57 protein-coding genes (2 of these 57 running past the window's edge) are annotated in these 55,579 nt (G+C 67.8%); 17 read left to right on the top strand and 40 right to left on the bottom strand.

Going from position 1 to position 55,579, the window contains the following annotated elements; genetic code table 11:
- The 5 genes from RS83_RS11700 to rsmI form a co-directional block, all read right to left on the bottom strand.
- Nucleotides 1-236: the 5' end (the start) of an ABC transporter permease gene (locus tag RS83_RS11700; protein ID WP_045279687.1), read on the bottom strand. Its footprint begins 679 nt before the window's first position; only the first 236 of its 915 coding nucleotides appear in the window; its start codon is at nt 234-236; the stop codon falls past the left edge of the window.
- Complete coding sequence (locus RS83_RS11695) at nt 233-1,213, bottom strand: ABC transporter permease (protein ID WP_045279686.1); 981 nt, start codon at nt 1,211-1,213, stop codon at nt 233-235. The genes RS83_RS11700 and RS83_RS11695 overlap by 4 nt, the downstream gene beginning before the upstream one ends.
- The gene (locus RS83_RS11690) at nt 1,210-2,859 is read right to left on the bottom strand and encodes an ABC transporter substrate-binding protein (protein ID WP_045279862.1); all 1,650 of its coding nucleotides are present in this window, start codon (nt 2,857-2,859) and stop codon (nt 1,210-1,212) included. Before RS83_RS11690 ends, RS83_RS11695 begins: the two co-directional genes overlap by 4 nt.
- Before the next feature lie 191 nt (nt 2,860-3,050).
- Nucleotides 3,051-4,154 (bottom strand): LacI family DNA-binding transcriptional regulator, encoded by a 1,104-nt coding sequence (locus RS83_RS11685; RefSeq protein WP_045279685.1) that lies wholly within the window; start codon nt 4,152-4,154, stop codon nt 3,051-3,053.
- 151 nt (nt 4,155-4,305) lie between these two features.
- A complete protein-coding gene (gene rsmI, locus RS83_RS11680) occupies nt 4,306-5,127 on the bottom strand; it encodes a 16S rRNA (cytidine(1402)-2'-O)-methyltransferase (RefSeq protein WP_045279684.1) in 822 nt (273 codons plus the stop codon).
- A 60-nt stretch (nt 5,128-5,187) separates the two neighbouring features.
- On the opposite strand from rsmI, the gene RS83_RS11675 reads away from it, so the two are divergent.
- Nucleotides 5,188-6,741 carry a dolichyl-phosphate-mannose--protein mannosyltransferase gene (locus tag RS83_RS11675; protein WP_045279683.1) on the top strand — a complete coding sequence of 518 codons (1,554 nt, stop codon included), beginning with the start codon at nt 5,188-5,190 and terminating at the stop codon, nt 6,739-6,741.
- Between the two features lie 22 nt (nt 6,742-6,763).
- Here RS83_RS11675 and RS83_RS11670 read toward each other — a convergent pair whose 3' ends face one another.
- The 7 genes from RS83_RS11670 to RS83_RS11640 form a co-directional block, all read right to left on the bottom strand.
- Nucleotides 6,764-7,246, bottom strand: coding sequence for an Lrp/AsnC family transcriptional regulator (locus RS83_RS11670; protein ID WP_045279682.1), 483 nt, complete (start codon nt 7,244-7,246; stop codon nt 6,764-6,766).
- 7 nt (nt 7,247-7,253) lie between these two features.
- Nucleotides 7,254-8,642: an amino acid permease gene (locus RS83_RS11665; protein WP_045279681.1), complete on the bottom strand. Its 1,389-nt coding sequence runs from the start codon at nt 8,640-8,642 to the stop codon at nt 7,254-7,256.
- Entirely contained in the window at nt 8,639-9,748 is a 1,110-nt protein-coding gene (gene hisC / locus RS83_RS11660; RefSeq protein WP_045279680.1) for a histidinol-phosphate transaminase, read from the bottom strand. The genes RS83_RS11665 and hisC overlap by 4 nt, the downstream gene beginning before the upstream one ends.
- Before the next feature lie 173 nt (nt 9,749-9,921).
- Nucleotides 9,922-11,724, bottom strand: a complete 1,803-nt coding sequence (locus RS83_RS11655) for a thioredoxin domain-containing protein (protein WP_045279679.1) — start codon at nt 11,722-11,724, stop codon at nt 9,922-9,924.
- Between the two features lie 45 nt (nt 11,725-11,769).
- On the bottom strand, nt 11,770-12,339 hold the full coding sequence (gene msuE / locus RS83_RS11650) for an FMN reductase (protein WP_045279678.1): 570 nt from the start codon (nt 12,337-12,339) through the stop codon (nt 11,770-11,772).
- A gap of 77 nt (nt 12,340-12,416) precedes the next feature.
- The gene (locus RS83_RS11645; protein WP_045279677.1) at nt 12,417-13,253 is read right to left on the bottom strand and encodes an aldo/keto reductase; all 837 of its coding nucleotides are present in this window, start codon (nt 13,251-13,253) and stop codon (nt 12,417-12,419) included.
- A complete protein-coding gene (locus tag RS83_RS11640; protein ID WP_231587775.1) occupies nt 13,250-14,425 on the bottom strand; it encodes a heparan-alpha-glucosaminide N-acetyltransferase domain-containing protein in 1,176 nt (391 codons plus the stop codon). The genes RS83_RS11645 and RS83_RS11640 overlap by 4 nt, the downstream gene beginning before the upstream one ends.
- A 43-nt stretch (nt 14,426-14,468) precedes the next feature.
- Here RS83_RS11640 and hrpA point away from each other — a divergent pair, with 43 nt between their 5' ends.
- Nucleotides 14,469-18,440 carry an ATP-dependent RNA helicase HrpA gene (gene hrpA, locus RS83_RS11635; protein ID WP_045279676.1) on the top strand — a complete coding sequence of 1,324 codons (3,972 nt, stop codon included), beginning with the start codon at nt 14,469-14,471 and terminating at the stop codon, nt 18,438-18,440.
- Between the two features lie 26 nt (nt 18,441-18,466).
- Complete coding sequence (locus RS83_RS11630; RefSeq protein ID WP_045279675.1) at nt 18,467-19,411, top strand: NADP-dependent oxidoreductase; 945 nt, start codon at nt 18,467-18,469, stop codon at nt 19,409-19,411.
- A 20-nt stretch (nt 19,412-19,431) separates the two neighbouring features.
- Here the strand turns inward: RS83_RS11630 and RS83_RS11625 are convergent, their stop codons facing one another.
- From RS83_RS11625 to RS83_RS11590, 8 genes are all read right to left on the bottom strand, one after another.
- Nucleotides 19,432-20,040 (bottom strand): alkylhydroperoxidase domain protein, encoded by a 609-nt coding sequence (locus tag RS83_RS11625; RefSeq protein WP_045279674.1) that lies wholly within the window; start codon nt 20,038-20,040, stop codon nt 19,432-19,434.
- Nucleotides 20,037-20,630, bottom strand: a complete 594-nt coding sequence (locus RS83_RS11620; RefSeq protein WP_045279673.1) for a CMD domain protein — start codon at nt 20,628-20,630, stop codon at nt 20,037-20,039. The genes RS83_RS11625 and RS83_RS11620 overlap by 4 nt, the downstream gene beginning before the upstream one ends.
- A complete protein-coding gene (locus RS83_RS11615) occupies nt 20,627-21,685 on the bottom strand; it encodes a putative FMN-dependent luciferase-like monooxygenase (protein WP_045279672.1) in 1,059 nt (352 codons plus the stop codon). The genes RS83_RS11620 and RS83_RS11615 overlap by 4 nt, the downstream gene beginning before the upstream one ends.
- The gene (locus RS83_RS11610; protein WP_045279671.1) at nt 21,682-23,310 is read right to left on the bottom strand and encodes a dipeptide ABC transporter ATP-binding protein; all 1,629 of its coding nucleotides are present in this window, start codon (nt 23,308-23,310) and stop codon (nt 21,682-21,684) included. The genes RS83_RS11615 and RS83_RS11610 overlap by 4 nt, the downstream gene beginning before the upstream one ends.
- Nucleotides 23,307-24,221 (bottom strand): ABC transporter permease, encoded by a 915-nt coding sequence (locus RS83_RS11605; RefSeq protein WP_045279670.1) that lies wholly within the window; start codon nt 24,219-24,221, stop codon nt 23,307-23,309. The genes RS83_RS11610 and RS83_RS11605 overlap by 4 nt, the downstream gene beginning before the upstream one ends.
- Complete coding sequence (locus RS83_RS11600; RefSeq protein WP_045279669.1) at nt 24,218-25,186, bottom strand: ABC transporter permease; 969 nt, start codon at nt 25,184-25,186, stop codon at nt 24,218-24,220. Before RS83_RS11600 ends, RS83_RS11605 begins: the two co-directional genes overlap by 4 nt.
- The gene (locus RS83_RS11595; protein ID WP_045279668.1) at nt 25,186-26,820 is read right to left on the bottom strand and encodes a TIGR04028 family ABC transporter substrate-binding protein; all 1,635 of its coding nucleotides are present in this window, start codon (nt 26,818-26,820) and stop codon (nt 25,186-25,188) included. The genes RS83_RS11600 and RS83_RS11595 overlap by 1 nt, the downstream gene beginning before the upstream one ends.
- Before the next feature lie 125 nt (nt 26,821-26,945).
- A complete protein-coding gene (locus tag RS83_RS11590) occupies nt 26,946-28,346 on the bottom strand; it encodes an NtaA/DmoA family FMN-dependent monooxygenase (RefSeq protein ID WP_045279860.1) in 1,401 nt (466 codons plus the stop codon).
- A 104-nt stretch (nt 28,347-28,450) separates the two neighbouring features.
- Here RS83_RS11590 and RS83_RS11585 point away from each other — a divergent pair, with 104 nt between their 5' ends.
- Together RS83_RS11585 and RS83_RS11580 are read left to right on the top strand one after the other, a co-directional pair.
- Nucleotides 28,451-29,458 (top strand): Gfo/Idh/MocA family protein, encoded by a 1,008-nt coding sequence (locus RS83_RS11585; protein WP_045279667.1) that lies wholly within the window; start codon nt 28,451-28,453, stop codon nt 29,456-29,458.
- Nucleotides 29,451-30,422, top strand: coding sequence for an NYN domain-containing protein (locus RS83_RS11580; protein WP_045279666.1), 972 nt, complete (start codon nt 29,451-29,453; stop codon nt 30,420-30,422). The genes RS83_RS11585 and RS83_RS11580 overlap by 8 nt, the downstream gene beginning before the upstream one ends.
- A 54-nt stretch (nt 30,423-30,476) precedes the next feature.
- On the opposite strand, the gene RS83_RS11575 is transcribed toward RS83_RS11580, so the two are convergent.
- Complete coding sequence (locus RS83_RS11575) at nt 30,477-31,607, bottom strand: Gfo/Idh/MocA family protein (protein ID WP_045279665.1); 1,131 nt, start codon at nt 31,605-31,607, stop codon at nt 30,477-30,479.
- Nucleotides 31,607-32,413, bottom strand: a complete 807-nt coding sequence (locus RS83_RS11570; protein WP_045279664.1) for a sugar phosphate isomerase/epimerase family protein — start codon at nt 32,411-32,413, stop codon at nt 31,607-31,609. The genes RS83_RS11575 and RS83_RS11570 overlap by 1 nt, the downstream gene beginning before the upstream one ends.
- 105 nt (nt 32,414-32,518) lie before the next feature.
- On the opposite strand from RS83_RS11570, the gene RS83_RS11565 reads away from it, so the two are divergent.
- Nucleotides 32,519-33,121: a TetR/AcrR family transcriptional regulator gene (locus RS83_RS11565; protein ID WP_045279663.1), complete on the top strand. Its 603-nt coding sequence runs from the start codon at nt 32,519-32,521 to the stop codon at nt 33,119-33,121.
- 15 nt (nt 33,122-33,136) lie between these two features.
- On the opposite strand, the gene RS83_RS11560 is transcribed toward RS83_RS11565, so the two are convergent.
- The 4 genes from RS83_RS11560 to RS83_RS11545 all read right to left on the bottom strand — a co-directional run bounded on the left by RS83_RS11560 (nt 33,137) and on the right by RS83_RS11545 (nt 35,750).
- Nucleotides 33,137-34,123, bottom strand: a complete 987-nt coding sequence (locus RS83_RS11560) for an epimerase (RefSeq protein WP_045279662.1) — start codon at nt 34,121-34,123, stop codon at nt 33,137-33,139.
- Complete coding sequence (locus RS83_RS11555; protein WP_045279661.1) at nt 34,120-34,497, bottom strand: PLDc N-terminal domain-containing protein; 378 nt, start codon at nt 34,495-34,497, stop codon at nt 34,120-34,122. The genes RS83_RS11560 and RS83_RS11555 overlap by 4 nt, the downstream gene beginning before the upstream one ends.
- Before the next feature lie 62 nt (nt 34,498-34,559).
- Nucleotides 34,560-35,489: an aldo/keto reductase gene (locus RS83_RS11550; protein WP_045279859.1), complete on the bottom strand. Its 930-nt coding sequence runs from the start codon at nt 35,487-35,489 to the stop codon at nt 34,560-34,562.
- A gap of 33 nt (nt 35,490-35,522) precedes the next feature.
- Entirely contained in the window at nt 35,523-35,750 is a 228-nt protein-coding gene (locus tag RS83_RS11545) for a hypothetical protein (RefSeq protein WP_156153192.1), read from the bottom strand.
- Nucleotides 35,751-35,844: 94 nt separating this feature from the next.
- Between RS83_RS11545 and RS83_RS11540 the strand changes: the two genes are divergently transcribed.
- From RS83_RS11540 to RS83_RS11530, 3 genes are read left to right on the top strand one after another with little or no spacing between them, the layout of a single operon-like run.
- Nucleotides 35,845-36,222: an XRE family transcriptional regulator gene (locus RS83_RS11540; protein ID WP_230114362.1), complete on the top strand. Its 378-nt coding sequence runs from the start codon at nt 35,845-35,847 to the stop codon at nt 36,220-36,222.
- A 7-nt stretch (nt 36,223-36,229) separates the two neighbouring features.
- Nucleotides 36,230-36,670 (top strand): ImmA/IrrE family metallo-endopeptidase, encoded by a 441-nt coding sequence (locus RS83_RS11535; protein ID WP_082071650.1) that lies wholly within the window; start codon nt 36,230-36,232, stop codon nt 36,668-36,670.
- A gap of 34 nt (nt 36,671-36,704) precedes the next feature.
- Complete coding sequence (locus RS83_RS11530; RefSeq protein WP_045279659.1) at nt 36,705-37,307, top strand: GNAT family N-acetyltransferase; 603 nt, start codon at nt 36,705-36,707, stop codon at nt 37,305-37,307.
- A 41-nt stretch (nt 37,308-37,348) separates the two neighbouring features.
- Here the strand turns inward: RS83_RS11530 and RS83_RS11525 are convergent, their stop codons facing one another.
- Entirely contained in the window at nt 37,349-37,552 is a 204-nt protein-coding gene (locus RS83_RS11525) for a hypothetical protein (protein WP_045279658.1), read from the bottom strand.
- Nucleotides 37,553-37,667: 115 nt separating this feature from the next.
- Between RS83_RS11525 and RS83_RS11520 the strand changes: the two genes are divergently transcribed.
- A complete protein-coding gene (locus RS83_RS11520) occupies nt 37,668-38,279 on the top strand; it encodes a flavodoxin family protein (protein WP_045279657.1) in 612 nt (203 codons plus the stop codon).
- Between the two features lie 9 nt (nt 38,280-38,288).
- On the opposite strand, the gene RS83_RS11515 is transcribed toward RS83_RS11520, so the two are convergent.
- The gene (locus RS83_RS11515) at nt 38,289-39,296 is read right to left on the bottom strand and encodes a hypothetical protein (RefSeq protein WP_045279656.1); all 1,008 of its coding nucleotides are present in this window, start codon (nt 39,294-39,296) and stop codon (nt 38,289-38,291) included.
- A 62-nt stretch (nt 39,297-39,358) separates the two neighbouring features.
- On the opposite strand from RS83_RS11515, the gene RS83_RS11510 reads away from it, so the two are divergent.
- Nucleotides 39,359-40,357 carry a hypothetical protein gene (locus RS83_RS11510; protein WP_045279856.1) on the top strand — a complete coding sequence of 333 codons (999 nt, stop codon included), beginning with the start codon at nt 39,359-39,361 and terminating at the stop codon, nt 40,355-40,357.
- 221 nt (nt 40,358-40,578) lie between these two features.
- Here the strand turns inward: RS83_RS11510 and RS83_RS11505 are convergent, their stop codons facing one another.
- The 5 genes from RS83_RS11505 to RS83_RS18820 form a co-directional block, all read right to left on the bottom strand.
- Nucleotides 40,579-42,339 (bottom strand): zinc-ribbon domain-containing protein, encoded by a 1,761-nt coding sequence (locus tag RS83_RS11505; protein WP_197072117.1) that lies wholly within the window; start codon nt 42,337-42,339, stop codon nt 40,579-40,581.
- Nucleotides 42,340-42,698: 359 nt separating this feature from the next.
- Nucleotides 42,699-43,667, bottom strand: a complete 969-nt coding sequence (locus RS83_RS11495; RefSeq protein ID WP_231587774.1) for a TniB family NTP-binding protein — start codon at nt 43,665-43,667, stop codon at nt 42,699-42,701.
- Nucleotides 43,668-43,780: 113 nt separating this feature from the next.
- Nucleotides 43,781-45,778 carry a DDE-type integrase/transposase/recombinase gene (locus tag RS83_RS11490; RefSeq protein WP_045279652.1) on the bottom strand — a complete coding sequence of 666 codons (1,998 nt, stop codon included), beginning with the start codon at nt 45,776-45,778 and terminating at the stop codon, nt 43,781-43,783.
- Entirely contained in the window at nt 45,775-46,545 is a 771-nt protein-coding gene (locus tag RS83_RS18350) for a TnsA-like heteromeric transposase endonuclease subunit (RefSeq protein ID WP_052679091.1), read from the bottom strand. Before RS83_RS18350 ends, RS83_RS11490 begins: the two co-directional genes overlap by 4 nt.
- A gap of 126 nt (nt 46,546-46,671) precedes the next feature.
- Nucleotides 46,672-47,061, bottom strand: a complete 390-nt coding sequence (locus tag RS83_RS18820; RefSeq protein WP_156153191.1) for a hypothetical protein — start codon at nt 47,059-47,061, stop codon at nt 46,672-46,674.
- Nucleotides 47,062-47,130: 69 nt separating this feature from the next.
- On the opposite strand from RS83_RS18820, the gene RS83_RS19130 reads away from it, so the two are divergent.
- Entirely contained in the window at nt 47,131-47,343 is a 213-nt protein-coding gene (locus RS83_RS19130) for a hypothetical protein (RefSeq protein ID WP_156153190.1), read from the top strand.
- Between the two features lie 12 nt (nt 47,344-47,355).
- On the opposite strand, the gene RS83_RS11475 is transcribed toward RS83_RS19130, so the two are convergent.
- The 7 genes from RS83_RS11475 to RS83_RS19125 all read right to left on the bottom strand — a co-directional run bounded on the left by RS83_RS11475 (nt 47,356) and on the right by RS83_RS19125 (nt 53,180).
- Complete coding sequence (locus RS83_RS11475) at nt 47,356-48,813, bottom strand: ThiF family adenylyltransferase (RefSeq protein WP_045279650.1); 1,458 nt, start codon at nt 48,811-48,813, stop codon at nt 47,356-47,358.
- The gene (locus RS83_RS11470; RefSeq protein WP_156153189.1) at nt 48,795-49,187 is read right to left on the bottom strand and encodes a hypothetical protein; all 393 of its coding nucleotides are present in this window, start codon (nt 49,185-49,187) and stop codon (nt 48,795-48,797) included. The genes RS83_RS11475 and RS83_RS11470 overlap by 19 nt, the downstream gene beginning before the upstream one ends.
- On the bottom strand, nt 49,184-49,819 hold the full coding sequence (locus RS83_RS18590) for a multiubiquitin domain-containing protein (RefSeq protein ID WP_082071648.1): 636 nt from the start codon (nt 49,817-49,819) through the stop codon (nt 49,184-49,186). Before RS83_RS18590 ends, RS83_RS11470 begins: the two co-directional genes overlap by 4 nt.
- Nucleotides 49,820-49,906: 87 nt before the next feature.
- Nucleotides 49,907-50,941: an ImmA/IrrE family metallo-endopeptidase gene (locus tag RS83_RS18995; RefSeq protein ID WP_052679090.1), complete on the bottom strand. Its 1,035-nt coding sequence runs from the start codon at nt 50,939-50,941 to the stop codon at nt 49,907-49,909.
- Nucleotides 50,941-51,810, bottom strand: a complete 870-nt coding sequence (locus RS83_RS11455) for a hypothetical protein (RefSeq protein ID WP_045279649.1) — start codon at nt 51,808-51,810, stop codon at nt 50,941-50,943. Before RS83_RS11455 ends, RS83_RS18995 begins: the two co-directional genes overlap by 1 nt.
- The gene (locus RS83_RS11450) at nt 51,800-52,765 is read right to left on the bottom strand and encodes a hypothetical protein (RefSeq protein ID WP_045279648.1); all 966 of its coding nucleotides are present in this window, start codon (nt 52,763-52,765) and stop codon (nt 51,800-51,802) included. Before RS83_RS11450 ends, RS83_RS11455 begins: the two co-directional genes overlap by 11 nt.
- A 97-nt stretch (nt 52,766-52,862) precedes the next feature.
- Nucleotides 52,863-53,180, bottom strand: coding sequence for a hypothetical protein (locus tag RS83_RS19125; protein WP_045279647.1), 318 nt, complete (start codon nt 53,178-53,180; stop codon nt 52,863-52,865).
- A gap of 95 nt (nt 53,181-53,275) precedes the next feature.
- Between RS83_RS19125 and RS83_RS11440 the strand changes: the two genes are divergently transcribed.
- The 5 genes from RS83_RS11440 to RS83_RS11425 form a co-directional block, all read left to right on the top strand.
- On the top strand, nt 53,276-54,136 hold the full coding sequence (locus RS83_RS11440) for a metallophosphoesterase family protein (RefSeq protein ID WP_231587773.1): 861 nt from the start codon (nt 53,276-53,278) through the stop codon (nt 54,134-54,136).
- Nucleotides 54,137-54,214: 78 nt separating this feature from the next.
- Nucleotides 54,215-54,616 carry a hypothetical protein gene (locus RS83_RS18990; protein ID WP_052679089.1) on the top strand — a complete coding sequence of 134 codons (402 nt, stop codon included), beginning with the start codon at nt 54,215-54,217 and terminating at the stop codon, nt 54,614-54,616.
- Nucleotides 54,600-54,797, top strand: a complete 198-nt coding sequence (locus RS83_RS19265) for an antitoxin VbhA family protein (RefSeq protein WP_197072116.1) — start codon at nt 54,600-54,602, stop codon at nt 54,795-54,797. The genes RS83_RS18990 and RS83_RS19265 overlap by 17 nt, the downstream gene beginning before the upstream one ends.
- Complete coding sequence (locus RS83_RS11430; protein WP_045279645.1) at nt 54,794-55,186, top strand: hypothetical protein; 393 nt, start codon at nt 54,794-54,796, stop codon at nt 55,184-55,186. The genes RS83_RS19265 and RS83_RS11430 overlap by 4 nt, the downstream gene beginning before the upstream one ends.
- A 66-nt stretch (nt 55,187-55,252) precedes the next feature.
- On the top strand, nt 55,253-55,579 hold the 5' portion of the coding sequence (locus RS83_RS11425) for an HIRAN domain-containing protein (protein WP_156153187.1). Its footprint extends 282 nt past the window's final position; 327 of the gene's 609 nt are visible here — the first part of the coding sequence; the start codon lies at nt 55,253-55,255; the stop codon falls past the right edge of the window.

The following is a 55,579-nucleotide window of genomic DNA, read 5'->3' as shown; positions in this document are numbered from 1 at the left end:
CCGAGCCAGTGCGCCCACGACGCGTCTGCGTTGCGCTCGAAGCTGTTGTCCTTCGCACCGTATGGCGCGATCAGCGGCGCGAACACCGCGACGATGACGAACAGGCCGAGGATGCAGAGGCCGAGTCGGGCCTTGCCGTTCGACCACAGCGTGCCGACCATGCGGCCGAACGCGCGCCACGGGCTGGGAGCGGCGATGCGCTCTGCGGGGATCTTGACGTTCATGGTGGAGGTCATCGGCGGGTCCTTGGGTCCAGTGCGCCATACAAGATGTCGACGAGGAAGTTGGCGATGAGCACGCTCACGGTGATCATCAGGAAGAGCGCCTGCATGAGCGGATAGTCCTGACCGATCACGGCGTTGAAGAGCAGGTACCCGATGCCTGGGTAGCCGAACACCTGCTCGACGAGGATCGATCCGCCGACCACGCCGCCGAGCGTGAGCCCGAAGCCGGTGAGGTTCGGCAGGATCGCGTTGCGCGCCGCGTACCGCAGGGCGATCGTGCGACCGTGCAGACCGTTCGCCTCGGCGAAGGTCACGTAGTCCTCACCGAGGGTGTTGATCATGGCGTTGCGCATGCCGATGATCCACCCGCCGAGCGAGGTCAGCAGGATCGTGAGCGCCGGGAGCACCGCATGCTGCGCGAGGTCGCCGATGAACTCCCAGGTGAAGCCGGGGGTCGTCGTCGCGGCGTAGGCGCCGGTCGTCGGGAACCAGTGGAGCACGTAGCCGAAGAAGAAGAGCAGCAGCAGTGCGGTCCAGAAGTACGGGAACGTGCTGAGGAACGAGCCCGTCAGCGTCGGCAGCGAGTCGAGCCAGGTTCCGCGGCGCCAGGCGGCTGCGACACCGATCAGGGTGCCGATCACGAACGCGAGGATCGTGACGATGCCGACGAGGCCGATCGTGTACGGCAACGCGGTCGAGACCATGCTCGACACACTCTGCGGATAGAAGGTGTACGAGACGCCGAAATCGAGTCTGGCGACCTGACCGAGGTAGGTCACGTACTGGTCCCAGAGCGAGCCGGTCGGCACGCCGAGCTGCGCCTCGATCGCGGCACGCGTCGCGTCGGAGACCGGACCGTTCTGCGACAGCTTCGCGATCGCGGCATCAGCCGGCGAGCCGGGCATCAGACGAGGGAGGAAGAAGTTCAGCGTGATCGCGGCCCACAGTGTGAGCACGAACAGGCCGAGCTTCTGGAGGAGGTACTTCACTTGCCCTCTCCCTTCACTCGCTCGAGCCGCGTGAAGATCATCAGCGGGGCGGAGTCGTAGTTCTGCGGGATCATGTACGGGTCTTCCTCACTCGGCCATCCGGTGAACTTGGCGTCGCTGAACAGACCCCAGATCCCGCCGTAGTAGAGACCGATCACTGGCAGGTCGTCGTAGACGATGCCCTGCAGCTCTTTGACGATCTCCATCTGACGGGCGGTGTCGACGGTCTCGCGGTACTCCGCGAGCAGCGCGTCGACCTCGTCGGACCGGTACCGCTCGAAGTTGTTCGCGGTCGCCTCTCCGGATGGCACGTAGAACTCGCTCGAGAGCAGGTTGTTGTACGCCTGGTACACGTCGCCGTTGCCCATGCCACCGATCGCCATCTCGAAGTCGCCGTTGCTGATGGCGCTCTGGTAGCCGGCAGGCTGCGGGAGCTTCAGCGTGACCTTGACGCCGACAGCGGCGAGCTGGCTCTGCACGGTCTGCGCCGCTCTCGTCCAGTCCGTGAAGCCGTTGGCGGTGGTCAGCGCGAACTCGAGCTGCTTGCCGTCGGCGCCGACGAGACGATCGCCCTGCAGGGTGTATCCCGCTTCGCCGAACGCCGCGAGCGCGGCATCCGTGTCCTGCGTGATCATGCCCTGATCGGGGATGCTCGGGTCGAGGTACTCCTCCTGGTTCGGGAGGATGAGGCCGGTCTGTCCTGCCGGCTTCATGTAGCCCTCGGATGCCGTCTCGGCGATCTCCTCGCGGTCGAGGGAGAGCGCGATGCCGCGGCGCACGTTCACGTCGTCGAACGGCGCGACCTCGAGGTTCGGCATCAGGGCGATCACGCCGCCCGGCGGGAACCACCAGGCGTTGTGGTCGCTCGCCGCGCCCCAGGTGCCCTCGACATCGGAGATGAACGAGTACGCCCAGTCGTAGCCGCGGCTCACGGTGTCGAGCTGCGAGTTGGTCGAGGGCAGGATGATGTGCTCGACCTGGATCTTGTCGGCCTGCCAGTAGTCGGGGTTCTTGTCCATCGAGTACTGCTGGTCGTTGTAGTTGCCGAGCACGAAGGGCCCGGTGCCGACCGGCTGCTCGTTGCGGAACGTGCCGGGGTCCTTGACGTCTTTCCACGTGTGCTCGGCGACGATCATCGTCTGGCCGAGGATCGAGAGCGAGGGGGCGTCATCCGTCTGCAGATGCAGGATGACGTCGCTGCCGTCGGTCTCCACGCTCTCGAGGTGCTGCCACGCGCCCTTGATGTCGAGCGAGGGGTTGTCCTTGAGGAGCTGGAACGTGAAGGCCACGTCGTCAGCGGTCATGTCCTCGCCGTCGCTCCACTGCACGCCGTCGCGGATCGTCATGACGATCGTGCGGGCGTCTGGTTGTGACCAGTCGGAGGCAAGCCACGGGTTGAGCGTGCCGTCGAGCGGGTTGACCAGGATCAGCGGCTCGTAGATCCACCGCGACGCCGTGCGCGTGTTGGTGAGATACGGGTTGAAGTTCCGCGTGAAGAACGGGTTGCCCTTATCGGCGTTGATCAGCATCGTGTCGGCGCCGATCGATGGATCGGGCTGCGATGTGATCTGGATGCTGCATCCACTGAGCACGACGGCCGCGGCCGCCAACCCCACGATCGCGGCTCTGCGCCAGCGTCGGAGCATGTGCGTCTTCGACACTCTGCCACCTCATGTCGTCTGTGTCATGAAGGGCGCTACGCGATCGGAACGCCCTGCGGCGCGTGCCGCATGAGCGATTGTAAGCGCATACATTTCTGCTCTGCAACCCCTTGACACGGGCCCAGGCGGCGCATTCCCAGTCAGTCACTGGCATGGGAACGGTGCCAAAGTGGTGCTCAGCCGGATCGCTGCGAGCTCTCCCTGAGCAGGATCTGGAGCGGCAGTCGAACCGTGGCCGGCTCCGCATCCGGTCGCTCGAGACGACGGCCGAGCAGCTGCACCGCCGCGCGGCCGAGGTCGATCATCGGCTGTCGCACCGTCGTCAGCGGCGGGGTCGACAGCGCTGCGGCCTCGAGCCCGTCGAAGCCGGTGATGAGCACGTCCTCCGGCACCCGCAGCCCCGCTGAGCGGAAGGCATCGAGCGCGCCGAGCGCCATCTGATCGTTCGCGGCGACGAGTGCGGACGGTGGCCCCGCGGCGATCAGCGACTCCGCAGCCTCGCGGCCGGACGCCCTGGTGAAGTCACCACGGACCACGGTCACGTCGTCGAGCGCGATACCGGCATCGGTGACCGCCGCGGCGAACCCGTCCCAGCGCTGTGCGCCGTCCGGCGAATCCGTCGGGCCCGCCAGGAATGCGATGCGAGTGTGGTCGGCCTGCGCCAGCACGAGGCGGGTGAGCTCCGCCATCGCCTCGGTGTTGCTGACGGTCACGTGGTCGTAGTCGTCTCCGCGTGACGGCCCTGAGAGCACGACGACGGGGATGCGCTGCGCCAGCCGCGCCAGCACGTCATCGGGCACGCTCTGCGCAAGGACGATGAGCCCGTCGACCCGGCCGGCCATGTCGCGCACCGTCGACCGTGAGGGATCATCGCGCCCGACACCGATCATGAGCACGAATCCCTGCTTCCAGGCCTCCAGCTCGGCACCGCGCAGCACCTCGTCGAGGAACAGCAGGGTCGGATGCGCTGCCGGGTCTGCGGCATCCCGCGCCATCGTGAACGGCGGCATCGAAGCGTGCTCCTCGCCCAGCACGTCGAGCGGCGGAGCGTCCTCCGAGGCGTCGAATCCGGGGAAGTACAGTCCAAGCACGCCGGTGCGCCGCTCGGCGAGCCCACGCGCGCTGCCGCTGGGCACGTAGCCGAGTTCGGACACGGCATCCATCACCCGTTCCCGGGTGGCCGGTCGCACGGCATCCGGCGAGCGCAGCACGCGCGACACCGTCGCGATCGAGACGGCGGCGCGGTCCGCGACGTCGTAGACGGTCGCCCTCTTGGTCACGCTCGATCTCCCTCCGGTGTGTGCACCAGGGTACCCGGGCGATCGGATGATCAGTCCCGCGTCCGGGCTTCGGAGATCTGCGGAACTTCGGACGTGCAGCAGGCCCTGGATCCGAGATCTGGCAGATCTCCGAGGTTCTGCAATGACGGCATCAGCGCGAGCGGGCGGCCAGCGCAGCCTGATACAGATCGCGGGACGAGAGTCCGGTCGCGGCCGCCACCTCGGTGCATGCGTCCTTCAGGCGGATGCCGTCGGCGACGAGCGTCTGCACCTGCGAGAGCGCATCCTCGGGCGACGACTCCCGGTGCGGAGCGCCCTCGACCACGACCACGATCTCGCCCTTCACGCCGTCCTTCGCCCACGCGACGAGCTCGGAGGCAGTCCCGCGACGCACCTCCTCGTAGAACTTCGTGAGCTCGCGGCAGACCGCGATCCGTCGCGCATCGCCGAATGCCGCCCCCATATCGGCGAGCGCTGAGGCGAGGCGAGCGGGCGACTCGAAGAAGACCATGGTGCGCGGCTCGGCGGCGAGGGCGCGCAGCGTCGTGCGGCGCTCCCCCGGCTTGCGCGGCAGGAAGCCCTCGAACGTGAAACGGTCGGTCGGGAGCCCGGAGATCGCGAGCGCCATGAGCACCGCGCTCGGCCCGGGGATCGCGGTCACCGTGACCCCCTGGGCGACGGCCTCCGCCACGAGTCCGTAGCCGGGGTCGCTGACGGTGGGCATGCCGGCGTCGCTCATCACGATCACGTCGTGCTCGGCGGCGAGCGCCGCGAGCTCACTCGCCTTCTGCTTCTCGTTGTGGTCGTGCAGCGCGATCAGGCGCGGGCGGTTCGCGATCTGCAGTGCTCCCAGGAGCTTCTGCGTGGTGCGGGTGTCTTCCGCGACGACGATCTCGGCATTCTCGAGGACCTCGATCAGACGGCGAGATGCGTCGCCGAGATTGCCGATCGGTGTGGCTGCGAGGATGATCACCCGCTCAGCTTATGCGGGTTGAAATGCGGGTCGATTCCGCGGGTTGTCTAGGCTGGACCGGTGACCGCGCCCGCACCCCTGCTGCCCCCGCCCGAGTCGCGGCTGACGCGCTACGGGCAGCTGCGCGATCGGATGCTGCTGAACCCGCGATCGAACCGCCTGCTGAGCTGGCTCGCCCCGCTGCTGATCACCGCGCTCGCCGGCGTGCTGCGCCTGGTGAACGTCGGGCATCCGCACCAGCTGGCCTTCGACGAGACCTACTACGTCAAGGACGCCTGGTCGCTCTGGACGCTCGGCTACGAGGGCACCTGGGGCGAGGGCGCGAACGAGGCGTTCATCACGCTGCGCGACCTGCCCCTGTCGCACGAGGGCTCGTTCATCGTGCACCCGCCGCTCGGCAAGTGGCTGATCGCACTCGGCATGGCGATCGGCGGTCCGGACGACAGTGTGGGCTGGCGGCTGGCGACGGCGCTGCTCGGTACCGCGTCCGTGCTGCTCGTGTTCCTGATCGCCCGGCTGCTGACCGGCTCCCTGGCGTTCGCGACCGTGGCCGGCACGCTCCTCGCCGTCGACGGCCTGAGCATCGTGATGAGCAGGATCGCACTGCTCGACGGCATCCTCACCTTCTTCGTGCTGCTGGGCGTGCTCTGCATCCTGCTCGACCGACGACGCACCATCCCGCTCCTCGAACGCCGCGATCCCGACGCTCCAGACGTCCTCTGGGGCCCGGTGCTCTGGCGCCGACCGTGGCTGATCGCCGCCGGCATCGCCCTCGGCGGCGCCTGCGCCGTGAAGTGGTCGGGGCTGTACGTCCTCGCCGCCTTCGGCCTGTACGTCGTGGTGACGGATGCGCTCGCCCGGCGTCGACGCGGCGTCATCCTCTGGCCGTCCGATGCCGCCTTCCGACAGGGACCGATCTCATTCCTCCTGCTGGTCTTCCCTGCGCTCGCGACGTACCTGATCAGCTGGACCGGCTGGTTCGTCACCGCTGGTGGCTACGACCGCGACAGCGACGCGAACCCCCTGGTCGCGCTCTGGAAGTACCACCAGTCGATGCTCGGCTTCCACGTCGGTTTGAACCGCGGCCACCCCTACGCGAGCCCGGCGTGGGAATGGCCGTTCCTGCTGCGCCCGACCGCCGTGTGGGTCGGCAGTGATCCGAAGGGATGCGGGGTCGACCACTGCATCGCCGTGATCACGGCAGTGCCCAACCCTCTCATCTGGTACGGCGGCGTCGCGGCATCCGTGTTCCTGGTGGTGCTGCTGGTGCGCGGCTGGGTGCTGCGGACTCCGGTCGGCCCGGCGGTGAGCGTGCCGCTGGTCGGTCTCGCCGCCACCTATCTGCCGTGGCTGATGTTCCCCGAGCGCACGATCTTCCAGTTCTACACGGTCGCGATGGTGCCGTTCCTCGTGCTGGCGCTCGCCGTCGCACTGCGCACGATCGCCGGGCGACGGGACGATCCGCTGCACCGACGACAGGCGGGCGAGCGCACGGTGCTGATCATCCTGGGGTTCGTGCTGCTGGTCTCTGCGTTCTTCTACCCGCTGTGGATCGGCATGAGCGTGCCGTACGAGTTCTGGCGACTGCACAACTGGCTGCCTGGCTGGGTCTGAGCGAGCCGAGCCCGAGCAGCAGCTACTCCGCCGCGTCGCCCGCGACGTGCTCCACCAGTGGCAGCACCCGCCCGGACAGATGCGTGCGCATCGCGATCGACGATGCGGTGCGGGCGACGCCCGGCACAATCGCCACGCGGTCGAGCACCTCCTGCAACTGCGTGGCATCGCGCGCGACGAGCCGCAGCTGCATGTCGCTGGCGCCCGTGACGGTGTGCATGTCGACGATCTCGGGCACGGCATCCGCGAGCGCCGTGGCCACCTCGTCGTGACCGACCTTCTGGTCGATCTCGACGAGGCAGAACGCCACGACGCCGTAGCCGAAGCCGCTCGGATCGATGCGCGGCACGATCGCCTCGATCACGCCGCCCTCATGGAGCCGCGCGAGCCTGCTGGTCGCGGTGCCGCGGGCGATCCCGAGCCGCCGCGCGCATTCCAGGATCGGCAGCTGCGGCGACTCCGTCAGCAGACGGATGAGCTGCGCGTCGAGGCGATCGATGTGCATCGGCCGACTACTCCCTGACCACGCCGGGCTGCGCGATCCCCCGCGTCGCCCTCGCCACGAGCAGCAGCACCGCCGTGAGTCCGAGGGTCAGCAGCAGCTGCACGCGAGCGGCAGGATCGATCATCGCGAGCGCGATGACGCCGCCGAGCAGCACCAGGCAGAGCCACGACAGCCAGGGGAAGCCCCACATGCGCATCGGCAGGTCGATGCCGTCTCGATCGGCTCGGCGACGCAGGATGATCTGCGCGAGCGCGGTCGCCGTCCAGATGACGAGCAGCGTCGAGCCGACCACGTTCAGCAGCGCGGGGAGCACGACATCGGGGAAGGCCCAGTTCAGACCGACCGTCACGAATCCGAACGACACCGAGGCGAGCACGGCGACGTACGGCACCCCCTTCAGGCTCGTCCGCGTGATGGCCTGCGGCGCGAGGCCGCGCTCGCCGAGCGAGAACACCATCCGCGAGGCGCCGTAGATGTTCGCGTTCATCGCCGACAGCAAGGCGATCACGACGATCAGCGACATCACCAGATCGACGCCTGGCACCCGGATCGTCGCGAGCACCGCGGAGAACGGGCCATCGAGCACCGCGGGGTCGTTCCACGGCAGCACCGCCACGATCACGAAGATCGAGCCGATGTAGAAGACCAGGATGCGCACGAGCACCTCGCGGACGATGCGACGGATGTTGCGGGCCGGATCGTCGGACTCGGCAGCCGCGATCGCGACGACCTCGGTGCCGCCGAACGCGAACACCACGATGAGCAGTGCCGCCGCGATACCGGTCATGCCGTTCGGGGCGAAGCCGCCGTTGTCGACGAGGTTGCCGATGCCGCTGGCAGGCACACCGGGGATCAGCCCGATGATCGCGCACACGCCGACCACCAGGAAGGCGATGATCGCGACGACCTTGATCGCGGCGAACCAGAACTCGAAGCGACCGTAGTTGCTCACCCCGAACAGGTTCACAGCCGTCAGCGCGACGACGAAGATCAGCACCCACGCCCAGGCGGGGATGCCTGGCACCCACCCGGCGATGATGCCGGCGGCGCCGGTCGCCTCGGCCGCGATCACGACGACGAGCTGGATCCAGTAGAGCCAGCCGACCGCGCTGCCGGCGCTGCGTCCCATCGCCTTCTGCGCGTACGAGCTGAAGGCGCCGGAGCTCGGTCGTGCCGCGACCATCTCGGCGAGCATCGCCATCACCAGGATGACGATCGCGCCGGCCACGAGATACGAGATCAGCACGGCAGGACCCGCGAGGCCGATCGCCTGCCCTGAGCCGACGAACAGCCCGGCGCCGATCGCGCCGCCGAGTCCCATCATCGAGATCTGGCGACGGGTGAGTCCGGGGTGCAGTCCCTTGGTCGTCGTGGTCGTGGTGGGTACCTCGGTCATACGACCGCCTCCTCGGGAGCAGATGCATGGAATGTCCGAGCGGATGCCGCGAGGGCGGCCGCGACCCGATCGACGTCGTCGGCGGAGCCGGATGAGATGCGCACGCCATCGCCCGGGAACGCCCTTGTGATCACGCCGCCCTCACGGAGCAGCGTCTCGAGTTCGTCGGTCCGCTCGGCGGCCGGCACCCAGACGAAGTTCGCCTGCGAGGCGACCGCCGGCCAGCCGGCCGCGATGAGCAGCGCGTGCAGCCGATCGCGCTGCTGCACGACCTCGTCGATGCGCACCGCCAGTTCGCGCTCAGAATCGAGCGATGCCAGTGCGGCGGTCTGCGCCAGATCGGTGACGCCGAACGGCACCGCGACCTTGCGCTGGTTCTCGGCGACCTCGGTCGGGGCGAGCGCGTAGCCGATACGAAGGCCGGCGAGGCCGTACGCCTTCGAGAACGTGTGGAGCACGGCGACGTGCGGGTGCCGGTGGAACAGCTCGATGCCGGCACCCTGGTGCCGGTCGCGGTCGAAGTACTCCGTGCGGTCGAAGTGCACGTAGGCCTCGTCGATCACGACGAGCACATCGTGGGGCACAGCCGCCACGAAACGTTCGAGTTCAGCGGCGCCGACGACGGTGCCGGTCGGGTTGTTCGGGTTGCACACGAAGATCAGCCTCGTGCGCGGGGTGATCGCCGCGAGCATCGCATCGAGGTCGTGCGTGTGCGTCTCGGTCAGCGGCACCGCGACCGGCGTCGCCCCGGCGATCCGCACGAGCGAGGGGTACGCCTCGAACGACCGCCACGCGAACATGACCTCGTCGCCGTCGCCGGCCACCGCGTGGATCAGCTGCGCGGCGAGCTCGACCGAGCCGGCGCCGACCGTCACCTGCGCCGGGTCGACGCGGTATCGCTCGGCGAGCACGTCGCGCAGGACGGTGGCGCTCATGTCGGGATAGCGGTGAATCGTGGCCAGGCGCTCCCCCACCGCCGCGATCACGGCGGGGAGCGGCGGATGCGGAGACTCGTTCGAGGAGAGCTTGGAGGCACCGGCCGGCGCTGAGCGCCCCTGCCGGTAGGTCGGAACGGCATCGAGGCCGGCGCGGGTGGGGAGGGGCATTTCGTCAGAGCATCCTTGCTGCGATCGTGCGGCGGCCCCGACGGACCACCTGCTGTCGCGTCACACTAGACCGGATGCCGCCAGCTGAGCAATCGGTGCACAGCAAGCTGCGCATTGCGCGCAGACAGCCGACGACATGCGCGCTTTCACTGGACAGATTGCACAGCGAGGACTCAGCGCGCTGCCGCGACCTCAGCCGGGTCGCTCGTCGGCAGTCTGCACACGAAGGAGCGGCAGTCGAACGCGAGCTCCGGAGCGTCGGCCTTGCCCTCGAACAGCTCGAAGCCAGCAGCCGTGAAAGCCCTGGCCTGTGCGGCCGTGACCACGGCGACCACATCGGCATCCGCCCGTCTGGCCTCGGCCGCGAGCGCACCGGACGGAGCATCCGTCACCACCACGATCTGACGGGGCGGCTCCACGAGCCCCGCAGCCACGCGCAGCAGGCTGCCATGGGCGAAGGGCTGCTCGAGCGCACGGGTCGCGAAGCGGCCGACGGCCTGCACCGCGGCCTCGCGGTAGCGCTCCCCCGCCCCGAGGCGCCAGGCGGTGAGCGCGGCGGCAGCCACCGCGGCCGCCCCGGAGGGCAGGTCACCGTCGGTCTGGTCCGGCGAGGCGGCGATGCCGCGCTCGGCCAACAGCGGATCGATACGGTCGCCCTCGAGTGCCTGGTCGAGGATCCCGAGCGCCGTCGTCGCCCATGCCGCGTCACCGGTCGCGACAGCCAGCGCGAACAGTCCATCGGCCAGCAGGCCGAGGTCGGCGGACGTCGCGATCGCTGTCGACCCGGTGCCGTCCAACGAGGATCGGACGAGCGCGCCGGCAGCATCGCGATTGACCCGAACGACCGTCTCGGCGGCGGATGCGGCCGCGTCCACCCAGCTCGATACCCCCAGCGCCGCGCCGGCCCGCGCCAGTGCACCGATGGCGAGCCCGTTCCATGCCGTGATGATCTTGCCGTCGACCGCTGGCGGTTCCAGGTCGGCGCGCTCCGCCGTCGACAGCAGGTAGTAGCCGCCCTCGCTTCTCGCTCCGTCGATCCACGACTCCGAGTCCTGCGCGGCACCGAACCCACCGCCGTCTCGCTGCAGCACCGCCAGCAGGAACGCCGCAGTGCCCCGCGCCGTGTCGAGGTCGCGCTCGTCGACCGCGACCTCCAGCAGCTGCGCGTTGTCGGTCAGCATCCGCTCGTAGTGGGGCACCGTCCAGTCGCGCTGCGTCGCATACCGGAAGAACCCGCCCTCGAGCTCGTCGTACAGCGCGGAGCCGGCCATCGCGGCGAAAGCGCGGCGCGCCGACGCGGCGGCATCCGGTGCCGTCCGTCGCACCAGCGGACTCTGCAGGAACCGCAGGGTCGTCGCGACCGGGAACTTCGGAGCCCCGCCGTATCCGCCGAACTGCGCGTCCTCGCGTGCCACGATCGATCCGGCCGCTTCGGCGATGGCCGACGCCGTCGGCAGCTCGCTCGGCGCCGACTCCGCCGCACGGGCGAGCGCATCGGACACGGCATCTGCCGACTCCTCGGCCTGATCCCGCCGAACGGTCCAGGCCTCACCGACCGCGGCCAGCACCTCACGGAACGACGGCAGCGGAGCGCGCGCCACCGGGGGCCAGTACGTGCCGGCATAGAACGTGCGACCCCGCGGGGTCGCGAACACGGTCAGCGGCCAGCCGAGGTTCTGGGTGAACGCCGACGCCGCCGCCATGTAGGCGCCATCGACGTCCGGGTGCTCCTCGCGATCCACCTTCACGGCGACGAATCCGGCGTTGATGATCGCTGCCGTCTCGGCGTCGGCGAACGATTCCCGAGCCATCACGTGGCACCAGTGACAGGTCGAGTAGCCGATCGAGATCAGCAGCGGCACGTCGCGCCGACGTGCCTCCTCGAAGGCCTCGGCACCCCAGGGGTACCAGTCCACCGGGTTCTCGGCGTGGGCGCGGAGGTAGGGGCTGAGCGTGTCGGCGAGCCGATTGGTCATGCCATCACGCTACGCGCGATCGAGGCACCGAGCAGGGGGCTTGACTCAGCCGACCAGCAGCTCGACCGGCCGGGATGCCGCGTAGCCGACCAGCGGCAGCGCGCGCTCTGCGGCGAGCGCGATGCGCGCGTGCAGCACCTCGGACTCGATCACGTAGCCGTCGAAGTCGGTGTCGCTGGCGTAGACGCCGAGCGGAAGCGTCAACGCCTGGAAGAACGAGAACAGCGGACGCAGCTGGTGCTCGATGATGAGCGCATGCCGTTCGCCGCCACCGGTCGCGGCCAGCAGCACCGGCTTGCCGACGAGCTCGTACTGCCCGACGAAGTCGAACAGGTGCTTGAACAGGCCGGTGAACGAGGCGCGGTACACCGGGCTGCCGACGATCAGCAGGTCGGCGGTCTCGATGGCCCGGAGCTTGTCCTCGATCGCCGCAGGCAGCTGATCACGGCGGAGTGCGCCGGAGAGCTGGGGACCGATGTCGGTGAGCTCGATGACCTCCACGTCGACCTCGGCGCGCTCGGACACGGCGGCCGCGATGGCACGGACGAGGGCGGTGGTCTTGCTCGGTTCGTGCAGGGAACCGGACACGGCGACGACGCGGTAACGAGCTGTCATGCCTCGAACGTACTCACGACGACGCCCCGTGTCGCGGCGAGCGACACGGGGCGTCATGTGAGCGATGCGGCTCGGCGTCAGTTCACATCGTCGGGGTGCGAACCCACGCGGCCGGAGCCGTCGAGCGGGTCGAGGGCGTCGATCGCGGCGATCTCGGCATCGGTCAGCGTGAAGCCGAAGACGTCGAGGTTCTCGCGCAGACGCTCGGCGCGCACCGACTTCGGGAAGACGATGATGCCCTTCTGCAGGTGCCAGCGCAGCACGGCCTGCGCCGGCGTGACGCCGTGCGCCGCGGCCGCATCGGCGACCGCCGGCGTGCCGAAGAGGTCGTACTTGCCCTGGCCGAGCGGACCCCAGGACTCGATGCGCACGCCGTGATCGGTGGCCCAGGCCACGACATCGCGCTGCTGGTACGCCGGGTGCAGCTCGATCTGGTTGATCGCCGGCGTGACACCCGTCTCGCTGACGACGCGCTCGAGGTGCGGCACCAGGAAGTTCGAGACGCCGATGCTGCGGGTCAGCCCGGCGTCGCGCAGCTCGATGAGCTTGGCGAACGCATGCACGTAGTCGTCCTTCGCCGGGGTCGGCCAGTGCACGAGGTACAGGTCGACCCGGTCGAGGCCGAGCTTGTCGAGGCTCTCGCCGATCGCCGCGCGCGGCTCTCCGCCGTGGTGGCGGTCGTTCCAGAGCTTGGTCGTGATGAACAGCTCGTCGCGCGGGATGCCGGACGACGCGATCGCCGCGCCGACGCCCGCTTCGTTGCCGTAGATCGCGGCGGTGTCGATGTGGCGGTAGCCGATCTCCAGCGCCTGGCTCACGGTGCGCTCGGTCTCGTCGGCCGGCACCTTGAAGACGCCGTAGCCCAGCTGGGGGATGGAGTTTCCGTCGTTGAGTTCGACTGCAGGAATGGTCATGGATCCAGCCTAGGACCGGGCGCGGACATCGGCTTCGGGACCGAGGCCATCGCCTTCGCCCCCGCACCGACGAGGCGTTCGAGCGGCCCCCGCCCGATGCACATCGACCAGAGCGTGGTGGCGACCAGGAGGCCCACGATCATGACGCCCCAGAACGCGTTGCTCGTGACGAACCCGGCAGGTCCGGACACCAGGACGATCACGATCACATGGGCCGTGTATGCCGTGAGCGGCATGGAGCCGAGCGCTCCGAACGGGAGGAGCGGCCAGCGCAGCGGACGGCTCAGCAGCACGCAGAGCGCGATCACGGCGAGGGCGAAGCCGCCGGAGCCGATGATCTCCGCCGTGCCTCCGCTGTGCGGGTCGACAGCGAAGATCGCGTCGAGCGCCGAACCCAGCGGATCGGTGGCGGCGAGCGCCTGCGGGTAGGAGTCCCAGCCGCTGAACGACGCACCGGTGCCGGCATCGGCTGACCCCCCGAGCCCGGCTGCCTGTCCGACCGCGCCGAGCCCGTAGCCGGACACCGCCAGGACGACGCCGGCGCCCAGCGCGACCGCAGCCGTGCTGACCCGCTCCACGTGCAGGCGGCCGAGCGCCATCCCGCCGAGCACGAAGGCCATCCACGCGGTGATCGGGTAGCTGCCGTAGAGCACGAAGATCACGCCTGCTCCGTAGGGGTGCAGCGTCACTGCGCCGAGCAGCGCGAGCAGTGCGGGGCCGACCAGGGCGAGCACCGCCGCGGCGATCAACAGCTGCCAGGGTCGCCACCGGAGGAACGGGATGACCGCGACGTACAGCAGGCCGTAGAGCGTGAGGATGACGGCGATCGGGGTGTTCAGCATCTCGAGGCCGAGGCCGATGACGAAGATGACGGCGCCCCGACCGATCAGCTGCAGTCGGATGCCGGGGATGCGCTCGCGATCCGGAAGCGCGCTGCGTCCTGTCATGAGCGCGATCGAGACGCCGGCGAGCACGGCGAACAGGATCGACGAGCGCCCGTGGACGAGGTCGGTCCAGGTGGCGATGTCGGTCCAGTCGAAGGTCGGGGTCTCGCCGATGTGGGCGCCGGCCATGCCGATGATCGCCAGCCCTCTGGCGATGTCGAGACCGAGGATGCGCGGCGGTCTGCCGAACTCGCGGAACCATCGCAGCGGACGCATCGGATCTGTCACGTGATGATCGTAGGGGCGGAACCCGGCGATACGATGGAGGGCTATGTCTTCCCCAGTGATCTCGTACCCGCCGGAGCTGCCGGTCAGCGCAGCCCGCGCCGAGATCGCCGACGCCATCCGCGACAGTCAGGTCGTGATCGTCGCCGGCGCCACCGGCTCGGGAAAGACCACACAGCTGCCGAAGATCGCCCTCGAACTCGGCCGCACGAACATCGCGCACACGCAGCCGCGGCGCCTCGCGGCCCGCACGATCGCCGAACGCATCGCGGAGGAGCTCGAGGTCGAGCTCGGCACGCTCGTCGGCTACAAGGTGCGCTTCACCGACAAGGTCTCCGACGAGACGCGCATCGCGCTGATGACCGACGGCATCCTGCTGAACGAGATCCATCGCGATCGGCTGCTGCGCCGCTACGACACGATCATCATCGACGAGGCGCACGAGCGATCGCTCAACGTCGACTTCCTGCTCGGATATCTCGCGCGCATCCTGCCGGAGCGCCCGGACCTCAAGGTCATCATCACCTCGGCGACGATCGATCCCGAGAGCTTCGCGAAGCACTTCGCCTCGGCAGCCGGCACACCCGCACCGATCATCGAGGTGTCCGGACGCACCTACCCCGTCGAGATCCGCTACCGGGCGCAGACCGAGGAGTCCGACGGCGAAGCCGACGGGAACGAGGACGAGGTCTCGGCGATCGTCGCGGCGCTCCGCGAACTCGACCGCGAGGCACCCGGCGACGTGCTCGTCTTCCTGCCGGGCGAGGCCGAGATCCGGGATGCGGCGGATGCCGTGCGCGGCGCCTACTCGAACGAGCGCTCCCCCACCGAGGTGCTGCCGCTCTTCGGCCGCCTGTCAGCGGCTGACCAGCATCGGGTGTTCGAGCGCAGCCGCGTCGCCGGCGTCCGCCGCCGCGTCATCCTCGCCACCAACGTCGCCGAGACCAGCCTCACCGTGCCAGGCATCAAGTACGTGATCGACACCGGCACCGTTCGCATCTCCCGCTACAGCAACCGCTCGAAGGTGCAGCGCCTGCCGATCGAGGCGATCTCGCAGGCCTCGGCGAACCAGCGCTCCGGGCGCGCCGGCCGAACCAGCGACGGCATCGCGATCCGCCTCTATTCGGAGGAGGACTTCGAGCGCCGCCTGGAGTTCACCGAACCCGAGATCCTGCGCACCTCGCTCGCCTCCGTCATCCTGCAGATGCTGTCCCTCGGCTTCGGCGACATCACGGCCTTCCCGTTCCTCACGCCGCCCGATTCGCGTGGTGTGAAGGCGGCGTTCGACCTGCTCACCGAGCTCGGCGCCGTCGAGGCGCAGTCCGGTTCGGACACGGCTCGACTCACCCGCATCGGGCGCGACATCTCGCGCATCCCGATCGACCCCCGGTTCGCGCGCATGCTGATCGAGTCCGGGCGCCCTTCGAGCGGCTCCTCAGGGCCCCAGAGGACCCCGTCACCTGAGGTCACCCGCGACGTGCTCGCGATCGTGTCCGGCATGTCGATCCAGGATGTCAGGGAGCGGCCGGAGGAGCGTCGCGAGGAGGCCGACCGCCTGCATGCACGCTTCGTCGATCCCACCAGCGACTTCATCACGCTGCTGAATCTCTGGAACCACCTGCGCGAACAGCAGCGCGAGCTCGGTTCGAGCGCATTCCGCCGCCTCTGCCGCGCTGAGCATCTGAACTACGTGCGGGTCCGCGAGTGGTTCGACGTGCACCGCCAGCTGCGATCCCTGCTCGCCGGGGCGAAGATCCGCATCGACGACCCTTCGACAGGCTCGGGGACCCAGCACGGGGCGAGCGATCCCGACGCGATCCATCGGTCGCTGCTGGCCGGCCTGCTGTCGCAGATCGGCATCCTCGACGAGCGCACCGCCCCCGCCGGCAAAGCGCACTCCCCCGCCAAGGAGCCGAAGGGACGCCGCACGATCGAGTATCGCGGAGCCCGCGGCATCCGCTTCTCGATCTTCCCCGGGTCCGGACTCCGCAAGAAGAGTCCCCAGGCCGTCATGGCCGCCGAGATCGTCGAGACGTCGCGCACCTTCGCCCGCACGGTCGCGGCGATCGATCCGGCCTGGGCCGAGCCGCTCGCCGGCGACCTCGCGAAGCGTCAGGTGACCGAGCCGCACTGGTCGAAGGATGCCGGCGCGGCCGTCGCGTTCGAGAAGGTGACGCTGTTCGGCGTCGAGATCATCCCGCGCCGCCGGGTGCAGTTCGCCAGGATCGACCGCGCCGCCTCCCGTGAGCTGTTCGTGCGGCATGCGCTCGTCGAGGGCGAGTGGGATCCGAGCCGGCTCGACAAGCGCGTGTCGGGGTTCTGGCGCAGCAACGCCGAGCTCCGCAAACGCCTCGAGAAGTTGGAGGAGCGCGAGCGCCGCCGCGACATCCTCGCCGGCGACGAGGCCGTCTTCCGCTTCTACGACGAGCGCATCCCTGCAGAGGTCTTCGACGTGCGCTCCTTCGAGAAGTGGTGGCGCGAGACGCTCGCGGCCACCCCGAAGCTGCTCGCGATGCGCGAGGGCGACCTGATCGACGACGACGGGCGCGCCGACCAGAGCGACTTCCCCACCCGCTGGACGCAGGGCGACCAGGTGCTGGGTCTCGCGTACCGCTTCGAGCCGGGTGCCGCCGATGACGGCGTGAGCGTCGTGATCCCGCTGGCGCTGCTCGCGCAGGTCGAGGATCGCGGCTTCGACTGGCAGGTCCCCGGGCTCCGGGCAGAGCTCATCACCGGACTGCTGCGGGCGCTGCCCAAGGCGATCCGCAGACACGTGGTCCCGGCGGCGGACTGGGCTGAGAAGTTCGGCGTCGAGCTCGCCGGCGACGGCCCCGAGGCGCACGGCGGCCTTCCGAGCCGCACCCTGAAGGAAGCCCTCGCCCGCCTCATCCAGCCGCTCGCGAACCAGCTCGTATCGGCTGCGGACTTCGAGGACGACCGGGTTCCCTCGCACCTGCGGATGAACTTCCGCGCGGTGGACGAGCGCGGCAGGGTCGCCGGGAGCGGACGCGACCTGACGGCGCTCCAGGGCGAGTTGTCCGACCGGGCCCGCACCAGCGTTGCACGCTCGATCGCCGCGCCGCAGCGCCAGGGACACCCCCGACGACCAGGATCCCCGAGCCCGTCGAACGCCCCGTCATCGAACATCGAGCAGGACGGCCTGACCGCCTGGACCTTCGATGACCTCCCTGACGTGCTCGACACCCGCGTCGCCGGCGGCGTCGTGCGCGGCTATCCGGCGATCGTCGATCAGGGCAAGTCCGTCTCGGTGCGCGTCGAATCGTCGGCGGATGCCGCTGCGGCGGCGACCCGCGAGGGCGTGCTGCGCCTCGTGCTGCTCGCCGTGCCCTCGCCGTCGTCGTACGTGCAGCAGCACCTCACCAGCCCGGAGAAGCTCGCTCTTGCGGCGTCGAGCTACCCCTCGGCCGCCGCGCTCATCGAGGACTGCCGTGCCGCGGTGGCCCGGCGCGTGATCGACGCTGAGACGGGCGGATCGGGCGTCGTCCGGACCGCCGCGGAATTCGCCAGGGTGCGCGACGCCGTGTCCGCGGTGCTCGTGGACGAGCTGTTCGCCTGCGTCTCGCTCGTCGCCCGCATCCTCACGCTCTCGCGCGATGTGGAGCGCGGCATCAAGTCGCAGAACTCGCTCTCGCTGCTCGGCCCGCTGAACGACATCAAGACGCAGCTCACGGCACTGCTGCATCCCGGCTTCGTGTCGGCGGCCGGGATCGACCGGCTGGCGCACTTCCCCCGCTACCTCGAGGCCATGCGCGACCGGCTGAAGACGCTGGCGAGCGAACCGGGCAAGGATCGTACCCGCATGAGCGAGTTCGAACGGATGGCGAAGGTGTTCCAGGACGCCGGCGGTGTGATCCCGCTGCCGAAGGATGCCGCGCCCGCGCTCGTCGAGACGCGGTGGCTGCTCGAGGAGTACCGCGTCAGCGTGTTCGCGCAGCGCCTCGGCACCGCGCAGCCGGTCTCACCGCAGCGCATCCAGAAGGTCCTCGCGGGTCGCTGACCGAACCGCGAGGGTAGCCTGGTCGCATGGCTCGCGCGATCGTGTACACGGAAATCGGCTCACCGGACGTCCTCCACCTCACCGAGATCCCCGATCCGGTCGCGGGTGACGGCGAGGTCGTCGTCGCGATCGAGGCAGCGGGTGTGAATCCCATCGACGCGAAGATCCGCGGCGGGAAGCGCCCATCGCCGCCGATCACCGAGCCTCGACCCGTCGGCTTCGACGGCGCCGGTGTCATCACCGAGCTCGGCGCAGGCGTCGAGGGCTTCTCGGTCGGCGACCGGGTCGCGATCCGCGATGCGCACGGCACCTACGCCTCGGCGATCGCGATCTCGCCGGAGCACCTCGCACTCCTCCCCGACTCCGTCACGGCGGCAGAGGGCGCCGGCATCGGCATCCCCGCAGGCACCGCCTACCAGGCGCTGCGCTCGCTCGAGGTGAGCGAGGGCGACGTGCTGCTCGTGCACGCCGGGTCAGGCTCGGTCGGCCAGGCCGCAGTGCAGTTCGCCGTCGACTGGGGCGTGACCGTCATCGCGACCGCGAGCCCCTCGCGTCATGCGCAGCTGCGCGAACTCGGCGCGATCCCGATCGCGTACGGCGACGGGCTGCAGGAGCGCGTCGAGCAGGCCGCTCCCGACGGCATCACCGTCGCGCTGGACTGCGCCGGCACCGACGAGGCCATCGAGGTCTCGCTCGCCCTGGTCCCGGATCGCGAGCGGATCGCGACGATCGTCCGCGGGCCGGATGCTGCGTCCTTCGGCATCCGCGCCTTCTCCGGCGGATCACCGGTGCCGCTCACAGATGAAGAGCTGGCCTGGCGTGCCGAAGCGCTGCCGGAGACCATCGCGCTGCTCGCCTCAGGCGACTTCGTGATCGAGCTCGGTCCGCAGCTCCCCCTCGCCGAAGCGGCGCGGGCCCACGAGCTCGTGGAGGCCCACGCCGCCTCAGGGAAGATCGTGCTGATTCCCTGACCGCGACGAACCGCTCGCGCTCAGGCCGGAGCCACCGGCCGCCCGATCGACAGCATCAGGCGGTTCGCCCAGTTGAAGAACGCCGCGCCGTGGATGAGGTCGGAGATCTCCAGGTCGTCGAGACCGGCCGCCCGCAGCCGCACGATCTCGTCCTCCCCGAACGCGTTCGGGGTGTCGGTGAGGGCGACGGATGCCGCGACGACCGCATTCCAGCGCTCGCCGAGCTCGGCGTCGACGCCCTCGTCGAGCAGCAGGTCCACATCGTCGACACGCTTGCTGTGATGCGCAGCGAACCTCGAGTGCACCGAGGCGCAGAACACGCAGCCGTTCCGACGCGAGGCGGCCGTCGCGGCGAGTTCGCGCTCTGCGCGCGGGAGCCCTTCCGAGGCGTTGTAGAAGATGTCCTTGTCGACCAGGGTGCGCGCCTTCAGCACCTCGGGGTCTCGTGCGAGCAGCCGGAAGTAGTCGTTCTTGGCCCTCGCCGCATCCACGAGGCCGTCGAGGTGGCGCTCGGTGAGCTCCTCCTCGGGCAGCGGCGGCAGATGCGGCGCCCAACCGACCTCGGCACGTGTGAAGTCGTGCGGGTGCGCGGCGTCGGTGTGCAGCAGCACGGTCTCGGTGGCGCTCATGCGGCGAGCCCCGTTGCCGACAGGGTCCGGAGTCCCGCGACCACGCGCTGCTGGAATGCGAGGAACGCCACCAGCTGCGACAGGGTGACGATGCCGTCGACCGACCATCCAGCCGACAGGAGGCGACCGAGATCGGCACCGGATGCCTCGCGGGGACGCAGCACCAGCAGGTGCGTGTGCGCGAGCGCCGCAGCGAGACGTTCGCCGAGCGCGCTCGTGGCGACGTCGGACGGTGCGTACCGCGCACCCTCGGTGTTCTCACGCTGCAATCCCAGCTCGGTGTAGCTGCCGAAGGGACCGGCGACCGCGTACTCGGCGGCCTCCGGGAGCACCACGGCGGCTCGTGGCGCATCGGCTTCGACCGCGCGAGCGGCGTAGAACGCAGCGGTCGGGTCGTCGGCGCCGGCGAGCGCGGTCGCGAACGCGGCGATCAGCTCGCGCTCCTCCTGCGACACATGCTCGGTCGACACCGGCTGGAACAGCGCGTCGAAGCTCGCCTGCAGTTGCGCTCTGGTGACCGGGCGGCGACGGCGAAGCGCATCGAGCTCCGGCGTCACCTCCGCGATCCGGTCGACGATGTCGGTGGTCATGCCTGCTCCTTGCTGGTCGAAGTCGTGCTCGTACTCGAAGTCGTGGTCGTGGTGTATCCGAGGGCCGGGGCGACCCGTTCGGCGAAGAGCTCGATCGACCGCAGCACGTGCGCGTGCGGCGCGTCGACCGAGTGCACCTGGAAGGCGACCTCGGTGGCTCTGGAGAGTGTGGCGTCGGCTGCGAGCGACGCCGCCACCTCGTCCGGGGTACCGAGGTGGGTGTCGAGGGCGACGATCAGCTCGTCGATCGAGTCGCCGGGGATCGTCTGCCCCTGGCGGCGGAACCCCCCGGCCGCGCGGCGGAGTCCGACCTCGGCGAAGCGCAGCGCATCCGCCCGATCGTCGGCGACGAACACCGTGCGCGAGGCCGTGATCCTCGGTGCGACGCCGTCCGGCAGCGCCTCGAGGTAGGCGTCGATGATCGGGTCCTGCAGCGCGGAGAGCGGCGCGTGCAATGCGCCGGCCGAACGAGGCTGCGTGCGCGAGAGCAGCAGGCCGTGCCCGTGCACGCCGGCGCGATGTCCGCCAGGCGCCGAGAAGGTCGCCTGCCACACGCGGTCGAGCAGCGACGGCCCGTCTGCCGATGCGGCATCCGGATACAGCGTGTTCCCCTCGCCGACATCGCGACCGGCGAGCGCGTCGAGGAGCACTCTGAGCTTGCGGTCGTGCGTCACCGCCTTGTGGTTCACGTCCTCCCCGAAGGGCGAGAAGGAGGTGGGCGTGCCCCCGCTGCCGAGGCCGAGATCGAGGCGACCGCCGGAGAGCAGATCGGCGACCGTCGCATCCTCCGCGACCCGCACCGGATCCTCGAGCGGCAGCGTGATCACCCCGGTGCCGAGCCGGATGCGCGAGGTCTGCGCCGCGATGTGGGCGAGGAACACGAGCGGCGAGGGCAGTCCGCCCTCGGCAGCGTGGAAGTGATGCTGCGCGACCCAGGCACGTCCGACGCCATGGTGCTCGGCGTGCTGGATCTGCTCGGCCGCGAGCGCATAGCGCTCAGACGGCGAGGCGTCGTCGAGCAGGCGCGTGAAGAACGCGATCGTGGGGGCGGTCATACGGTCGTCTCCGTCCGACCCGGCACTGCGGCCAGCAGCTCCCGGGTGTAGTCGTGCTGCGGTGAATGGAAGAGCTCCTCGGTGGCCCCCTCCTCGACGATGCGCCCTCGGCGCATCACCGAGACGGTGTGGCTGATCCGTCGCACCACCGCGAGGTCATGCGAGATGAACAGGTACGTGAGTCCGAGCTCAGCCTGCAGCGAGGTCAGCAGCTCGAGGATGCGGGCCTGCACCGTGACATCGAGCGCCGACACGGCCTCATCGAGCACCACGATCTCCGGATCGATCGCCAGCGCCCTGGCGATCGCGACACGCTGGCGCTGTCCGCCTGACAGCTCCCTCGGGGTGCGCTGCGCCACGTCGGACGGCAGCGACACCCGATCGATCAGCGCGAGGGCGCGCGCTCGGCGCTCCTGTCGCGAGCCCACTCGGAAGTTCTGCAGCGGCTCGGCGACGATGTCGGCGATCTGCTGGCGCGGATCCAGCGAGGCGAAGGGGTTCTGGTACACCAGCTGGATGCGGCGCCGCAGCGCCCGCAGCCGCTCACCCGTCGCGGTCGTCACGTCGTCGCCCGCGAGGTCGATCGAACCGGCATCGGGCCGCTCGAAGCGAGTGATCAGGCGCGCGGTCGTCGTCTTGCCAGACCCCGACTCCCCCACCAGCGCATGCGTCGTGCCGCGACGGACGCGGAAGGAGACGTCATCGACGGCGCGGAACTGTCCTCGTCCGGCGACCTTGAACTCCTTGACGAGGCCATCCGCGACGATCGCGTACGGGTTCTCCGCGGCGACGGCGGCGGCATCTCGCAGGAACGGCGGCGCATCGGGACGGCGGAATCCCGTCGTGAACGCCGGAGCATCCGCGAGCAGCTGCCGAGTGTACGCATCGCTCGGGGCATCCAGCACCGCGGCGCTGGTTCCCTGTTCGACGATGCGGCCGTCCTTCAGCACCACCAGTCGCTGAGCCCGGTCGGCGGCGACACCGAGGTCGTGCGTGACGAGCAGGATGCTCGTGCCCTCGTCCCGACGCAGGTCGTCGAGCAGGTCGAGCACGCGCCGTTGCACCGTGGCATCGAGCGCACTGGTCGGCTCATCGGCGATCAGCAGTCGTGGCTGCAGCGCGATCGCCGACGCGATCAGCACCCGCTGCCGCATGCCTCCGGAGAGCTCGTGCGGATACTGCCGCGCTCGCAGATCGGGATCGTCGATACCGACCCGTTCGAGCAGTTCGATCACCCTCGCGCGGCGCGCGCGGCCGTCGCGGTGCCCGTGCAGGCGCAGCACCTCCTCGACCTGGGCGCCGATCGAACGCACCGGGTCGAGCGAGGTGGTCGGATCCTGCGGTACGAGTCCGATCTCCGGGCCACGGATGCTGCGCAGCGCGCGATCCGACCAGCCGGAGATCTCGAGTTCGCCGAGCCGCACTCGGCCGCCGTCGACCGTGCCGCCGCTCGGCAGGAGTCCGAGCAGCGCGTGCGCGGTGGTGGACTTGCCGGAGCCGGACTCGCCCACCAGGGCCAGGGTCTCACCCTCGCCGATCTCGAAGGAGACGCCGTGCACGACCTCGCGGCGTGCGGTGCGACCCGCGTAGGAGACCCGCAGGTCGTCGACGCTGAGAACGCTCATCTGGCTTCCTTTCCGATGCGGTGGCTGATGCGGTTTGCGCTGAGCACGACCACGACGACCACGAGGCCTGGGAGCGCCGTGAGCCACCATGCCGTGCCGACATAGTTGCGTCCCTCGGCGATCAGCAGGCCCCATTCGGGCGTCGGCGGCGGCGCACCGTAGCCGAGGAAGCCCAGCGTCGAGATGGCGAGGATCGCGGTGCCGAACTGCAGTGCGGCGAGCGCCACGATCGGGGTGAGCGAGTTCGGCAGCACATGTCGCCAGAGCACCGCGACGAACGTGGCACCGCTGCCGTAGGCCGCCTCGACGAACTCGGTGCGACGCACGCGAGCGACTTCGGCCCGCATGAGCCTGGCGAACGCCGCGACGCTGCCGAGGCCGACCGCGATCGCCGCATTGACGGTGCCGAAGCCGAGCAGGATGATCACCGACAGCGACAGCAGCAGGCCGGGGATCGCGAGCAGCACGTCGACGACGCGCATCAGGATGTCGTCGACGACACCGCCGAGTGCGCCGGCGATCGCGCCGAGCAGCGTGCCCAGTGCGAGGCCGACGGTGACGGCGATGAGCGCCCCGGAGAGGGAATGCACCGCACCGTGCACGACCCGACCGAAGAGGTCGCGGCCGAGGGTGTCCGTGCCGAACCAGTGCGCTGCGCTCGGCGGCAGCAACTTGTCGGCCGGAGTGCCGGTCAACGGGTCGCCGGGCGCGAAGATCGAGGGCACGACGGCCCAGAGCACGGCGAGCGCCACGACGACGATCGCCAGATACAGATCCCAGGGATGCCGTCGGCGCGACCGCCCGCCGCGTGACGCAGCGACCGGAGCGTCCGCCGAGGAGTCGTCCGCCGGCCCGTTCGGCTGCGCGTCCGCCTGCCGGCCCGCCTGCTGACTCAGGATGGGGATCGTCATGCCGGCACCTCCTGGAGTGCGCGGCGCGGTGTGGCGCGGGCCACGCGCCGCTGGCGCGGATCGATGAGCGGGGTGACCAGGTCGACCGCGAGGCTGATCAGCACGAAGCCGAGCGCCGACAGCAGCACCACGCCCTGCAGCACCGGGATGTCCTGGTTCGCGACCGCCTGCTCGGTCAGGCGCCCGATGCCGGTGCGTCCGAACACGGTCTCGGTGACGACGGCCCCGCCGACGAGCTCGCCGAACAGCACACCGGCGATGGTCAGGGTCGGCAACGCGGCATTGCGGGCGACCGAGCGGGTGAGCACCCACACCGGTGGCGCGCCCTTGGCCCGGACGACCGTGATGAACGGCTGCGCCTGCACCCGGTCGATCGCTCGCACCAGCACCTGCGCGAGCGGGGCGGAGATCGGCACGGCCAGCGTGAGCACGGGCAGGATGAGCCCCGCGACCGGGTCGGCGCCGACGATCGGCACCCAGCCGAGGCCGAACGAGAACACCTGGATCAGCAGGATGCCGAGCCAGAACACCGGGACGGCGACGAACAGGCCGGGCACCTGCCGCAGCCCGTTGCGCAGCCACTCGAAGGGTGCGAGCGACGACAGCCCAGCGACGAGCACCGCGATCAGCAGCGCGACGACGAGCCCGAGCGATGCGAGCAGCAGCGTCGACGGCAGCGCCTCGGCGAGCATGGTCAGCACCGGAGTGCCGAACTGCGTCGAGTATCCGAAGTCGCCGGCCAGGAAGCCGAGTCCAGCGTGCAGGTACTGCTCCCACCACGGCAGGTCGGCGCCGTAGGTGCCGCGGATGCTGTCGAGCTGCTCCGGCGAGAGTCCGAGACTCGGGTCGGAGAACTTGATCAGGATCGCGTCGCCCGGCAACAGCTGCAGCAGGAAGAAGGTGGCCGTGAAGGCCGCGATCAGCACGATCGCGGCCTGCCCGGCTCGTCGGAGGAGGAACGGCATCAATGCTCCTGCAGCCACACACCGGAGAACGTGGGGCGGCCGACCGACTCGAAAGCCACGCCCTGCACGTAGGTCGCGGCGCCGTACACCTGCGGCTCCTCGAACAGCGGGATCACGTACGCCTGCTCGGCGATGTAGTCCTGCACGGCCTGCGAGGCGGCGATGCGCTTGTCGGCATCGGGTTCGGATGCCACGGCGAGCAGCAGCGAGTCGAGCTCGGCGTCGTTCGAGATGAGCGCGTCGCGGTTCTTGGTGAAGTACTGGCTCTTGATCACGTCGAGATCGGCGCGGCCGACCATCGAGTGGTAGAAGCCGGTCTTCTCAGGATCCCGGGTGTCCTCGGCGTAGCTGCCGGCGTCGCCGGGCTTCACCGTGAGCTCGACGCCGACCTTCGCCAGCTGCTGTGCGACCAGCTCGAGGGTCTGCTTCGAGAGCGGCTGCGGCTTGGCCTCGTAGACCGTGATCGACAGGCGCTCGCCGTCCTTCTCGCGGATGCCGTCGGCTCCGGGCGTCCAGCCGGCCTCGTCGAGCAGCTTCTCGGCCTTGTCCTGGTCGTGCGCGTAGTGCTCCGACTCGTCCTTGAAACCGATGGCCTCGGAGGAGAGCACCGACTTCGCGACCGGATAGTTCTCGGTGAACAGCGTGTCGACGATCTCCTGCGAGTCGACGGCTGCCACCAGCGCCTGGCGGACGCGGATGTCGGTGAGGAGCGGATTGCTCGGGCGCAGGCTGATCGAGTTGTTCACGCCGCGGGTCTGCGGCGCGTACAGCGTGAAGCCGGCGCTCTCGACGCGGTCCTCGTCGAACGCCTGCACGTAGCGCACGTAGTCCGCCTGGCCGGCGAGCAGCGAGCCGATGCGCACCGAGTCCTCCGGCGTCACGAGCACGTGCACCGCGTCGAGGTAGGCACGGCCCTGGTTCTCTGCGCTCTCCGGCGCCCAGTCGTAGTCGTCGCGTGCGGTGAGCGTGTATTCGGTGCCGAGCTTCTCATCCGTCACCGTGAACGGACCGGAGCCGATGATCTCCTCCGCATTGCCCGCACCGAAGTCCTCGATCGTGCCGTCGAGCGTCTCGGGCGAGAGCAGGCCGGAGTTGATGGTCGAGGTGGCCTGCAGGAACCCTGGCGACGGGGCCGAGAAGCGGAAGGTGACCGTGTCGTCGTCGACGACCTCACTGCTGGCGTAGTTGTTGATCGCCTCCGAGACCGTCAGGCCGCGATCGGCGGCACCGAGCCCGTAGGTGTCGAAGTTCTTCGCGACCGCCGCCGCGTCGAGCGCGGTGCCGTCAGAGAAGCTGACGTCCGGGTTGAGGTTGAACGTGTATTCGGTCGCGTCTGCGTTCACGGTCCAGTCTGATGCGATCCACGGCTCGATCTCGAGCGTCTCCGGGTTCTGCCAGGTGAGGCGCGCTGCGATGTTGTTGACGATGCCGCCGTTCGGATAGAACCCTGCCTGCGGCGGGTAGAGGTTCGTGTAGGTCTGGTGCTCGAGGTAGGTGAGCGTGCCGCCCGTGACGGGGTCGCCGGCGGCAGCCGGCGCGTTGGCCGGTGCGGGCGACGAGGAGCAGGCGACCAGGCCGGCCGCCATCACGAACGGGAGAGCGATTGCTGCGGCGCGGACGGTGCGGCGGTTCATGGGAAGGGCCTCCTGGGCGGGGTGGGTGGTGCGTGTGTTGTCACGGTAGGGACGATGGAACCGGTGCGTCGACGGCGATGTCACGAGCCGACGCCGCGCGTCATGCGGCGTCACGAGACGGCGGGTCAGGCGGTCGAGAGGACGGGTTCCGCTGCGGTGGCTGCGACGCCGAGCCGCTCGCGGAGGGTCGAGCCGTCGCGTCCGAGCAGGCCGCGACGGCGGAGCTCCGGGGCGGCGAGCGCCGTGAACGCCTCGAACTGCGCCGGCTGGAATGCCGAGAGCACATTGAAGCCGTCGGCGGCGCCCTGATCCCGCCAGGTCTCGAAGTGGTCTGCGATGGTCGACGCATCGCCGACGACGAATGCGGCGGGCACCGCGTGCGCTGCGACGAGGTGCCGCCAGGTGATCGGATGCCCCGACCGGCCGCGTTCGCCGAGTGCGAGTCCGGCGATACGGGCCAGTCGCTCGATGAGTGCGGCACCTCCGCTGCCGAGCCGGCTCGCCTCCGCCTCGGTCACCGGTGCGTCGAAGGCAGCATGGCGGAGCGGATCCTCGTGGTCGACGCCCAGCGCATCGGCGAGCGCGGCCACCGTGCGATCGGCCGGGAACGCCGCCCGATCGGGCTGGTGCTGTTCGGCGAGCGGCACCAAAGCGAGCAGACGTTCGACGATGCGGTGCGCATCGGCATCCGTGTCGGCGACGACCGGCAGCACCGGAGCGATCACCTTCAGTCGATCAGGGTCGCGACCGGCATCCGCAGCGAGCGCACGGAGCGCACGCCGCACCTCGATCGCATCGGCCGGCGTCGGCGCCGCGATCAGGGCCAGGTCGGCCTCGGTCGCGGCGAGCGCACGCGAGCGCGGCGAGGTGCCGGCGTGCACGATCGGGATCTGCCCCTGCGGTGGCCGGGCCACGTTCAGCGGTCCGGTGACACTGAGGTGCGCGCCCCGGAGGTCGGCGGCACGGAGGCCGTCCGGATCGATGAGCACGCCGCGTGCGGCATCCGCGATCCAGGCGTCCTCGCTCCACGAGTCCCAGAGTCGACGCAGCGCGGTGACGAACTCCTCCGCCCGGTCGTAGCGGCTCACGTTGTCTGCGTGCGCATCGCGGCCGTGGTTGCCTGCGGCGCGCGGCTCAGCCCCGGTCACCAGGTTCACCCCGGCGCGACCGCGTGTGAGCACATCGAGGGAAGCCAGCGATCTGGCGGTCGCGTACGGGTCGGCGTAGGTGGTGTTGACGGTCGCGATGAGTCCGATGCGCGAGGTGATGCCGGCGAGGAACAGCACGGCGCTCACGGGGTCGATCCGGGCGAGCAGATAGGGGTCCCGGAACTCCAGGTCGGGTCCCGTGGCAAGCCAGTCACCGAAGAAGAGATAGTCGAGACCCGCGTCCTCACCGGCCTGTGCGACACGACGCAGGATCTCCGCGTCGCCCGCAGGGTCGCGGTGCGCGCCCTCCTGACGCCAGCCGGACGGGTAGGCGCCGAGCGTGCGCACCATGGCGCCGATGATGAGAGGTTCGGTCATGCCGCCACGGTAGAAGCGCCGTCCCGACCCCGCCACGCCGGTGATGCCGGAGGTCACACGGTGCAACAGTCCGTCACACCCGCCATACCCTCTACGCTGAGACGATGACTGGTCTTCGTTGGGGAATCCTCGCGACCGGCGGCATCGCCGGCGCGTTCGCATCCGATCTGCGCACCGCAGGACTCGATCTGGTCGCGGTGGGATCACGCTCGCAGGAGTCGGCCGACGCGTTCGCCGCCCGCTTCGACATCCCGCGCGCGCACCCGTCATATGAGGCCCTCGTCGCCGACCCCGACGTCGACATCATCTACGTCTCCACGCCGCATCCGATGCACCACGCGAACGCTCGCCTCGCGCTCGAACACGGCAAGCACGTGCTCGTCGAGAAGGCGTTCACGCTCAACCGTGCCGAGGCCGAGGACCTGCAGCAGCTGGCCGCCGAGCGTGGTCTGCTGGTCACCGAGGCCATGTGGACCCGGTACCTGCCGCACATGCTCCGCGTCCGCGAGATCATCGCCGATGGCACGCTCGGCGACATCCGCGCCGTCACGGTCGACCACACGCAGCTGCTGCCCTCCGAGCCGACGCATCGACTGAACGCCCTCGAACTCGGCGGCGGTGCGCTGCTCGATCTCGGCATCTACCCGATCTCGTTCATCTGGGACATCCTCGGTGCGCCCACCGGCATCCGCAGCCTCGCGCGTCTGGTCGAGACCGGGGCTGATGCCGAGGTCGCCACCGTCATGACGCACGAGGGCGGCGCGGTCTCGACCAGCCTGTCGTCCTCGCGCGCGGCCGGCCCGAACACGGCGCTCATCCTCGGCACGAAGGCGCGCATCGACATCGACGGCGTCTGGTACGCCCCGACGACGTTCCGCGTCGTGGCAGGCGACGGCACCGTGCTCGAGGAGTTCGACGGCAGGCTCGACCCGGAGAACGGCGGGCGCGGCATGCAGTTCGAGGCGCTCGCCGCCGAACGCCTCGTCCGCGAAGGCACCCTGGAGGGCGACCTGCTCCCCATCGCCGAGACCGTTGCCATCATGGGCACGCTCGACGAGATCCGCCGCCAGATCGGCGTGACCTACCCGAGCGAGGAGGCCGACCATGGCTGAGACCACTGACGCCCGCGTCGCCGTGTACCTGGACTTCGACAACATCGTCATCTCCTGGTACGACCGCGTGCACGGTCGCAACGCCTACGGCAAGGACCGTCAGCGGATCGCGGAGAACCCGAACGACCCCGATGTCGTCGACCGCCTGAGCCGGGCCATGATCGAGGTCGGCGCGATCATCGACTACGCCGCCTCGTTCGGCACGCTGGTGCTGACCAGGGCGTATGCGGACTGGTCGTCACCCGTCAATGCCGAATACCGGTCGCAGCTCGTCGCCCGCGCGGTCGACCTCGTGCAACTCTTCCCTGCGGCGGCGTATGCCAAGAACGGCGCGGACATCCGGCTCGCCGTGGATGCCGTCGAGGACATGTTCCGTCTCCCCGACCTCACGCACGTCGTGATCGTCGCAGGCGACAGCGACTACGTGCCGCTGGCGCAGCGCTGCAAGCGGCTCGGCCGCTACGTGATCGGCGTCGGCGTCGCCGGCTCGACCGCGAAGTCGCTCGCCGCTGCCTGCGACGAGTTCGAGGCCTACGACTCGCTGACCGGCGTGGTGCGCCCGAGCAAGCCGGTGACGCCGGTCGCCGAGACGCCGGCGAGCACGGCCGAGCCGGTCGAGACGGCCGGTGCGGCCGACACGACCGTGAAGGCCAAGGCCGCTCCGAAGACGCGCAGGGCGAAGAGCCCGGCGAAGGTCGAGGAGCCGGCTGAGGTGAAGCTCGACGAGCAGGGCGAGGCGACGCAGCTCCTGGAGCGCGCGCTGCGGCTGGGCCACGACAAGGCGGATGCCGACGAGTGGCTGCACAGCTCTGCCGTGAAGACGCACATGCGCCGCATGGATCCGTCGTTCAGCGAGAAGGCCCTGGGGTACCGTTCGTTCTCGGACTTCCTGAAGTCGCGCGACGACATCACCGAGCTCGAGGAGACCGGGCACGAGCGGCTGGTGCGCCTGCGCGAGCGTTGAGCCCGATGTGGCGGTGAGAGCGGCTCACCGCCCTCACCGCCACATCGGATGCACTCAGAGCGTGCGTTCGAAGGGATCGAAGGCGGCGTCGATCGCACCGACCTGGTCGAGCGTGCTCTCGACGGTGACGAAGCTCCGGGATTCCGCCGCCTCCTCGATCGAGAGCAGCGTGTCGAGCACGTGGAAGCCGAACTCGCCGGTCGCGACGTGCGGGCGCCCTGCTGCGATCGAGCGGGCCATGTCGAGCAGACCCACGCCGCGGCCGGAGAGCACACCCTCCTGCGCCACGTCGACGACCTCCTGCTCGACGGGCTCCGGCGGGATGAACAGTCGACGAAGCGGACGGGTGATCGTGATCGCGCCGCCGAAGGTGTTCGGGTCGGGGATCACGATCGTGCCCTCGGTGCCGGTGATCTCGACGATGCCCTGCCGGATGACGGGCGAATCGGTGCTGTAGACGCTCTGCGCCTGCCCGCCGCCCTCGAAGTCCATCAGCACGCTCAGCGTCGATGGGATCTCGACCGGGAACTCCTGCCCGGCGAGCTCGCCGACCTGCACGCGACGCGTCGGCGTGCCCTGCAGGCCGAGGGCCGCGACAGAGGCGACCGGACCGAACACGTGCACGAGGGCTGAGACGTAGTACGGCCCCATGTCGAGCAGGGGACCTGCGCCCTTGGCGTACAGGAACGCCGGGTTCGGGTGGAAGATCTCCGGACCGGACCACTGGAACGTGGTCTGCGCGAACAGCGGGCGGCCGATGTCTCCGCGCGCGATCGCGCGCTTTGCCGTCTGCACGCCGGGTCCGAGCACGGTGTCGGGAGCGACACCCACACGGAGGCCGGCGGCATCCGCCTTCTCCAGCAGTCGGCGGGACTCCTCGCGGCTCACACCGATCGGCTTCTCGGTCCACACGTGCTTCCCGGCGGCGATGATCGCCTCCGAGACCTCGACGTGGACGGCCGGGATCGTGAGGTTCACGACGATGTCGATCTCGGGGTCGTCGAGCACGACGTCGACGCCGCCTGCCCGCGGGACGCCGTACTTCTCGGCCTGCGCCCGCGCGCGCTCCTCGATCACGTCTCCGACGGCGAGCACGCGCACATCAGGGAAGGTCGTCAGGTTCGTCAGGTACTGGTCGCTGATGTTGCCGGCACCGATGATGCCGACGCCGACGGGACCCGCCATCAGCCGGCCACCTTCTCGTCGAGGTAGACGCGGCTGCGCTCGATCGCGTCGAAGAGGTCGCCCTCGTAGTGGTCGAACTCGACGATCGCGAGCTCGAGGGCGGGGGCTGCGGCGATCGCCTCGACGAGCGGCACGGTTCCGTCGCCTGCGGGCACCTGGTCGGCCGGCGGATAGGCGTTCACGAGCGCGGGGTCGAGGGTGCCGTCCTTGGCGTGCACCGCGATGACGCGGCTGCCGAGACGCTGGAGCAGCGCGACGGGGTCGACACCGCCACGAGCGACCCAGTACAGGTCGACCTCGAGCACGACGCGCTCGTCGAGAAGCCCGGCGAGCACCTCGAGACCGGTGACGCCGTCGAACACGGCCTCCAGCTCGTGGGCATGGTTGTGGTACCCGACGCGGATGCCGACGCCGGCGCCGATCTCGGCTGCGGCGTTCAGCAGTCGAGCCGTCTCCTCGATCTGCGCGACGGACTCCCAGCGCTCCGGTGCCGTGTAGGGGTCGATCACGGTGTGCATGCCGAGCACCTTCGCGGCGGCGAAGACCTCAGCCGGCGACGGGACGGGCAGCGTGGTGCCGCTGCCGTCGGGGTTCACGAACGACTCGGACGCCAGGAAGGCGTGCCCTGACGGTGCCGAGAGACCCGCTGCGGTGAGCGCATCCGCCATCGGTGCAGCGCGGCGCACGAAGTCATAGGGCTCGACCGCGGTGAAGCCACGGGCGGCGACGGCAGCGAGCGAGCCTTCGAGATCGGCCTCCAGCTGGTCCTTGATCGTGAACAGTTGGATGGAAGTCTGGATCGTCACTGGTCTCTCCTTCAGTCGTCGGTGACGTGCGGGCGATTCACCCGTCGGAAGAACCGTAGCACCCAATACCTCCACGTGGACGTTTTCATTGGCTAGACTCAGGCCATGCCCGAGGAAGACGGATCACGCCAGCGCGGGGCCTACGCGAAAGGCGTCGCCCGACGACAGGAGATCCTCGATCGCGCGATCGAGGTCTTCGCAGAGCGCGGGGCCGACCGCACCAGTCTCCGCGCGATCGCGCGCGAGGTCGGCGTCACGCACGCGGCACTGAGCCACTACTTCGGCTCCCTCGAAGAGCTCCTCGTCGCGGTCTACGAGGAGAGCAACCGTCCCGACCTCCGGCCGGACACCGAGCTCCACGACGCGACGCCGGTGGAACGCATGATCGCGTCCGCCCGGACCAACCGCGAGGTGCCTGGGCTCGTGCAGCTCTATTCGACGCTCGTCGCCTCGGCGCTCGAAGAGGGCCACCCCGTCGCCAGGGAGTTCGCCACCGTCCGCTTCGCCCAGGTCCGCTCGAACGTCTCGGCGGACGTCCGCGATCAGCAGGCCGAAGGCCGCATTCGAGGGGACCTGGATCCGGAAGCCGTCGCAGCCCTCATCGTCGCGGCATCCGACGGCCTGCAGACCCAGTGGCTGCTCGATGACGCCGCTCCGCAGCACGAAGCACTCGCGCTCCTCGACCGCCTGCTCAGACCGGCGGAGTGAGGCACCGCACAGCGGTCAGTGCTTCCGCTGCTCCCAGGCATCCCTGAGCGCCGGCTCGAGTTCGGGATACGCGAACTCGTACCCGGCATCCGTCAGCACCTTCGGCGCGACCCACCGGCTCTTCAGCACCAGCTCCGGCTCCTTGCGCAGCACCCACATCGCCGGTTCCAGCATGAAGCGCCAGGAGGGAAGACCGAACGGCATCCCCACGACTCGGCGCAGCGTCGCCATCAGACCGCGGTTGTCGGTCTGCGTGGGCGCGGAGAGGTTGACCACGCCCTCGATGCTCGGATGGTCGCGGATGAACCGCACGGCACCGACGAAGTCATCGACGTGGATCCAGCTGAAGCGCTGGTGTCCGCGCGAACGGTGTCCGAGCGGATGCTCCGGCTCGGTCGGGTGCGGCCCGATCCCCCGGTAGCGGTCGTGCCGGAACCACCAGCCGTCGAACTGCGGACCCCCGAGGCCGAAGCGCGCGAGCGTGAAGAACAGCTCCGTCGCCGCGCCGTCGCCGATCACGATCGTGATGCGCAGCGCGACCCGCCTGGTGCCAGGCAGCTCGCCCCGGAAGAGCTCGTCCTCCCAGGCGAGGGCGACGTCCGGGGAGAACCCGGTGTCGTACTCGGTGTCGTCCTCGGTCTGCGGCCGGTCGAGCGCGTAGCGGTACACCGTGGCGCTGCTGGCGTTCATCCAGACCGCAGGCGGGTTCACGGATCGTTCGACGGCATCATGCAGGGCTCGCGTGGTGTCGAGCCGCGACTGGAGGAACTCCTCGCGGTTCGCATCCGTGAAGCGCACATCGATCGGCTTGCCGGCGAGTCCGACCAGCAGATCCGCGCCGTCGACGAGGCGGAGGATGGCGTCGGGGTCATCCCATCGCGCATCGGGCCCCTCACGGCCGATCACGCTGACCTGATAGCCGTCGGCCTCGAGCGCGCGCCGCAGCGCCGTGCCGAGGAATCCGGATCCGCCGCCGAGCACCGCACGCTTCGCCATGGTCATGCCTGCTCCTGCTCGTCGGCTTCGGGTTTGCGCTTCTCGAGTTCCTGTCGCAGCCGCCACTCCTCGATCTCGCGGTCGAGGTCGGCGATCTGCTGCTCGGTCGTCCGCGTGTCGACGGGCGGTGCCGGGCGCAGATCGACGGGCGAGGGCGACGTGCGCTCGGCGCGACGCATCCGAGGAATCGGGATGCCGCCGTCGCCGTAGTCGCGCCCGAGCCCGAACCACAGCAGTCCGCCGATGAGCGGCAGCAGGATCACGACGATGAGCCACACCATCTTCGGCAGGTGCTTCACCTGAGCGTCATCACGCGTGATGATGTCGATCAACGCACCGATCATCAGCGCGATGACGAGGATCGAGAACAGGAACGGCATGGTCTCAGGGTAGACGACGCCACGGGATCGCGCCCGGGTATGGCGGGCGGGAACGCGAGCGACTATGGGAGCAGATGACCCGCAGCACGGAACAGCTCGTACCATTCCGCTCGAGTCAGCTCGATCTCGGCTCCGGCCGCGGCATCCCGCACGCGCTGCGGAGTGGTGGTGCCGAGCACGACCTGCATCTTGGCGGGGTGGCGGGTGATCCAGGCCGTGGCGATCGCGATGGGCGTGACGTCGTAGGCGGCGGCGAGCCGATCGATCACGGCGTTCAGCTCGGCGTACTCGGGGTTGCCGAGGAACACACCGGTGAAGAACCCGCCCTGGAACGGCGACCAGGCCTGCACCGTGATGCCGTTGAGACGGCAGTACTCGACGATGCCGCCGCCGTCGCGCACCACGGCCTGCTCTTCGCCGGCCATGTTCATCGCGATCGGCTGCGCGATGATCGGCGCGTGCGTGATCGACAGCTGCAGCTGGTTCGCGATCAGCGGCTGCGTCACCGCCGTACGGAGCAGGTCGATCTGGCGCGGCGTGTGGTTGGAGACGCCGAAGGCGCGCACCTTGCCGGCGGCCTCCAGCTCATCGAAGGCCCTGGCGACCTCCTCGGGTTCGACCAGGGCGTCCGGCCGGTGCAGCAGGAGCACGTCGAGCCGGTCGGTGCGCAGCGCACGGAGCGAGCCTTCGACCTGGGTCACGATGTGCTCGTAGGAGAAGTCGAACATGCCCTGCGCAGGCACGATGCCGCACTTGGTCTGCAGCACGATCTCGTCGCGCTCGGCAGCGCTCAGCTGCAGTGCGTCGGCGAACCGCGACTCGCAGTGATGCATGCTCCCGCCGTAGATGTCGGCATGGTCGAAGAAATCGATGCCGGCATCACGCGCAGCCCGATACAGCTCGCGGATGGGTGCATCGTCTTTGTCGTCGATGCGCATCATGCCGGCGATGACGGAGGGCGCGACGGTGGACCCGAACGGAACAGTCTTCATGTCGGCCACGATACTCCGACAACCGGCGCGCTCTCAGGGAGCAGGGTGACCGGTCGGCACGAGGACGGTCGGCGAGATGCCGAGCGCTGCGGCGACCTCGGCAAGGTCGCTGACGGTGAAGTCAGCGCCTCCGAACAGCTTCTGCCGCAATGCGGAGCGGCTGATCCGCATCTCGGCAGCGAGCCAGTCGATCGAGCGTTCTGCGGTCACCAGCTGCGAGATCACCGCAGATGCCACCACCTGTCCAACATCTGTCTTCACGTGACGACACTATCGCCCCGAGTGGGTTCGCACAATGATCTTCCGGAGCAATATGACGGCATATTGGTTGCGTTCCGGTGCTATCGTGACTCGCGTGAAGACACCTGCCGAGGAGTTCAACGCCGCAGTCGGGCGCCAGCTGCGTGCGGAGATCGCGGCGGCGGGGAGCAGCATCGCCGCCATGTCGCGTGGGATCGGGATCGCCAGGAGCGCGCTCGACAACTACGTCACCGGCAAACGCGCCATCCCCGTCCCGATCGTGTACTCGGTGTGCGCCACGCTGCACGTCGAGCCCCACATCGTGTTCGCGCGAGCCGAAGAGCGCCTCCGAGCAGACAGCGGGACGGCAGCCGGCGTGCTCACACCGTTCCGCCGCCGCACGAATGTCGGCGACCCCGGTCAAGATATCCCCGAAGTCGCCTTCGACTCGTCACTGGGGCATGAGGGCGACACCGACGATCTCTACCAGTAGGGAAAGCATGGACGACCTCCTCCGACTCGTCGAAGCGCAGGGACTCCGAGTGATCGAGCGGCGCGGCCGGACGCTCGGCGGCTACGACCATGCGTCGCGCAGCATCCGACTCGACCCCGGCATGAGCGCACGAACCAGACGCAGCGTGCTCGCCCACGAACTCGGGCACGCGACGCTCGGCCACACCGTCACGACGACCGCCGCCCTCCGTCGCCGCCAGGAACGGCAGGCCGACGCGTGGGCCGCCCGACTGCTGATCACGCCCGCGGCCTATGCAGCCGCCGAAGCCCTCCGCGGCACCCATCGCGCCAGCCTGGCATTCGAACTCGGCGTGACCATCGAACTCGTGATCGCCTTCCAGGAGCTCCTGCAGCGAATCGGCGACACCACTCCCCTCGACCCCGGCATGGGTACACGGCAGTGGGCGCATCGCTTCGCCGCGGCGTGAGCGTGAACGCGTTCCGCGCTGATTGAATGGGGCCATGGCCTTCCTCGTCGCTCCCGCCGCCGTCACGCTGACCGGAGAGCTCGTCGAGCTCCGACCGCTCGAGATCACCCACCACGATGCACTCGTGGAAGCGGTCGAAGAGGGCGACCTGTGGAAGACCGCCTGGTACACGTCGGTGCCGGCTCCGGACGGCGTCGCCGCTGAGATCGATCGACGGATCGCGCTGCGCGAGACGGGCGAGATGGTGCCGTTCACCGCCTTCGACGCCGCCGGTCGCGCGATCGGGATGACGACGTACTACGACATCGATGGTTCCGTTCCACGGCTGCACATCGGCTACACCTGGAACCGCCCCTCGGCACACGGCACCGGCACGAACGCCGAATCGAAGCTGCTGCTGCTCCGCCACGCGTTCGAGACGCTCGGTGTCTTCCGGGTCGGACTCACCACACAATGGGTGAACTTCCAGTCGAGGGCCGCCATCGAGCGCCTCGGCGCGAAGCAGGACGGCGTGATGCGCGCGATGTCGCGCTACCGCAACGGCGCCCTGCGCGACAGCGTCGAGTTCTCGATCATCGAGCCGGAGTGGCCTGCCGTGAAGGCGAACCTCGAAGCGCGGCTCGCGAAGCGGCGCTGAGCCGCCCGACGATCAGAGGCCCGCGGTCAGTCGGCGGCGGGTCAGTCGGTGGCGTTGCCCGACCAGTTGTTCGACCGACGGGTGGCCGTGCCACCCTGGCGCATCATGAAGGCGAGCGAGAGCATCGTGATCAGCAGACCGCCGGTGAAGACGATCGCCTGGAAGTCCTCGAGCGACTGCGCGAGACCCATGAGGTAGATGCCTCCGAGGAAGAGGATCATGAAGAAGATGAAGCTGAGGATCACGGGGTCTCCTGTCGTAGCGGCCGTCTCCTAGCGTACCCGCCGACGCGACTAGCGCAGACGACCGAGAGAGGAAACCCCCTGTCCAGCGATGCCAGGCGGGTGGTTTCGTCAGGACATGACCACTTCCCTCACGGCACTCGCCATCTCCTGCACGCTGAAGGCCTCCCCCGCGGACTCGAGCACCGACCTGCTCGCCTCCCAGGTGCTCGACGCCCTCGCCGAGCACGGCGTGGCCGGCGAGCTGGTCCGCGCAGCCGACAGCACGATCAGCCCCGGTGTCGAAGCCGACATGGGTGGCGATGACGAATGGCCCGCGCTGCGCGCGAAGGTCCTCGCCGCGGACATCCTCGTGCTCGCCACGCCGACCTGGATGGGCCAGCACTCCAGCATCGCCCAGCGGGTGCTGGAGCGTCTGGACGCAGAGCTGAGCGAGACGGATGCCGAGGGCCGCCCGCACCTGTTCGACAAGGTCGCGATCGCTGCAGTGGTCGGCAATGAGGACGGCGCCCACCACATCGCGGCGATCCTGTTCCAGTCGCTCGACGACATCGGGTACACGATCCCGGCGCAGGGCTCCGTGTACTGGAACGGCGAAGCCATGCAGACGGTCGATTACAAGGACCTCGAGGCGACGCCCGAGAAGGTGGCGTCCGCCACGTCGACCGCCGCCAGGAATGCCGCCCACCTTGCGGGCCTGCTGCAGGAACGCGCGTACCCGGCGGAGTGAGCGCGCCGGTCAGGGGCGCTGGAAGGTGACGACGTCGGCGCGGCGGGACCGCGTCAGTGTCATGCCGGCCAGCTCGAGGCGGCGGAACACGCGTCGAGGGAGCACCGGGAGTTCGGCGGTGCGACCCGCCGGTGGCTTGGCGAGACCCGCGATGATCGTCCGATCGACTCCCGCACCGCGCACCTCGATGCGCGCATGGTCGCTGCGGGTCCGCCACAGCAGGTGCTCAAGATCGCGGAACCGGATGACGTCGGTGTGGTCGCCGACCGAGAGCCGCAGCTCGTCATTGCCGAAGGCGACCGTGCACGCCTTGGTGCGGCGGCGCAGTACCGCGGTGAACACCGCGTACACCGGCAGCGCGATCACGATGCCGACGAGGATGATCGCGACGCGCGCGCCCATGCGCAGCACGATGTCGTCGAACGCGATCAGCAGCAACGTACCGCCGAGTCCGAACACCACGACGATCACGACGATCGCGCCGGTGAGCACGCGCATCCGCAACGGGATGCCGGGGAAGCGCACGCGCGATCCGTCGGCGTTCTCCTCTCGCTCCCACTCGGGCGGCACCGGTGCCGGCCGCTTCTTCGCCTCGCGCCTGGTGAGGGCATCGGTCACACGGCTGAGCAACCCGAGCCAGATCCATCCCGCGGCCGGGATCGCGGCGAGTTGCAGCGCGGCGGCGACGGCGCGGATCCGCTCGGGGAAGGGGGCAAGCATGTCGTTGCCGAACTCGACCACGAACGCGATGGCGGCGCCGAGCAGGATCGCAACTGCGGCGTGCAGGAGCACCCCGGCGCGGGACGGTGTCATGCGCAGCGTGGCGTTGACGAACGCGAAGCCGAAGCACCATCCGCCGACCAGCATCAACAGGAACGGCACGAAGCTCAGGTCATCCCCCGCGAGCGTCGCCAGGATCGCGACGGCGAGGAGCAGCGCACCCCAGACCAACGGGCTGCGGACGAGCTTCCGCCCGACCGTCGCGTGCACCTGCGCATCGGGGGTGGGCTCGCTCATCGCAGCAATCCTAGGTTGCGCATGCCGATGCGTCAGAGCCGACGCGGGTGTACGTCTCGGAGATGGAGCCGATCCGAGCGGGTCTCGTGGCCGATCCCGCGTCGCCGACGGTGGTCGCACGTCGGATGACCGGCCTCACCCCACCTCTCGAGGCTGAGGCCGACGGCTGGATCGTCGAACTCGTCAGCGAACCGTTCACACTCGGATCCGAAGACGTCGACATCGCCCTGGAACGACTTCATGCGCACGCCGACGAGCGGGGGTGGACTCTCGTCATCGGCGTCACCGAGCTTCCGCTTCGTGATGATGACGGCCGCTACCTGCTTGCGGCGATCGATCCTGGCCACCAGTCCGCGGTGCTGTCGTTGCCGGCTCTCGGCGGTTTCCGGGTGCAGGCCCGGGCCCGCTCCGCGGTACAAGGACTCGTCGACGGGATGGCCGCACCCACCTCGCCTGAGGAGAAGCGCCTCCCGCTGCCCGGCCTCAGCGCCCGTGGACGGGTGCTGCTCGGCATGGTGCTGGCCAACCGCCCATGGTTGCTCGCCGCCGGGCTCAAGTCCGCGTTGGTCGCCGCCCTGGCGACCGGCGCGGTGGCCACGATCGAGCCGACAGTGTGGTCGCTCGCCATGTCTCTGTCGGGCTGGCGACTGGCTGCAGCGACCGTGGCCTCGATCGTGATCATCATCGCGTGGATCGTGATCGACGGCAGGCTCTGGGATCGCCCGGACGACGATTCGGCGCAGGCACGTGAGAGATCGCGTCTCTACAACACGTCGACGCTGTTGACGCTGACGATCGGCATCGTCATCTGCTACCTGGTCCTCTACCTCGTGAACCTGGCGTGGGCGCTCTTCGTGCTCAAGACGGCCGTGATGAGCGAAGCACTCGGCCGACCAGTCGGCCTCGGCGATCTGTTCGTGCTCACCTGGTTCGTCGCTTCGGCGGCGACACTCGGCGGTGCGTTGGGGACGGGTTTGGAATCTGACGATGCGATCCGCGCCGCCACGTACTCGAAGCGCGAGGAGGAGCGACGCGCCCGCCTTGCCGGAGTCCGCGTCTGAACGGCACGCGCCCCCTGCCACGCGTCGGGGAACACGACAGCGCCCTCGCTCCGTTCGGAGCGAGGGCGCTGTTCGCCGTGGAGATGTAGGTTCTCGACGATTCATTCAATTTGAGCCGCTTCTTTCAGCGTAACTGACGCGCTCATGCCTCCGAACGTCCGCGTCACTATCGTGCAAGAGCTCGGTGATAGCTGCGCATGCCCGGGTATCGTCGCGGCGCGTCAGCGGCCTGTGGATAGTTTGGGCAGCGTGGAACCAGATCGCCGTTTCCACGTCGAGATCTTGGCTGTGCACGACTGGCAATACTTGTCTTCGCGCATATACCTAATCTCACACCGGTAGGGCCGGTCGCATAGGCAGGTGAAGTAGGCCCTCGCGCTTGATCCGCTGTGCACGTCGCGAGGAGTGAGGGGACCGTTCGCGACCGAATGCCAGCGCGCCGCGACGCCCGGGCGCGCCGACTCCAGATCAGTCTCTCCCGGAGTCACTAGGCGTCCAGCGCAGTGCCCGCAGCCGTACCCCAGGACCCTTAGGTACACGCTGCTGGGATAGATGTGGCCTTTCTTCCTGCAGACCCACAGAAAGACGTCCTTCTGATTCCCTGGCGAAAGCTGGTCGGGGGTCACGCCGTCGTTCAGCGCCCACGAGAACTCCTCGGCTTCCTCCGGGTAGAGCGTCTGGAAGTCGTTGATGCCGGAGACGATTCGCCTTCCGGAACAGATGGGACATAATTGGCGTCGATGCAGCATGTCATAAAGGGTCGAGGTAAAGGGATGATTCTCCTTTTGACACCTCCATGCGACAACGTCAATGTTCAGAGCCACCGAACGGAGGTCGAAGGCCTCGTTAGCGTCGGCATCCCATAGCGGCAGAAGATCTGGGTGGTCGAGCACGAGGTCGACTCGTGCCTGATTGGGCGGATAGCAACGCCGACATCTCGGATCCGCTGTGAAGAGCATGATGAACATCTCGAACGAGTGACCGCGTCGGCATGTCCAAGCTGCCTTCTCTTCGCGCTTTGCTGTCACCTGCCAGTACCGAAGTCCGCGAATCAGATTCGCGCAGTGGTCCCAATAGCTGAAGGCTTCGGGGTCAGTCGTTGCGATGTCGGTCACCCCAGGGACAGTGATTTTATTCGCACACGCCTGGCATCCCGTGCGCGGCGCCCGTTCACGGGAGACGATTGAGGCTTCAAACGCGTGCCCTGCTCGGCAAACCCAAAAGGATTTGATCATCCTGCTTCGGCGTATGTCATCGAAGAGATCGCCACGGACGTCGTACCAAAACTCGTCCCGAAACTCCTTCACCGCTCGAGACACGATGTACATCGGGGAGTCTGGCCGGTCGAAGCCCGGGTAGCCCGGGGCGATACCTTTCCGCGTCGTGGGCCATCGTGAGAAGTCGATGGCAGACAAGTCTCGGTCGTGGGTGAACATCATTGGAGGCGGGTACACCGTCGACGGGCCGTCATGCCACCCAGGGGTCGTGGCCAATGCGACGCGGTAGAAATCGGGGCGAAGATGGTACCTCAAGCGTTGCGCAACCTCGGGGGCACATGCCACTCCGGTGCGCACCTCAACGATCTCCGCGAGGATGTCTTCCACTACCTGGAGGGCGTTGCGGGGATCAAGCACACGCCCAAGCACTTGCCCGGTCTCGAACGCCGAGTAGAGGTTGATTGCGTCAGGGTAGACGACCGCGCGCATGTGCGCTTCCGCTCTGAAGCGCCAGTCCGCGACGATGCCGCCGGTTCGAGGCAGGAATCGACCTGCAAGGAACTCATCCGTCAGCAGCTTCCATATAGCTCGGAATCGCAACGAGTCGAGCAGTCCAGCCCTTAGCAGCCGTCGGTGCTGGGATGCGGCGCGCCCGAACTCTGGGAACCCTCGCACTGAGAGTTGTCCGTCTATGCCGGCCCCCGGTCCTGTCCACCGCTGATGGCGTATACAGACATACGGCTCGAAGTTGTCGACAAGACCCACGCTTTCCCCTCTGGCACATTGAAGACAGAGGTTGCGGGGGCCCACCAGGGACGTTGAGCAGCGGCAGTCGGGGTCGGTGCACACTCGAGGAAGCGCATGGGTGGATCCGGAAAAAGTACCGACCGGCAGCCCGCTCATCAGTTCCACGGCGAGTTCGCTCTTGCGCCAGGCCTGATCCGGATACGCCATGCCCGCCAATCGAGCGCGATGATCGAGGTGGACGTACTCGCAATAATTGGCCCGTACCAACCGGGCGAAGAAACTCTGATGAGACTCCAGCGCGTGTAGACGAGCTCGGAACGGGAGCCGCCACGAACGTTCTCGTAATTCGGCTACGTGCGCATCCGAAATCCGCATGGCTAACCAGCCAAGCTCTCCACGGGGAACGTCGGCCAGTCGTATTGGTCATTGCCGTACAGTCTTCGTTGTTCAGCGGCGTCCCCCATTGGGATCTCGTCCAAGAGATGTTGAGTGATCTGCTCCCGCCCGTAACGCGCCACAGCGTCGCTCTTGATGAGAATCACGGCGGCGGTTCGCAGCGTGTTCGCTAGCTCGCCCATGACGCCGCCTGTCCTGTTGAAGAGGTACGAAGCCAGGCTTCTCACGGTTCCCGGCTCGTTGCCGATGAGTCCGAGAGCATCCTCGAAGTAATCACCTGTGGTCTTCCACACCTCGCGATCACCCTCGGTCGCCGCCGAGTAAGGATGCAACTCGATCAGCTGTGTGCGGCTACTGAGCTGACGGCCAGAAATCCCCTCGAACAGGCCGTTGTCGTTCAGGTCGATCCCTGCAAAGACGAGCGTCGCCTCGACATCGCCCATGAGCTTCTTGATCATGTTCTTCGTCGCTTCCCGCTGAGCGGGACCGCCGCGCGTCATGTTGTGCGCTTCGTCGAACGCCAAGAGACGGGTGCCATGTTCGTTCATTGCGCGAACTGCTGTCGTTCGCAGCTGTTGCTCGGTGTAGGCCCTCGTGGATTCGATGCCGATGAACGTCAGTAGTTCCTGAAGAATCCCCTTCGACGTAGTGGGCGCGGGGACCGTGATGATGACGCATGGCATCATCTCTTTGTCGATGAAGTCTGGGGTGTCCCGCCGAAGTCGGTTCGCGGTGAAGCGAGCGAGCTCGGTCAGGGTGTGGCTCTTCCCCAGATACGGTGCTCCGCTTAACGCGAGGCTCAGTGGGTCGTGAAGTGTGGCTGCATTGTGAATGTAAAGCGAGGTAAGGCGCTTCTTGGCCTCGTTGAACGACTGGGTGCCGATGGTCAGCCCGTGGTGAATGTAGCGAATGCGTCGTTCGTCGTAGGTTTGGCGTTGCTTCTCAGTCATGCGTAGGTACTGCCGGGCTGTGAGCACGTCCGGGCGATTCACGTGCTCTTGATAGAGGCGCTCGAGTCCCTCTCGACTCATGAGCGGCACCGCAGTTCTGTGCAAGAGTGCCATCAGTTCTCGATTTCTTCGTCCGGGCTGACCAATCTGATGCCCTCGACACCAGCTCTCTTCGTCGCCCGTCGGTGGGGCGGCAGCTGAGCGGCAGAGCCTTTCGCAGCTCTCTTGTTGCCGGACTGCTTCACACCGGCCAGGTTCACAGGCGTGCGATAGCGGTCGTACCTCGCAACCAGGTCCATCGCTGCACGCACTTCGTCTTTGATTACACCCTCAGTGCTTCTCGAAGCGCCACGGAGCATCTCTCGGGCGAACGGCCGCTCGTAGTCCGCTATCCGCTTGTAAGGGCACACGATCCACGTCCTTCGATGTGGATCCATGACCCAAACGACAGTGGGGTAATCAGGGTCCCACTTCACGAGGTACTCGTCGTCATGCCGAGGGTCGCCTGACGCCTGTCTGAAGAGTGGTCCAAGGTCCCTCGAGTCGTACTTTCCGCTCATGACATCCACGCCGTAGTGTTCAATCCGTCGGTAACCAGACTCAAGGTGGCGGATGTAGTTTTCTGCGACGTCAGGGACCGGAATTGACGGGGCGATGGCCAGAGCGGTCCGCAGTACCTGGTTGGGCGTTAGGAAGGAGTTCCGGGTGAGCGGATCGCTGAGCCCACGGCTTTGCGTGTTCGCCCAGACGTTGTCGAAAAAATCCTGGAGCAGTTGCACCATGACGACGTGTTCGAGTAGCTCCGTTTCGGGGATCTCCCCCCTGTTCTCTGCGCTTGCGCCGGTGAAGCCAGGCATGATCTGGACAAGTCGGTGTTCGATGTCTTTGAGTGCTTTCTCAACCTTTGCCTTGTCCTCGGGAGTGTAGGTGCGTGAGTACCGCACACCGCAGCCGAGCGCTTCGGCAACGCGTCGCGTGAGTTCGGCAACGAACGGCATTCCGTTGTCGATGACGAGAGTTTCGATTGCAACGAAAGGAGCGATGTCGTCATCGGGGCTCCAGCGGTCGACTAGGTCGACGAGTTCTGGATAGTCGGCGGCAGCCGACTCGACCTCCTCTCTGGCTGCGGATTCGTATGGTCGCAGTTGTCGGGGAAACGATGCCCGGGCCAGTAGTCGCACGATGGTTGAAGCTGTGGTCGTCCGAGCAAGCGCGAAAGCGAGGACCGTGGTGCTGTAGACATCGAGGAGGATCGAGAGCTCGAAGCGGGCACGGTTGCCGTGGTGATCGATGAGGAAGCAAGCGATCTTCGTGGTGTCGGCATGCACGAACTCTCCCGGTCGGCTTGCCCCTGTTGCTCCGAAGCCCTCGCCGGGTCGCTTCGATGCGACCCGGCGCTGGTTCGCCGTTTTCTTCCATCGCTTTTGGTGCTTGATGATCTTGAGGTACTTGCTCTGGGTGGAGCGACTGGGGAAATCGAAGCCGGGCTCCTCGGCGGTTACGAGGTCGCGAGCCTTGGCGAGGAGGAACTTGTCGTCGATGTCCGGTCCGCGCCAGTGAGCGTCGAGCACCTCGCCGATCTTCATCCAAAGAAGCTTCGGAGCCCGCTTCTCCACAGTCGAGTCCTTGAGCTTTCTCCCATCCACGAAGCTGAGAAGCGAGGGGTTCGCTGCCCACCTGTGACACATGTTGTAGACAGTGCGTTCCGTGGCGATGATGCCCCGTCGCGCGAGGTACTTCACGGCGTTTCGCACTCGCTCGGCTTTTCCGAGTGTGGGGTCGAACTCCGGATCCGCCGAATCATCGGGCAGAGCGCTCGTGTCGCGTCCGGTCTCAAGCAGGCTCACGACGTCGCGCCAGATTTTCGCCTTGCGGGCGTCATCCCCCGTGATCCCTGCATCCTTGAGGCTCGTGTCCGGCGGGACGGTGTAGGGGACATGTCCGACGAGCTCAATCTCGTCCAGGAGTTGCCAGGCGAGAACGCTACGGCGACCGAAATGATTGTGCCCTTTCAGTGTGAGACGCGAGCCGTCGATGTCGACCACTTCGTGCTCAAGTCCCTCGTAGGAGATGATGTCGCCAAGGCCGATGGGTCGATAGGCCGGCATCATGCGCCCCCGACCGTGTGCATCGGACGCGAATCGGAGAGCGCCCGGGAGTGGTCAAAATCGAGCTGTCGCGTCCACATGAGGTGGTACACCCACATCCGAGTCACCCAAGGAGGCTCACGCAGCAATTCGACCGCTGCGCGCATCGATGACGGCGACGCGAACTGTTCGAGGAGTGTGTCTCGTATTTTGGGAGGCGGGGCATAACGACGAGGGTCTGAGTACGCGTGAAGAAAGAGGAGCGTCTTCTTGGTGACGGTGCGCATGCCGTCGAACGCGATGTACCCGAATCCGACGTCTCTGCAGAACTCGCGGGTTAGCGTCGCTTCGCGTGCCAGATCTGCGTCGATGAGTTCGAGGGGCCTCACTTCCCAGATGTTCTGCGCTCCATCGTGGTGGACAGCGAAGAAGTCCGGCACGTGGTCTTTCTTCTCCTCTCCGCGGCGGAAGAAAAGCTTGAACGGTTGGGCCAGCACGGCAGCAACTGACTGGGAATGGTCGAGCGCGAGGAGCAAAGATTCCTCTTGCAGAGACGCGTATCCAACATGGCGGCGAGTGCTGGCGAAGAAGTAGAGACCAGAGCGGCCGCGCTGATGCCTACTCCGAGGTGGTGGGCTCCATGGAGCCCCGTGTACGAGGTCAACGGTCGTGAGGGCATCCCGCGCCGTGAACCGCCGCTTGCCGTTGATGGGCTGACGGACCACCAGGGCGTCCGCGCGAACCTCCGACGGCAGCAACACGATGCCGTTACTCTTCGCCTTGGTTGCCATGGTCGCCGCCCGGATTGAGGTCTGTCCGACCAGGTTTACCCCCTCCCCCAGTAGCGCACAAGGTGCTGTTGAGATGGGAAAATTGTGGCTATTGTATTGGTCATAATGTCTAATGTTTTCGCCACATCACTCTCCGGAGGCGACACCAGGATCGTCGTTTTCAACGCAGCGCGTGGCTTTCCCGCCACGGTGGATCTCGTCGCTCTGGCTACTGGAGCCGGGGCCGAAGTCATCACGCTCTTGCACTTCACCACCGACCACTTGCGAGCCGAGACTGTGAAGCGCTGGGTGCTTACGTCGTCGGACCAGCTGCGCACGGCCGGCATTCACCTCGTCAGCTTCAACACGGATCTCGGACTCGCACTCGGCCACCCGCTGGTCCTGACCGTTGGGCTGCATCCTGTCGCGCCCCACATGTGGCTCATCGTTCGTCGATGGACTCCACCGCGAAGAAGTGCCACCCAGCCGGTTGTGACCTTCGTCGGACCATCCGCGATCCAGCGAGAGGGTCTTCACGGCTCCCTCTGGGCGGAAGAACTACTCAAACCAGAGGACCTGGCGGCGATCCCGCTTTCAGACGTCATCGTGGCAGACCTCGAAGGCGACCTCACGAGTCCCGCGCGGAGGACTCCCGGGGCGCGGCACGCGTCGATGCTTCACCCCTTCCTCGGCCGCGCCGTCGTCCAGCGCGCGTCCGCTCGAGTCGTGTGGGCGGCAGCACCGGAGGGGGCGCCCCGCTCGCCCGGCCGCGTGCGGCCGGGCGAGCACGCGGTCGTGCGTCTGAGCCACGGGCTCTGACCCATTCCATACCTACCCGCCGCTGCCGGACGCCGGTGCGACCGGCAGCTCCTTGCCATCGCCGAGGGCGAAGCGGTTCGGTCCGCACTGAAGACAGCCGTCATCCTTGACCGGTTCGATCTCGACGACCTCGTCGGTGAGCGGGTGGTAGCTGACCCAGTGATCTGTGGAGGCGTCTCGCTCCACGAGACCGCCCACAGACATCAACCAATCGTCGATAGCACGGGACGCGGCGACCGCGTTGAGCGTGATGACGCTCGGGGCGTGCACATCGTCGTCATCGATGTACTGCTGACGCTTGCGCTGCTCGGGGCTGGTGGCTTCTGCGGTGATCTTCCACGCGGGGATGAGCCCGTTGCACTGTAGGCAACCGCTGCCGGGGCTGCTCATTCGTGACACTGAGAAGATGTCTGTGATCTCGCCATCCTTCACGCTCACCTTCGCCCCGATCTGAGTGTTCGGGATCAGGTACTGGTGCGAGACGGAGTTGACCAGCCGTCGTGCGAGCGCGGAGTCGGCTGCGAGGAAGATGTGGTCGCAGTCGGCGAGCAAGGCTGCCACCTCAGGCTCCATCACCGATCTCCGCACGCTGGTGATTCGGATCGTCGCTGAGGCCTGCCGTGCCACACGGGCCGCGATGTCGACTTTGAATGCCGCGAACCGGTCGCCGAGGGCCCGCAGGAATGCAGGCCGGGATGGGTGCCGCAGCCACGTGAGCGCGTCCCGGCGACGAGCTCCGACGACGCGTGGCAGGTTTGTCGGGTCGATCCGATCCGGGTCGATGAGGACGAGCTCCCCCACCCCGAGGCGCGCGGCGTACTCCGAGAGCACGGAGCCCGCACCACCGAGACCGACGATGGCCGCCTTCGACTCGGCGAGGATTTGCTGGCCCCGGTCGCCGAAGATGCGCGTCTGGCGGTCGAATCGGGGATCGGAGACGGCTGCCGCCGTGGGAACCGGCGTAAGCTCGATTCGCGAGCGGCCCACCACTCGCAGATGCGTGATGGATGCTCGCTCTCCCCCGCCGGACCAGATGTCTCCGGCAACGGCGTCGGTTGCGAAGACTAGCGCCCCGACGGGCACTCCCCCATTGATGTCGAGCAGCGCCGGATACCCGCGGTCGTGCGAGGCCATGTCGGTTCCGGAGAACTCGACCGTGCGGCTGCCCCCGTGGTTGTGGACAGCCAGGTAGGCAAGGCCCGTGTCGGCGCACACGTCGATGTTGTCGGCGACGAACTCCGCCGTTAGCTTGCGGTATCCGCGGTCGCCGGCGATGTAGTCGATGCCGTCCACGGCTGGAACAACGTCCCGCACGAGAAGGCGGGTGCCGCGAGCGGTGCGAGCGATGCCGCACCGGAGCACGGCGCCGTGCTCATCCCCGTCACCGGGGAACAGGTGGGAGTACAGCGCGTCCCATTGCTCCCCGGTGATGGTGACCGACCATACGCCGCTCATCGCTGCTCCAGCCATAGCAGCACCTTCAGTGCCTTCGTCGCCGCGGTATCGACCGCAGGGTTGAGACGGTTGCTTCGGCGAGAAAGCTGCATCGCGGGCACGTTGCTGGGGCCGAACGATGTGAGTGCGAAGCCCTCGCCGGGGACAGCCCCATCCACGCGCACGATATCCGGCCGCACGAAGTGCGGATACACGTCCGCTTCCGGATACGGGTAGGTGATCTGGAAGGACATCCACGTGGTCTCCTGCGTGAAGGCCGGCCCGAGCGGCACCTCTTCGATGGTGACCCACGCTCCGCCCTGGCCGTCCGACACGTACGTGACGGTGGTGTCAGGGAACGAATGACGAAGCTCGTCGATGGCGTTCAGGATCGCGTCAGTGATGCTCATGAGTTGTCATCCCCGTCGACGGCGCGGAACTCGTCGTCGCGCTTGACGCGAATCTGCTCATCATCGCCGACGGGCCGGAACTTCTGCCCGTTCTTGCGGGAGAGGAGGAAGTCCGGGCCGATGGCGACGCCCTGGGCGATGGCTGCGTCCTTGATCTGCTGACCCGTGTGGCGACGGCCGTCGAGCGTCACCGCCTGGCGGTTGACCGTGACGCGGATCGTGATGACGCGGGTGACGAACCTGTCACCGTCGGCGATGGGGACGATCTCACCGTCGCTGATGGGGTCGTCAACCTCGTCGGGGATGTCCTTCCAGACGCCGTGCGTTTCCGGGATCGGAGGAGTCGTCACCGCACGAAGCTGGTCCTCGGTGAGAGTGGCGGACCGTACCTGGTACGGGACCTTGTCGATGAAGATCGTGCGGACCTGGTCGGTGAAGAACCGCATTCCGGGTGTAAGGGCGACGGTCTCCTGATCGGCGACGAGCTGATCAGGCGCGTCAGGAAGGTCGAGCCAGATATTCTCGGCAGGCGGCGCGGTGAGCTTGCGAAGCTGAGCGCCAGTGAGGCGACGCTTGGGAGCGTCGATGGGCTTACCATCGATGAAGATGCGGACGGGGTCAGTCGGGGCCATGATGGCCTCCAATCTCTTGCTGTGGTGGGGACGATCCCCACGCAAGAGACATAAACGGGACAACTCCCGATCTGTCCACGGACGCGGCTAGGAGCACTCCACGCAGGTGGCGGAGTCGCCGAAGAACTGACTGACGTGCTTGACGAGAAAGCACGTGTCGCATGTGATCTCGGTTGGTTTCGTGCAGGCGCAATGTCCCGATGGACACTTCGGCTTGCTGCACGTGAAGCAGTGGATCCGAATCTCGAAGTTCGTCCCGCAGGTATCGCAGTCCGCCCACTTGCTCCTCGTCCGCGCGACGGTGAAGTCACGAGGCGGCGAGAAACTTCTCCACGGCGCTGACTCCTCGACCATCACCACGAACAGGCGGTCACCAGCCCACGCTGCCTGACCGTAGAGCTCGTTCGACGAGTGGCCGTCGAGGTACCAGATTCGGGCATCGTCTCGAGACCACACTCGCGCAGACTCGGCACCGTCGAAGGCGGCGCGGATGAGCGGGTTCTCGCTCTGATTGCTACCCCGAGCGGGCGGGAACATCGATCCTCGCGCAGCAGCGAACGTGACGATGCCGGATTCGTTCACAACCGCGATGACGCCGGAGCCTCTGAGGCGTTGCGTGAGACGGACGCTGATAGCGGCGCGTGAGGCGTTGGAGAGGTCGAAGAGGTCGACCGCGGTCTGCGCGGTCGGACCACCGAACGGTCGGCTCGCGTCATCGACCATATCGTCCGGTAGGAGAACGCTCGCGGCGAATGCGTCGCAGCAGGCATCCTCGAACCCGGTCGGGTCCGTGTGTCGCATCACGCGGCGCCCCAGCTCAAGGTTCGTCTGCTGGAGGTGATGTCCTAGTTCGTGCAGCAGAGTGAACTGCTGGCGTCGCCTCGACATCGACTCGGTCACGATGAGAGTCGGCGGCGTGTCTCGGTACCCACCGGCAACCGAGCAGTCGACCTGTGAGTCCTTCGGCACGAACTCTGGGACGCGCTGGATGGTCAGGTCGGGATGGCTGCCGAGCGCGTCGAACGCATCCAGGGTGAGGGTTTCCAGGGGCCCGCCGGCAGCTTCCCACGCCGCGCGCATAGCTTCGACCTGCTCGTGTGTTCCGTCGAGGTAGCGAGGCATCAATGCTCCTCGGTCGCGACATACGCTTCGAGGCGCTGCCGCCAGATCTCCCGCCCAGTTCCCCGCTCACGCGCCGCAAGCTGGTAGATCGTGTAGCCGAGTCGAGTCCGTCCATGATCTTCGTCTCCGTCAAGAGCGCACCGCCGAACGCTATCGCGCCACCGTGGTTCCTGGAGCTCGCGGGCGAGATCCTTCGGCAAAGGATCGAGCGCGCCGAGGATCGCATCCGCGGTGATGTCAGCAGCTGCGCCCAGGGACTGGGCCTCATCCTCAGTCAGCGGCTCACGCCCCTTCAAGATATTCATGGCACGGGATTGCGTCACCCCCAGTGTCTCGACGACGAGTCCCAGGTCGATGTCGAGCTTTGGCCCCGCGGCGATGGTCTGAGGAGCTTCCAACCGCGGCGCCCGCTTCAACGTGGCGACCGCATCGAAAAGCTCATCGATGGCTAGTGCTGCTCCAGAACCAGGAGAAGGTGCCTCGGTGTGGGAGATCTGCCCGCGCCATGAACTGACAGTGTTCAGTACCGCGGGCATCAACGTCTCCAGCAGACCATCCAGTGCGGCGTATGAGATCCATGTCCCGGCTGTCGGCCATATGCTCAGCGGGGTGTGGAGATCGCTGTGGTCGGCATCCACGACGACGGTCGTCGCATCCGCGACACCCGCTTCGACGCTGACCGGCAACACGTGCGCGAGGGCTCCGTCATCGTCGACTTGGTCTACGAGCACAATGGCTGCGGCGTCCGCCCAACTCGCTTGCCACAATTGTCCCCGTGCAACCTCGCTGGTCGGCGAGACGACGGGAAGCTGCGGGATTGCGAACTGAGCGGCGAGTTCGAACCAGCGCTCGGATGCGTCAGATGGCACGCGTATCCTCCCTTTCGTCCTGGGTAGACGGGACAGAAGCCGATCTGTCCAGAATTGGCTTCATCACCGCCAACATAACCTGTCGCCCTTCTTCACCGCCGCCCGCCAGTTCCACCAGATGCCGACGCGCCGCGTCCATCGCCTTGTACACCCCAGACCGGGAACGGTTGAGCTCATCGATCAGACGCGGAACATCGCCCCAGTACCGGAATATCGACACCTCTTCGTCTGTCAGCTGAGGGAAGATGTCGTCGGCGAGGCGGTCGATGCGGATCATCTCGGCGGTGACGAAGGCGGAGTCCGAGTCCGCAGCGCTGTTCGTCAGCGTGTCAGAGTTCGCATCGACCATCGATTCGGACGCGTCCCCCAGCTGCAGCATGAGCGGGAATCGATTCCCGCAGATGACCGTGATCTCGGCGGCGTGGAGCCGACCGGCACACTCAAGCAGGCTCTGAATAAGCTGCTCGAGTTCACCCGCTTTCCCGATCCGGAGATTGCCGTTCCCCCAGGGATGCAGCTCAATGTCGGCTGCATCGGCGATGGCTACCAGTTGAGAGGTAGTGAACAGGTAGCTCTCGTCGTCGCCGTCGGCGAGAAACCAGTGGTGTGCCACTCGGGACGGGGCGAACAGGGCGGATCGTTCGAGCCGCTTCTCCAGGCGATTCCGCAGGGCCCCGAACGGCAGGTGGCGGGACTTGTCCACCAGCCACCGTGTCCCCCACCTGTAGGTGATTCGGGCGGCCGCATCGTCGTCTGCAGCGGCCCCTATCGCGAGAACGTATCCTGTGCCCTTGTCGAGGAAGAAGCCGTTCCGGAGGTCTTCGGCCGTTTCCCGCGCCCGGAGCGCGGAGAATTTTGTGATGAGCGACTCGAACACGTCGGTCATCATCTTGAACGCGGCCGGACCGACTCTGCCGCTCGCTTGCAGTTCTTCCTTGATGCGTGTTGTCGCCACGATTGCCCCCTCCGCGCGTCACCCAGTCGCGCACGGCTTCGCCGCAGTCTCAACTTAGAGGCGCGCGCGAGAAAACGGCCATACCGCGGCGGGCGATTCATGTGACTTTCGCGAGCTCGACGGCGTTCCCCCACACCCAGCACCGGAACACCTGATCCTCCGCCTTGAACGCGATCCCCGCTGCGAGCGGAGTGGACCGGAGCAGCACCGCATCGACGCGAACTGACTCGGGCCCGAAACGCACCCAGGCCGTCACCGCAGAGTACGGACGCGGGTAGATGGTGAGCGGCTGCCGGTCAAACGCGAGCTCACGCGTGGTCAGCGACTGCAGGGGGCCGGACCGGGCCGCCTCCAAGATCGCGCGGTGCTGCGAGTAGCGGTCATAGAGAGGTGCGAGTCGTTTACTGGTCCCCAATACCGGCGATCCTTCCTCCGGCCGAAGAGTCGCCAGTCTAGGACCGAAGGCAGACATGCCGCGCGTCGACCCGGATGTCCGTTGCTGGGTCTACGGTGTCCGCAGAAGATGACCCACGACGAGCTCACGGATGGGAGCGGGAGCGCATGAGAGATTACGAATCGGCGACCGACATCGCGCTGCGAGATCAACGTGTGGCTGTGTGCGGCGACTGGCACGGCAACACCGGATGGGCCCGCGTCATCGCCCGAGCCCTCACCCCGCTCGCGCCAGACGTATCGACAATGCTGCATTTGGGCGACTGGTGGATGAACGTCAACGACGTCGACGAGGTCTTCGCCGAGTCGCCAATAGAGCGCATCTATGTCACCCTCGGTAACCACGAACCGTGGAACAAGTTCACTCCCATCCTCGAAGCCCACCCCGGATCCGCTGTGCGCCTCTCTGAACTCGTATGGCTGCTGCCTCGCCCGGGGCGGCTCACCATCGGCGGCCGATCCGTCCTCTCGCTTGGCGGTGCCTCATCCGTCGACCGCGAATCGCGACAAGAAGGTCTGACCTGGTGGCCGGATGAGGCCATCACCGACGAGCACGTGGCGGCCGCAATTGCCTGCGGCCCAGCTGACCTGATGCTCACCCATGAGTCTCCCGCCGACACCCCGGTTCGCCCTGTCCAGACACACCTGCGCACCACTCCACATTGGTTCACCGACAGGGCCCTCGCCGAGTCGGCCGCGTCTCGAGCTCGAGTCAGCAAGGTGTGGAATGCCGTACGCCCAGAGCTGCTCGTGCACGGGCACATGCACGTACCCGGGGGCGGCAAGACGGCCGACGGGCGTCGGGTAGCAAGCCTCGGTCGAGATACCCAGGAAGGAAATCTCGCGATCCTGGACATGGGCAGCCTGAGGATGGCAACCCCGAGCCTCGCTGTCATCCGCGGACTGGCAGAGGGCTGAGACGTGGCGAGGGCACACGGGCCCGCGCCTGTCGGAAGTCGCGTTTCGAATGTCGGACGCAAGGCCTACAGTGGCCGCATGACGACATGCGACGAGGAACTCATCGCCTGGAATGGCGATGGTTTCCCGCCTGCCGTCGAAAACATCCGGCAACGCATCGCCCAGCTGCCACAGTGGCAGACCATCGGAGTCATGCGTGGATGGTGGCCCATCCTCGTCCGCCTCGACGAGCGCCTACGCTCGGTCGAACCCAGCTATCGGCTCACGCAAGTGAAGCAGAAATTCGGCTCGCTTGACGTGCACATGAAGGGGCCCGTCACCTCCGACGAAGTTCGTGCGGCGCTGGCCGCCGCGGAGGCTGAGTCGAGGGTCACGTGCGAAGCCTGCGGCCGCCCTGGGAACGGCCGTCGAAGTCGAACGGGATGGATCGGCATCTTCTGTGACGACCACAAGAACTACGACGATGAACGACGAGACTGACGAGGAGCGGCGGCGTCGGGGCGTGGAGAACGCGTTCGCCGATCTGCGACTCGACGGCCGATCCCCAAGTCCCGAAGCGTTACGCGACGCTCACGACTACATCCACGGGCGGCGAACTCTCGACGAGATCATCGAAGTTGTCGTCCGCCGACACACACGGCCCCCGAAGGACGAGCCATGACCGATAGCGATAAACCGAATCCTTGGGCCGAGATCGTTGGATCCTGCTTCACCGCCACATCACTTGCTCGCACCCTCGGCTGGGAAGAGTCGGACGTGGCCGACGCGGCGACATCGCTCACCGTACTCGAGCTGAGAACCAGCGACGATGTGCTGCTCTATCCCGCGTTCCAGGTCTCGGACGGGCACTTGGTTGCCGGCCTCGGCGATGTCCTTCAAGTGCTGAGCACCGGCACGAAGGGGCGGTGGACGTGGGCACAGTGGCTGAACACCAGCGTGGACGACGAGTCAGGTGAAGTTGCCCCGAGCGCCATCGAACGGCTCCTGAGCGGGCAACTCGACGAAGTGCTGCGAGACGCGCGGCACACCGCGTGGGCTTGGAGTAGTTGAAGCGACGGCGAACGGTCCACCAGCTCATCGTTTTAACGCAACGCAGGCTGGGCTACCCTTCCGTGCATGGGTCTTCTCGACTGGTTAGGACGCCGACGCCCGCCGACAGTGAGTCCCGGTAGCGCCGGAACCCCTGCTGAGCCGATCCTCGTCTCGCGACGTGAGACTGCGTCGGGCATTACGGTATCCGCCTACGCTCCCGGAGGCAGGCCCGACGGGTATGTCTCGCCCTATCTCTCAGCCGACGAAGCCAACGAACTCCTGCGTTTGAGTGACCGTGGGCTGCCGAACCTCAGGATTGTTGAGTTCCACGGCGAGTGGTGGCTGTCCGAGACCTCGACAGGCCGGCTCGTCAACGCGGGATCGCTGGCCCTGAGACGCCTCGGCATCTGG

The sequence above is a fragment of the Microbacterium oxydans genome (genome assembly GCF_000956525.1).
Taxonomy (GTDB): Bacteria; Actinomycetota; Actinomycetes; order Actinomycetales; family Microbacteriaceae; genus Microbacterium; species Microbacterium oxydans_A.
This window is presented reverse-complemented; position numbering and strand designations above follow the sequence as displayed.

What these genes read in the sequence shown, in the direction of transcription:
- RS83_RS11690 (WP_045279862.1), bottom strand. Translation starts at nt 2,859, where the DNA reads ATGCTCCGACGCTGGCGCAGAGCCGCGATCGTGGGGTTGGCGGCCGCG.
- RS83_RS11670 (WP_045279682.1), bottom strand. Translation starts at nt 7,246, where the DNA reads ATGCACATCGATCGCCTCGACGCGCAGCTCATCCGTCTGCTGACGGAG.
- RS83_RS11665 (WP_045279681.1), bottom strand. Translation starts at nt 8,642, where the DNA reads ATGACCGAGGTACCCACCACGACCACGACGACCAAGGGACTGCACCCC.
- hisC (WP_045279680.1), bottom strand. Translation starts at nt 9,748, where the DNA reads ATGCCCCTCCCCACCCGCGCCGGCCTCGATGCCGTTCCGACCTACCGG.
- RS83_RS11655 (WP_045279679.1), bottom strand. Translation starts at nt 11,724, where the DNA reads ATGACCAATCGGCTCGCCGACACGCTCAGCCCCTACCTCCGCGCCCAC.
- msuE (WP_045279678.1), bottom strand. Translation starts at nt 12,339, where the DNA reads ATGACAGCTCGTTACCGCGTCGTCGCCGTGTCCGGTTCCCTGCACGAA.
- RS83_RS11645 (WP_045279677.1), bottom strand. Translation starts at nt 13,253, where the DNA reads ATGACCATTCCTGCAGTCGAACTCAACGACGGAAACTCCATCCCCCAG.
- hrpA (WP_045279676.1), top strand. Translation starts at nt 14,469, where the DNA reads ATGTCTTCCCCAGTGATCTCGTACCCGCCGGAGCTGCCGGTCAGCGCA.
- RS83_RS11630 (WP_045279675.1), top strand. Translation starts at nt 18,467, where the DNA reads ATGGCTCGCGCGATCGTGTACACGGAAATCGGCTCACCGGACGTCCTC.
- RS83_RS11625 (WP_045279674.1), bottom strand. Translation starts at nt 20,040, where the DNA reads ATGAGCGCCACCGAGACCGTGCTGCTGCACACCGACGCCGCGCACCCG.
- RS83_RS11620 (WP_045279673.1), bottom strand. Translation starts at nt 20,630, where the DNA reads ATGACCACCGACATCGTCGACCGGATCGCGGAGGTGACGCCGGAGCTC.
- RS83_RS11615 (WP_045279672.1), bottom strand. Translation starts at nt 21,685, where the DNA reads ATGACCGCCCCCACGATCGCGTTCTTCACGCGCCTGCTCGACGACGCC.
- RS83_RS11610 (WP_045279671.1), bottom strand. Translation starts at nt 23,310, where the DNA reads ATGAGCGTTCTCAGCGTCGACGACCTGCGGGTCTCCTACGCGGGTCGC.
- RS83_RS11605 (WP_045279670.1), bottom strand. Translation starts at nt 24,221, where the DNA reads ATGACGATCCCCATCCTGAGTCAGCAGGCGGGCCGGCAGGCGGACGCG.
- RS83_RS11600 (WP_045279669.1), bottom strand. Translation starts at nt 25,186, where the DNA reads ATGCCGTTCCTCCTCCGACGAGCCGGGCAGGCCGCGATCGTGCTGATC.
- RS83_RS11595 (WP_045279668.1), bottom strand. Translation starts at nt 26,820, where the DNA reads ATGAACCGCCGCACCGTCCGCGCCGCAGCAATCGCTCTCCCGTTCGTG.
- RS83_RS11590 (WP_045279860.1), bottom strand. Translation starts at nt 28,346, where the DNA reads ATGACCGAACCTCTCATCATCGGCGCCATGGTGCGCACGCTCGGCGCC.
- RS83_RS11585 (WP_045279667.1), top strand. Translation starts at nt 28,451, where the DNA reads ATGACTGGTCTTCGTTGGGGAATCCTCGCGACCGGCGGCATCGCCGGC.
- RS83_RS11580 (WP_045279666.1), top strand. Translation starts at nt 29,451, where the DNA reads ATGGCTGAGACCACTGACGCCCGCGTCGCCGTGTACCTGGACTTCGAC.
- RS83_RS11575 (WP_045279665.1), bottom strand. Translation starts at nt 31,607, where the DNA reads ATGGCGGGTCCCGTCGGCGTCGGCATCATCGGTGCCGGCAACATCAGC.
- RS83_RS11565 (WP_045279663.1), top strand. Translation starts at nt 32,519, where the DNA reads ATGCCCGAGGAAGACGGATCACGCCAGCGCGGGGCCTACGCGAAAGGC.
- RS83_RS11560 (WP_045279662.1), bottom strand. Translation starts at nt 34,123, where the DNA reads ATGACCATGGCGAAGCGTGCGGTGCTCGGCGGCGGATCCGGATTCCTC.
- RS83_RS11555 (WP_045279661.1), bottom strand. Translation starts at nt 34,497, where the DNA reads ATGCCGTTCCTGTTCTCGATCCTCGTCATCGCGCTGATGATCGGTGCG.
- RS83_RS11550 (WP_045279859.1), bottom strand. Translation starts at nt 35,489, where the DNA reads ATGAAGACTGTTCCGTTCGGGTCCACCGTCGCGCCCTCCGTCATCGCC.
- RS83_RS11535 (WP_082071650.1), top strand. Translation starts at nt 36,230, where the DNA reads ATGGACGACCTCCTCCGACTCGTCGAAGCGCAGGGACTCCGAGTGATC.
- RS83_RS11530 (WP_045279659.1), top strand. Translation starts at nt 36,705, where the DNA reads ATGGCCTTCCTCGTCGCTCCCGCCGCCGTCACGCTGACCGGAGAGCTC.
- RS83_RS11520 (WP_045279657.1), top strand. Translation starts at nt 37,668, where the DNA reads ATGACCACTTCCCTCACGGCACTCGCCATCTCCTGCACGCTGAAGGCC.
- RS83_RS11515 (WP_045279656.1), bottom strand. Translation starts at nt 39,296, where the DNA reads ATGAGCGAGCCCACCCCCGATGCGCAGGTGCACGCGACGGTCGGGCGG.
- RS83_RS11510 (WP_045279856.1), top strand. Translation starts at nt 39,359, where the DNA reads ATGGAGCCGATCCGAGCGGGTCTCGTGGCCGATCCCGCGTCGCCGACG.
- RS83_RS11495 (WP_231587774.1), bottom strand. Translation starts at nt 43,667, where the DNA reads ATGACTGAGAAGCAACGCCAAACCTACGACGAACGACGCATTCGCTAC.
- RS83_RS11490 (WP_045279652.1), bottom strand. Translation starts at nt 45,778, where the DNA reads ATGATGCCGGCCTATCGACCCATCGGCCTTGGCGACATCATCTCCTAC.
- RS83_RS18350 (WP_052679091.1), bottom strand. Translation starts at nt 46,545, where the DNA reads ATGGCAACCAAGGCGAAGAGTAACGGCATCGTGTTGCTGCCGTCGGAG.
- RS83_RS11475 (WP_045279650.1), bottom strand. Translation starts at nt 48,813, where the DNA reads ATGGCTGGAGCAGCGATGAGCGGCGTATGGTCGGTCACCATCACCGGG.
- RS83_RS11470 (WP_156153189.1), bottom strand. Translation starts at nt 49,187, where the DNA reads ATGAGCATCACTGACGCGATCCTGAACGCCATCGACGAGCTTCGTCAT.
- RS83_RS18590 (WP_082071648.1), bottom strand. Translation starts at nt 49,819, where the DNA reads ATGGCCCCGACTGACCCCGTCCGCATCTTCATCGATGGTAAGCCCATC.
- RS83_RS18995 (WP_052679090.1), bottom strand. Translation starts at nt 50,941, where the DNA reads ATGCCTCGCTACCTCGACGGAACACACGAGCAGGTCGAAGCTATGCGC.
- RS83_RS18990 (WP_052679089.1), top strand. Translation starts at nt 54,215, where the DNA reads ATGACGACATGCGACGAGGAACTCATCGCCTGGAATGGCGATGGTTTC.
- RS83_RS19265 (WP_197072116.1), top strand. Translation starts at nt 54,600, where the DNA reads ATGAACGACGAGACTGACGAGGAGCGGCGGCGTCGGGGCGTGGAGAAC.
- RS83_RS11430 (WP_045279645.1), top strand. Translation starts at nt 54,794, where the DNA reads ATGACCGATAGCGATAAACCGAATCCTTGGGCCGAGATCGTTGGATCC.